The organism is Clostridium sp. TJA038 (genome assembly GCF_058310255.1).
Genome location: NZ_JBZEFA010000003.1, coordinates 1 through 57,671 on the forward strand (window position 1 = coordinate 1; position 57,671 = coordinate 57,671).

The 57,671-nt window shown below is 28.7% G+C and carries 50 protein-coding genes and 1 pseudogene; 10 read left to right on the forward strand and 41 right to left on the reverse strand.

The annotated features are described in order from the left end of the window. Positions 1-64: 64 nt before the first annotated feature. The 4 genes and pseudogenes from AC4FQV_RS07085 to AC4FQV_RS07100 all read right to left on the reverse strand — a co-directional run. Positions 65-406 carry a tetratricopeptide repeat protein gene (locus tag AC4FQV_RS07085; RefSeq protein WP_491165187.1) on the reverse strand — a complete coding sequence of 114 codons (342 nt, stop codon included), beginning with the start codon at positions 404-406 and terminating at the stop codon, positions 65-67. A gap of 17 nt (positions 407-423) precedes the next feature. Further along, positions 424-2,187 (reverse strand): Hsp70 family protein, encoded by a 1,764-nt coding sequence (locus tag AC4FQV_RS07090; RefSeq protein ID WP_491165188.1) that lies wholly within the window; start codon positions 2,185-2,187, stop codon positions 424-426. A gap of 18 nt (positions 2,188-2,205) precedes the next feature. Further along, entirely contained in the window at positions 2,206-2,814 is a 609-nt protein-coding gene (locus AC4FQV_RS07095; RefSeq protein WP_491138152.1) for a nucleotide exchange factor GrpE, read from the reverse strand. 1,367 nt (positions 2,815-4,181) lie between these two features. Beyond that, positions 4,182-4,286, reverse strand: a pseudogene (locus AC4FQV_RS07100) (DnaJ domain-containing protein); the annotation flags it as partial. A 275-nt stretch (positions 4,287-4,561) separates the two neighbouring features. Here AC4FQV_RS07100 and AC4FQV_RS07105 point away from each other — a divergent pair. Further along, positions 4,562-5,047 carry a MarR family transcriptional regulator gene (locus tag AC4FQV_RS07105; protein ID WP_491165189.1) on the forward strand — a complete coding sequence of 162 codons (486 nt, stop codon included), beginning with the start codon at positions 4,562-4,564 and terminating at the stop codon, positions 5,045-5,047. 64 nt (positions 5,048-5,111) lie between these two features. Next, the gene (locus AC4FQV_RS07110; protein WP_491165190.1) at positions 5,112-6,335 is read left to right on the forward strand and encodes an MFS transporter; all 1,224 of its coding nucleotides are present in this window, start codon (positions 5,112-5,114) and stop codon (positions 6,333-6,335) included. 29 nt (positions 6,336-6,364) lie between these two features. On the opposite strand, the gene AC4FQV_RS07115 is transcribed toward AC4FQV_RS07110, so the two are convergent. The 7 genes from AC4FQV_RS07115 to AC4FQV_RS07145 form a co-directional block, all read right to left on the reverse strand. Further along, positions 6,365-7,270 (reverse strand): hypothetical protein, encoded by a 906-nt coding sequence (locus AC4FQV_RS07115; protein WP_491138150.1) that lies wholly within the window; start codon positions 7,268-7,270, stop codon positions 6,365-6,367. 68 nt (positions 7,271-7,338) lie between these two features. Beyond that, positions 7,339-8,949 (reverse strand): hypothetical protein, encoded by a 1,611-nt coding sequence (locus tag AC4FQV_RS07120; protein ID WP_491165191.1) that lies wholly within the window; start codon positions 8,947-8,949, stop codon positions 7,339-7,341. Between the two features lie 322 nt (positions 8,950-9,271). Continuing rightward, positions 9,272-9,802 (reverse strand): hypothetical protein, encoded by a 531-nt coding sequence (locus AC4FQV_RS07125; RefSeq protein WP_491165192.1) that lies wholly within the window; start codon positions 9,800-9,802, stop codon positions 9,272-9,274. After that, positions 9,795-12,017, reverse strand: coding sequence for a DEAD/DEAH box helicase family protein (locus tag AC4FQV_RS07130; protein ID WP_491165193.1), 2,223 nt, complete (start codon positions 12,015-12,017; stop codon positions 9,795-9,797). Before AC4FQV_RS07130 ends, AC4FQV_RS07125 begins: the two co-directional genes overlap by 8 nt. A 179-nt stretch (positions 12,018-12,196) precedes the next feature. Continuing rightward, positions 12,197-12,784: an RNA polymerase sigma factor gene (locus AC4FQV_RS07135; protein WP_491165194.1), complete on the reverse strand. Its 588-nt coding sequence runs from the start codon at positions 12,782-12,784 to the stop codon at positions 12,197-12,199. A gap of 318 nt (positions 12,785-13,102) precedes the next feature. After that, positions 13,103-15,652, reverse strand: a complete 2,550-nt coding sequence (locus AC4FQV_RS07140; RefSeq protein ID WP_491165195.1) for a DNA primase family protein — start codon at positions 15,650-15,652, stop codon at positions 13,103-13,105. A gap of 72 nt (positions 15,653-15,724) precedes the next feature. After that, positions 15,725-17,653: a DNA polymerase gene (locus AC4FQV_RS07145; RefSeq protein ID WP_491165196.1), complete on the reverse strand. Its 1,929-nt coding sequence runs from the start codon at positions 17,651-17,653 to the stop codon at positions 15,725-15,727. Positions 17,654-18,434: 781 nt separating this feature from the next. Here AC4FQV_RS07145 and AC4FQV_RS07150 point away from each other — a divergent pair. Both AC4FQV_RS07150 and AC4FQV_RS07155 read left to right on the forward strand, forming a co-directional pair. Beyond that, positions 18,435-18,986, forward strand: coding sequence for a helix-turn-helix domain-containing protein (locus AC4FQV_RS07150; protein ID WP_491138142.1), 552 nt, complete (start codon positions 18,435-18,437; stop codon positions 18,984-18,986). Between the two features lie 152 nt (positions 18,987-19,138). Beyond that, a complete protein-coding gene (locus AC4FQV_RS07155) occupies positions 19,139-19,564 on the forward strand; it encodes an ImmA/IrrE family metallo-endopeptidase (RefSeq protein WP_491165197.1) in 426 nt (141 codons plus the stop codon). Positions 19,565-19,642: 78 nt separating this feature from the next. Here AC4FQV_RS07155 and AC4FQV_RS07160 read toward each other — a convergent pair whose 3' ends face one another. The 4 genes from AC4FQV_RS07160 to AC4FQV_RS07175 all read right to left on the reverse strand — a co-directional run bounded on the left by AC4FQV_RS07160 (position 19,643) and on the right by AC4FQV_RS07175 (position 27,453). Then, positions 19,643-21,508, reverse strand: a complete 1,866-nt coding sequence (locus AC4FQV_RS07160) for an N-6 DNA methylase (RefSeq protein WP_491165198.1) — start codon at positions 21,506-21,508, stop codon at positions 19,643-19,645. 305 nt (positions 21,509-21,813) lie between these two features. Further along, positions 21,814-22,509 carry an HNH endonuclease gene (locus AC4FQV_RS07165; RefSeq protein WP_491165199.1) on the reverse strand — a complete coding sequence of 232 codons (696 nt, stop codon included), beginning with the start codon at positions 22,507-22,509 and terminating at the stop codon, positions 21,814-21,816. A gap of 136 nt (positions 22,510-22,645) precedes the next feature. After that, positions 22,646-25,534 (reverse strand): DEAD/DEAH box helicase, encoded by a 2,889-nt coding sequence (locus AC4FQV_RS07170; protein WP_491165200.1) that lies wholly within the window; start codon positions 25,532-25,534, stop codon positions 22,646-22,648. A gap of 293 nt (positions 25,535-25,827) precedes the next feature. Next, positions 25,828-27,453 (reverse strand): amidohydrolase, encoded by a 1,626-nt coding sequence (locus tag AC4FQV_RS07175; RefSeq protein ID WP_491138134.1) that lies wholly within the window; start codon positions 27,451-27,453, stop codon positions 25,828-25,830. A 447-nt stretch (positions 27,454-27,900) separates the two neighbouring features. Between AC4FQV_RS07175 and AC4FQV_RS07180 the strand changes: the two genes are divergently transcribed. The 3 genes from AC4FQV_RS07180 (at position 27,901) to AC4FQV_RS07190 (ending at position 31,217) form a co-directional block, all read left to right on the forward strand. Then, complete coding sequence (locus tag AC4FQV_RS07180; protein WP_491165201.1) at positions 27,901-28,140, forward strand: FeoA family protein; 240 nt, start codon at positions 27,901-27,903, stop codon at positions 28,138-28,140. Continuing rightward, complete coding sequence (feoB, locus tag AC4FQV_RS07185; RefSeq protein ID WP_491165202.1) at positions 28,134-30,251, forward strand: ferrous iron transport protein B; 2,118 nt, start codon at positions 28,134-28,136, stop codon at positions 30,249-30,251. Before AC4FQV_RS07180 ends, feoB begins: the two co-directional genes overlap by 7 nt. 174 nt (positions 30,252-30,425) lie before the next feature. After that, positions 30,426-31,217 carry a YdcF family protein gene (locus AC4FQV_RS07190; RefSeq protein WP_491165299.1) on the forward strand — a complete coding sequence of 264 codons (792 nt, stop codon included), beginning with the start codon at positions 30,426-30,428 and terminating at the stop codon, positions 31,215-31,217. A gap of 72 nt (positions 31,218-31,289) precedes the next feature. On the opposite strand, the gene AC4FQV_RS07195 is transcribed toward AC4FQV_RS07190, so the two are convergent. The 3 genes from AC4FQV_RS07195 to AC4FQV_RS07205 form a co-directional block, all read right to left on the reverse strand. Next, positions 31,290-31,961, reverse strand: coding sequence for a hypothetical protein (locus AC4FQV_RS07195; protein WP_491138131.1), 672 nt, complete (start codon positions 31,959-31,961; stop codon positions 31,290-31,292). A gap of 221 nt (positions 31,962-32,182) precedes the next feature. After that, on the reverse strand, positions 32,183-32,452 hold the full coding sequence (locus AC4FQV_RS07200; protein ID WP_491165300.1) for a lysozyme inhibitor LprI family protein: 270 nt from the start codon (positions 32,450-32,452) through the stop codon (positions 32,183-32,185). Next, complete coding sequence (locus AC4FQV_RS07205) at positions 32,412-32,936, reverse strand: hypothetical protein (protein WP_491165203.1); 525 nt, start codon at positions 32,934-32,936, stop codon at positions 32,412-32,414. Before AC4FQV_RS07205 ends, AC4FQV_RS07200 begins: the two co-directional genes overlap by 41 nt. Before the next feature lie 290 nt (positions 32,937-33,226). Between AC4FQV_RS07205 and AC4FQV_RS07210 the strand changes: the two genes are divergently transcribed. Then, positions 33,227-33,613, forward strand: coding sequence for a hypothetical protein (locus AC4FQV_RS07210; RefSeq protein WP_491165204.1), 387 nt, complete (start codon positions 33,227-33,229; stop codon positions 33,611-33,613). Positions 33,614-33,643: 30 nt separating this feature from the next. On the opposite strand, the gene AC4FQV_RS07215 is transcribed toward AC4FQV_RS07210, so the two are convergent. The 3 genes from AC4FQV_RS07215 to fliB form a co-directional block, all read right to left on the reverse strand. Then, the gene (locus AC4FQV_RS07215) at positions 33,644-34,024 is read right to left on the reverse strand and encodes an SdpI family protein (RefSeq protein WP_491165205.1); all 381 of its coding nucleotides are present in this window, start codon (positions 34,022-34,024) and stop codon (positions 33,644-33,646) included. Positions 34,025-34,090: 66 nt separating this feature from the next. Then, positions 34,091-34,480: a nuclear transport factor 2 family protein gene (locus tag AC4FQV_RS07220; protein ID WP_491138122.1), complete on the reverse strand. Its 390-nt coding sequence runs from the start codon at positions 34,478-34,480 to the stop codon at positions 34,091-34,093. 459 nt (positions 34,481-34,939) lie between these two features. After that, positions 34,940-36,094 carry a flagellin lysine-N-methylase gene (fliB, locus tag AC4FQV_RS07225; RefSeq protein WP_491165206.1) on the reverse strand — a complete coding sequence of 385 codons (1,155 nt, stop codon included), beginning with the start codon at positions 36,092-36,094 and terminating at the stop codon, positions 34,940-34,942. 282 nt (positions 36,095-36,376) lie between these two features. Here fliB and AC4FQV_RS07230 point away from each other — a divergent pair, with 282 nt between their 5' ends. Continuing rightward, a complete protein-coding gene (locus AC4FQV_RS07230; protein ID WP_491165207.1) occupies positions 36,377-37,522 on the forward strand; it encodes a sialidase family protein in 1,146 nt (381 codons plus the stop codon). Positions 37,523-37,698: 176 nt separating this feature from the next. On the opposite strand, the gene AC4FQV_RS07235 is transcribed toward AC4FQV_RS07230, so the two are convergent. Then, positions 37,699-39,333, reverse strand: coding sequence for an EAL domain-containing protein (locus AC4FQV_RS07235; protein ID WP_491138117.1), 1,635 nt, complete (start codon positions 39,331-39,333; stop codon positions 37,699-37,701). A 650-nt stretch (positions 39,334-39,983) separates the two neighbouring features. On the opposite strand from AC4FQV_RS07235, the gene AC4FQV_RS07240 reads away from it, so the two are divergent. Next, entirely contained in the window at positions 39,984-40,529 is a 546-nt protein-coding gene (locus AC4FQV_RS07240) for a GNAT family N-acetyltransferase (protein ID WP_491165208.1), read from the forward strand. A gap of 362 nt (positions 40,530-40,891) precedes the next feature. Here AC4FQV_RS07240 and AC4FQV_RS07245 read toward each other — a convergent pair whose 3' ends face one another. The 19 genes from AC4FQV_RS07245 to AC4FQV_RS07335 all read right to left on the reverse strand — a co-directional run bounded on the left by AC4FQV_RS07245 (position 40,892) and on the right by AC4FQV_RS07335 (position 57,308). After that, on the reverse strand, positions 40,892-41,365 hold the full coding sequence (locus AC4FQV_RS07245) for a EutQ-related cupin domain-containing protein (protein ID WP_491165209.1): 474 nt from the start codon (positions 41,363-41,365) through the stop codon (positions 40,892-40,894). Positions 41,366-41,367: 2 nt separating this feature from the next. Then, positions 41,368-42,465 (reverse strand): ethanolamine utilization protein EutH, encoded by a 1,098-nt coding sequence (eutH, locus tag AC4FQV_RS07250; protein WP_491138112.1) that lies wholly within the window; start codon positions 42,463-42,465, stop codon positions 41,368-41,370. 38 nt (positions 42,466-42,503) lie between these two features. Then, entirely contained in the window at positions 42,504-43,058 is a 555-nt protein-coding gene (locus AC4FQV_RS07255; protein ID WP_491138110.1) for an ethanolamine utilization microcompartment shell protein, read from the reverse strand. Between the two features lies 1 nt (position 43,059). Next, positions 43,060-43,332, reverse strand: a complete 273-nt coding sequence (locus AC4FQV_RS07260; protein WP_491138108.1) for a EutN/CcmL family microcompartment protein — start codon at positions 43,330-43,332, stop codon at positions 43,060-43,062. Between the two features lie 177 nt (positions 43,333-43,509). Continuing rightward, on the reverse strand, positions 43,510-44,247 hold the full coding sequence (locus tag AC4FQV_RS07265) for a TIGR02536 family ethanolamine utilization protein (protein WP_491165210.1): 738 nt from the start codon (positions 44,245-44,247) through the stop codon (positions 43,510-43,512). A 44-nt stretch (positions 44,248-44,291) separates the two neighbouring features. Then, positions 44,292-44,927 (reverse strand): ethanolamine utilization phosphate acetyltransferase EutD, encoded by a 636-nt coding sequence (gene eutD / locus AC4FQV_RS07270; RefSeq protein ID WP_491138104.1) that lies wholly within the window; start codon positions 44,925-44,927, stop codon positions 44,292-44,294. Positions 44,928-44,951: 24 nt separating this feature from the next. Then, the gene (locus tag AC4FQV_RS07275) at positions 44,952-45,728 is read right to left on the reverse strand and encodes a cobalamin adenosyltransferase family protein (RefSeq protein ID WP_491165211.1); all 777 of its coding nucleotides are present in this window, start codon (positions 45,726-45,728) and stop codon (positions 44,952-44,954) included. Between the two features lie 75 nt (positions 45,729-45,803). Then, positions 45,804-46,094, reverse strand: a complete 291-nt coding sequence (eutM, locus tag AC4FQV_RS07280; RefSeq protein WP_003453976.1) for an ethanolamine utilization microcompartment protein EutM — start codon at positions 46,092-46,094, stop codon at positions 45,804-45,806. Between the two features lie 138 nt (positions 46,095-46,232). Then, positions 46,233-47,711 (reverse strand): acetaldehyde dehydrogenase (acetylating), encoded by a 1,479-nt coding sequence (locus AC4FQV_RS07285; RefSeq protein WP_491138102.1) that lies wholly within the window; start codon positions 47,709-47,711, stop codon positions 46,233-46,235. After that, a complete protein-coding gene (locus AC4FQV_RS07290; RefSeq protein ID WP_491165212.1) occupies positions 47,711-48,403 on the reverse strand; it encodes a BMC domain-containing protein in 693 nt (230 codons plus the stop codon). The genes AC4FQV_RS07285 and AC4FQV_RS07290 overlap by 1 nt, the downstream gene beginning before the upstream one ends. Before the next feature lie 11 nt (positions 48,404-48,414). Further along, the gene (gene eutL, locus AC4FQV_RS07295) at positions 48,415-49,068 is read right to left on the reverse strand and encodes an ethanolamine utilization microcompartment protein EutL (RefSeq protein ID WP_491138100.1); all 654 of its coding nucleotides are present in this window, start codon (positions 49,066-49,068) and stop codon (positions 48,415-48,417) included. A gap of 21 nt (positions 49,069-49,089) precedes the next feature. Then, the gene (eutC, locus tag AC4FQV_RS07300; protein ID WP_491138099.1) at positions 49,090-49,980 is read right to left on the reverse strand and encodes an ethanolamine ammonia-lyase subunit EutC; all 891 of its coding nucleotides are present in this window, start codon (positions 49,978-49,980) and stop codon (positions 49,090-49,092) included. 16 nt (positions 49,981-49,996) lie between these two features. Continuing rightward, entirely contained in the window at positions 49,997-51,364 is a 1,368-nt protein-coding gene (locus tag AC4FQV_RS07305; RefSeq protein ID WP_491138098.1) for an ethanolamine ammonia-lyase subunit EutB, read from the reverse strand. An 18-nt stretch (positions 51,365-51,382) separates the two neighbouring features. Next, positions 51,383-52,816: an ethanolamine ammonia-lyase reactivating factor EutA gene (gene eutA, locus AC4FQV_RS07310; protein ID WP_491165213.1), complete on the reverse strand. Its 1,434-nt coding sequence runs from the start codon at positions 52,814-52,816 to the stop codon at positions 51,383-51,385. A gap of 202 nt (positions 52,817-53,018) precedes the next feature. Beyond that, positions 53,019-54,443, reverse strand: coding sequence for a GAF domain-containing sensor histidine kinase (locus tag AC4FQV_RS07315; RefSeq protein ID WP_491138094.1), 1,425 nt, complete (start codon positions 54,441-54,443; stop codon positions 53,019-53,021). Between the two features lies 1 nt (position 54,444). Then, positions 54,445-55,020: an ANTAR domain-containing response regulator gene (locus AC4FQV_RS07320; protein ID WP_491138093.1), complete on the reverse strand. Its 576-nt coding sequence runs from the start codon at positions 55,018-55,020 to the stop codon at positions 54,445-54,447. A gap of 18 nt (positions 55,021-55,038) precedes the next feature. Continuing rightward, on the reverse strand, positions 55,039-55,473 hold the full coding sequence (locus AC4FQV_RS07325) for a EutP/PduV family microcompartment system protein (protein WP_491138092.1): 435 nt from the start codon (positions 55,471-55,473) through the stop codon (positions 55,039-55,041). Positions 55,474-55,477: 4 nt separating this feature from the next. Then, a complete protein-coding gene (locus tag AC4FQV_RS07330) occupies positions 55,478-55,828 on the reverse strand; it encodes a BMC domain-containing protein (protein ID WP_491138091.1) in 351 nt (116 codons plus the stop codon). Between the two features lie 349 nt (positions 55,829-56,177). After that, on the reverse strand, positions 56,178-57,308 hold the full coding sequence (locus AC4FQV_RS07335; RefSeq protein ID WP_491138089.1) for a 1-propanol dehydrogenase PduQ: 1,131 nt from the start codon (positions 57,306-57,308) through the stop codon (positions 56,178-56,180). Between the last annotated feature and the right edge of the window lie 363 nt (positions 57,309-57,671).

Below are 57,671 nucleotides of genomic sequence, written 5' to 3' on the forward strand. Positions count from 1 at the left end.
TTTTTGTCGTTAAAAACATTGTACCGTAAAAGGACTGTTATATGGCCTTTTTACTTTTACACAATTATACGGACTTTATCCTTTTTTGCTCAATTAAAGATAGGGCTTTTTTGTAAACTTCTTTATCAGAGGATACCTCCTTTGAATTAAAAAATTCTAGATAAATATTTGCCTTGTTTTCTTCCTTCTTATTTATCTCTTTACTTCTAGTCCAAAGGCTTAAAGTTCTTTTAAAATTGCATAAGGCAAAGTAGCAAAGCCCTAAAAGATTTAAAATATCTGTATCCTTTGAGTTTAACTCATAGGCCTTTTCTAATAAAGAAACTGCCTCTGATATATTATTTTCTTTAATCTTACAAAGAGCTTTATTGTAAATATCAATATATGAATCTTCTAAATCACTCATATTTTTCCCCTTTAATTTTAAATTTCAAATAGAATGTCTGTTAATTTTTCATCTAATTTTTCAACAGAACTTTTATCATTATTTAAAATAGCAGTTTTTATTTTATCTAAAACCTCTGAAACTTCCCTCTTTTTATCCTCATTTAAGTTCTTTAACTTAACCTCTGCAAGAGAAACTGAAACACTTACAATTTCAAATAAGGGTGATTTTCTCCAATCCTCATCTGAATTTGAGTTCATATCATAAGAAGGCTCTTTTTCCTTCTTTGAAGAATTTTCTTCCTCCTTCTTAAAGGTCTTTTTAGATAAAAGAGCAATGTCCTCTTCACTTAAACTTTTTAAGGCCATAATTCTTTTTTCAACCTTTCCTGTACTTAGTATTTTTGCAAATACATCTAACATTCCATTTAAGTTGTAATTAAAGGTTATTTCTATTTTTTCTTCTCCTGCCCTTGCCTTAGGTATTCCCTCTAATCTAAAATCACCAATGAAAGTATCTTCTTCTATATTTTCACTTTCTCCTTGATATACACGCACATCTACAGCACTTTGTCCATCATAAATTGTGTAATATATTTCAGAGGACTTACAAGGAAGTTTTGAATCTCTACAAATTATTGGACTAAATTTATTTCCTATAACTTCAACACCTAGAGTATGGCTACAAGCATCTGTTATTATAATTCCTGAATCACTACTTATTTCATCACTTTTTATTCCTGCCTGAACAGCTGCCCCTAAAGCTACTGCTTCATCTGGGTTAACTCCTTTTTTTATCTTTTCTTCTCCAAATTTGCTAACTAAAAGATTTTTTACCATAGGCATTCTACTTGAACCACCAATAGCTAAAACTACATCTATATCCTTAGGTTCTAAGTTACTAGCCTTTAAGGTTTCATCAACTATATCCTCACTTTTCTTAAGTAAGTCATAAGACATTTTTTCAAAATCTTCTCTTGTAAGCTCTATTTCTATATCTACAGAATTTCCTTCTCTGTCAATATCAAAGTTGTTTAATAATATTTCTGTGCTATTTTCTACAGATAAATCCTTTTTAGCATTCTCTGCTGCATCTTTTATAGCTGTTGACTTTCTTGTGTTAAGATTTTCAACATCTACAGAGGTGTTATTTTTTATATAGTTTACTATATACTGCTCAATTTTCTTATCAAAATCTTTTCCTCCAAGGAAGTTATCTCCCCTACTAGCTCTAACATCTATAATTCCTGAGAACATATCTAAAACAGTACAATCAAAGGTTCCTCCCCCTAAATCGTAAACTAAGATTTTACATTCTTCATTTAAGTTTTCTAAGCCATAAGCTAAAGCTGCTGCTGTTGGCTCATTTATTATTCTCTCAACTTTAAGCCCTGCAATAGCAGCTGCATCTATGGTTGCTTTTCTTTGAACATCATTAAAATTTGCAGGTACTGTTATTACAGCCTCTGAAACCTCTCCAAGTTCTTCCTCTGCAATTTCCTTAATAGCACGAAGTATCATAGCAGAGATTTGCTCTGGAATATAAGTGTTTCCATTTATGTAAAACTTTTTATCAGTTCCCATATCCCTTTTTACTTCTGCTACAGTACATTCTGGTCTTAAAAGCATCTGTCTTTTAGCCTTTTTACCAACTACTATTTCATTTTCTTTTATGGCTACAATAGAAGGGATAACAGCTCCTTGTCCATATTTATCATTTTCTATTATTACTGGCTCACCCTCTTTCATGTAAGCTATTTCTGATGTTGTTGTTCCTAAATCTATTCCTATAATTTTTCCCATGTGCTTTTTCTCTCCTCTCTAGTTTTTCACAACAATTACCTCTGATGCTCTAATTACCTTTCCTTTATAAATAATTCCAGGTTTTATTTCATCAACTATAGTGTTATCTTCCTTAGAAGGATTTTTTACACTTTCTATGCAATCATGAAACTCCTCATCAAACTTTTTGTTAAGGCAGGAAATTATCTCAATATCAATCTCTTTTAATTCTCTCTTTATAAACTTTAGATTTCTCTCTAAGGTTTCTTTTAGCCTTTCATTGCCTGATTTATCTACATAATTTTTAAGTCTATAAAACTCATCTATTATGCTTATAATCTTTACCATAAAGCTATCCTTGTTTTCATAGATATTTTTTAAAATCTCTATATCCTCTTGAATTTTTTTAATAGGCTCAAGATTTTCCTGTGCTTTTCTTATTTCTTCATTTGTAGAATCTGTAATTATAAAGTTTTTCTTTAATAAATTTTTATTATCCTTTGCAGAGGTATTTATATTTTCTAACTCCCTTTTTATATCTAGTATGAATTTATTTAAAACCCCACTAGATATATCCATATTAACTTCACTCTTTTTCTTTGAGGCATATTCCTTTAACTCTTTTTCTACCCCTAAAAATTTATACATATAATCCTCCTTTAAAATCGACTATAAATAACTGAGGCTATTATAAAGCCAACTATTGCCCCAAAAGGTCCTGCTATTATAAGCCCTATAATTGTTAATAAAGCAATAAAAAAGCACCCACAGCCTGACATATCACTTTCCTTAGTTTCAGTATTTTTAGCTTCAGTACTTTTATTTTCAACTTTAACAGGCTTTTCTTCCTCTATTTTTTCCTCTATATTTTCTTTTTTATAACTGTCCTTTAAAAGAGCTTTTTCTTCCATCTTGCTTTTTATAAAATTAATTCTAGTTTTTGAAAGCCTTAAAATTTCCTCAAAATCCTCTTGAAACTCTGAATAAAGACCTTTGTAATCATTCTTTAGTAAATTTATACTCTCATATATTTCATAAGGATTTTCTGAAGCTGATTTTAATAAGATATCCTTAGCCCTTTCAAAATCCTTCTTTACCTCTTCCTCCTTAAAGATGTATTTTAAGTACGGAAGATTTTTTAAAATCTTTTTCTTAATTCCTATTCCTAGGTATTCTAAAACCTCATCATAGGCAGTATCTTCATTTAAAAACTCTCCTATATCAATGAAATTATTTTTAAGATTTTTATATTTATTTGGAACATCTTTTTTTAATTTTAAGTATATCTTCTCTAGTAAGTTTATATATTCTAGAGCATAGTTAAAGTCCCAGCTACTTACACAGATATAAATATAGTTATCTATCTCTCTTATAACTTCTTTAAAGTTTTCATTATTGCAGTAATCTATTGTAATTTTTGAGTATTTGTCTTTTATGTTATAAGAATTTAAATTTAAACCATGATAAACTAATTCTAAGGTGTCATAAAAATCTCCCTTATCTGTCTTAAAAAGAAGGTCTACTTTATTTTCAAGTATTTTTTTAGCAATTTCCGTTTCTTTAAAATAGTTGCTTGAATAAAGCTTGACTAAATTCATGTTAATAAGATAAGTGTCAAATTCTTCTAGAGCAGTAAGCAAATAAGCCATGCTCTCTTGATATTTTCCAAGCCTATTGCAGTAATTAGACATGTTTAAAAAATAGCTTTCCCTAGGCTCATAGGTTGAACTTATTAGCTCCTTTTGAACTTCATAAGCCTCCTTAAAATCCTCTAAATTTGCATAACATAAGGCAAGATAATTCTTTGCTAGGCTAAAATTTGGTCTTAATAAAATAAACTTTTTAAAGTATATTATGGCGTTTTCATAGTCATCATTATAGTACCTTTTCATAGCCTCACTAATTAAGCCCTCTGATACATCATTTCCCTCTTTATCTTCTAAGGTTACTTCATTTTTTTTAATCTCAATAATAGCCTCATAAGCCTTTGATATCTCATTAAACTCCTGTGGACATTTTTCAGGAGGATATTTTCTTAAAAGCTTAGCATAGGCTCTTTTTATTTCCTGCTCATTAGCCTTCTCACTTACCCCTAAAATTTCATAATAATCTTTCTTCATTTAATACCTCACTCTTTAAGTCATAATTTAAATTTAATCCCACTTAATTTATTACACTTTTACATTTAATATCAAACATATACAATTATACACAATCTAAATGAATTTTTGTACATTTAATGAATAAAAAGTTAAGAAAATAATATTTTAGCAAAAAATAATTAAAAATACCACAATTATCTATTATTCCCTATAAAATTACTCCTTTATATTTTATTGAAATAGAAACATAACTTTAATATAATATCCTTAAAAAATTAATTGGAGGAATATTTATGAATAAGGAAGAACTTCTTTTAAACTCCTTTAGAGAATTATTTAATAAACTATCTTATCTTAATAAAAGTAAGATGGAAGAAAAACTTAAAGGCTATTCTCCTTCTGAAATACATTTTATTGAATATATTTCTAAAAATAAAAACTGTAATGTAACAAAACTTGCAGAAGCCTTTTTTATGACTAGAGGGACTATAAGTAAACTTAGTAAAAAACTTATGGACAAAGGACTTATTGAAAGTTATAAAAGGGAAGATAATAAAAAGGAAATATACTTTAAATTAAGTGAAAAAGGAGAGAAAATAAATAAAATACATTTTTCTCTTCATGAAGAATTTCAAAGGCGTGATAAGGAGATATTTGATAGTTTAAATGATGAGAACTTTAACTTTATTATGGAATTTATAAAAAAATACAATCTTCATTTAGATGAGGAAATTAAGAAAGAAAACCAATCTATAAGTTATAAAAAACAATTTTGTTGACAAGGAAACAATATTGTTTTAATATTGTTCATAGAAAACTTTTATATAGAAAAGGAGATTTCAAATGAACAATGTTAATTACTACAAAAAAGAGGTATTAAATAATAGTAAACACTCTTTTTTCTTTGGCTTTTTTTCAATTTTTCTCTCTGGAATAGGCTTTACTATTATACTTCCTACGATTCCTTTTTTAATGGAAAGATATACAAATAACTTTTATAGTCAAAGCTTTTTAGTTAGCTTAGTAACTTCTTTATATGCCCTTTGTGTATTTTTATTTTGTCCTTTATTAGGAACTTTAAGTGATAAATATGGTCGTCGCCCTATTCTTTTAATATGTCTTTTTGGTTCTTTTTTAGGATATTTACTTCTCGGAATAGGTGGCTCTATATTTATTATACTTTTAGGCCGTATAATAGATGGAATTACAGGAGGAAGTATTGGTACTCTCTTTGCTTATTTTTCTGATATAACAAGTACAGAAAATAGAACTAAAGTTTTTTCTTTAATAAGTGCTATTTTAGGAATTGGTACTATATTAGGTCCAAGCATTGGTGGATTACTTGCAAGGGTTAATTATACATATCCTATGTATTTTAGCGCCTTAATAACTTTAATAAATATTATATATGGAATTATTTATATGCCTGAAAGCTTAGATAAAAATAATAGAATACAAAATATATCTATATTAAAATTAAATCCTTTCTCTGAAATTTTATCCCTAATTTCTATAAAATCTTTAAAAGGACTTTTTATTTCATCTTTTCTAATTTTTATTTCTAACGGTTCTCTTCAAGCTATTTTTTCTCTTTTTGCTATAGATACCTTTAGTTTAAGTCCCCTATTAATTGGTCTTCTTTTTTCAATTATGGGTATTCAGGATATTATCTCTCAAGGAGTAATAATGCCAAGGATTTTAAATAAATTAAAAGATAATAATATAATTATACTTTCTATGATTTTTGAGATTATTGGTTATGTTTTAATACTTTCATCAAATATATTTTCCTTATTTTCACTTTTTATCTTAGGAATATTTATCTTTGCCTTTGGTGATTCCATTTTTGCTCCTGCATATAATGGAATGCTTTCAAAAGCTACTAAAGCAAGTGAACAAGGAAGAGTTCAAGGTGGCAGTCAAGCCCTTCAAGCACTAGCTAGAGTAATTGGCCCTCTTTTAGGCGGTAAGATTTATTCATACTTTAGTCATCTTTCTCCTGCTATCTTAGGTATTGTCCTTATATTGATAGCAATTCCTATCTTTAATAAAAATTTTCATAAATAAAAAAGAGAGCCTAAAAAAGACTCTCTTTTTTATTTAATTTCTACTTCCTTCATTGTTTCCATATTTACTAAGTAAAACTTTAAATCCTTGCTATTTACACTTTTTGTATCATATAAAGCTTTTACTAGATAGAAATTATCATATTTAGAATTTTTGTTATAGGAACTGTCTATATTACTATAGGATTTTATGTTTCTTTCATCAAAACCACACCAACTAGTTAAATTAAAAAGTTGATTTATGTTTTCTCCACTTACTCTAACTGCATATTTATTAGCTATTTCCTCTCCAAGTTCTTCATTTATGTTTCCTACATAAATAGGAATTAAGGTTCCAAAGTCATAGTTATCTATGGCTAAAATCTTGAAGTTTATTCCATCTAAAGTAACTGTTTTATCAAGTTCTTTGTACCCCTCTTCCTTTTTTACAGAACCCTTTGTTTCTATTCTTGTATCAACTCTTTTTTCATTGTAAACATCTCTAGTACTGCCCTTTTCCCTTGCATTAACTAAAAAGTCTACATTATTTAAAACTCCATCATAGTTTTCTCTAGCTACTAAAAGACCTACATCTACACTTCTCATTTTATTTCCGTTAATTTCTGTTAAAACATTATCTGAGGAAATAAAGACTGCTTTGTCTGGGAAACTTCCTCCCCCTGTCATGTAAAAATCTTCTCTAATTATGTCAGAGTTATCCTTTGTTGAAACTGTATAATCAAAAAGAACGTAGTGGTCTAAAAGCTTTGGTTTTTCTATTACTATATGATAATTGTCAAAATCAGTTTCATAAGGGAATTTTGCATATGTAATATTTTCACTCTCTTGCTTACTATTAATCCTCTTGTTTATTCCAACTAAAGCTATTATGGAAAGCACTACTATAAGAAGAATAAAGATACCAAAACCTAAAAAAACCTTTTTTCCTTTAGCCAAAAAAATCACCTCACAAATATATTAATATAATATTACTAATACATTATATCATAATATACTTATAAAATTTATAAATTAACTATTCTATTTAAGTCCATCTTCCACTTCTCAACAAGATGTTTCCTATTTTTTCTGTTTTGGTTCATTCTAATAAACATATTTAAATAATAAACAACTACTTTTAAACCTAAGACAGGAATAGCCTTATTTTTTAATATGTCAAAACGCTCTTTATCACTTAGCATTGTACTATATCCTAATTTTTTAAGTTTAGATTCATTATTTAATAAAAACTGTCCATTATTATCAGCTTCTCCCTTTGAAGATAAATCAATAGTACTATTTATGTCCTTTGCCTCTTTATTTTGTTTTTCCATATTTAAACTAAAGTTATAAATAGTTGTTAATAATTTTTTCTTTACTCTTAAGTCTATCTCATTAAAATTCTTAGAATTATTTTTCATATATTTACAAGCATTTCCATTTTCAACAAGCTTCATATATAAAATTTTTTCATATCCCATTTTTAAGGAATTAAATCCTAAATATCTTTCTAGCTTATATCTGTCTATACCTACAAATTTCCCCATAAATAATAAGGTATATTTTTCAGAATCAGTTAAAGTTTTTATTAAAGAAGTATTATTTAATAAATTTTCTATTTGATTCTTTAGTTTTTTTATTTTACTTCTTTGATACTCCTCAATTAAATTATCATATTCACTTTTCTTTGTTTCCTTATTAACTTCTGTATTATCTTTCTTTATGTCCTTATTTTCTATTTCTTTTTTCTCACCAAAATATTCTTCATAAAGTTCTTGATTCATATAAATATATTTAGAAGTCATTCTATTTTTAAAGACTTTTAATAATTTATATTTATGTTCTACCTTAACTAAAACTTTTTCACTAAGGTAAACATCCTTTAAATCAAAGTCAGAAATTAATCTAATATCTGAAAGATTATAAAAATCATATGAGCACATTAAATTCTCATCTAATATATATGTTTTAATTTTAGGTTCTAGGTCTAAAAATGCATTATTATTTAATTCTATAAAAACTTTATAACAAGTGTTAATACTTTCTTTAAGCTTTAATTTTCCTTCCTCTATTAAAAGCTTAAGTATCTCTATTTCAATGCTATCTTCATCATAATACTTCTTTAAAGATTTATTTTTTAAAATTTCCTCTAAGGAATTATTATAAAAAGCTAAATATAATAGTAGTATAGCATCCTCTTTATTTAAGTTTTTAATATTTTTTAAGGTTGATAAGGAACTATTAAACAATTCTTCAACCTTATAACACTCTGAATTTATAATTAAGTTCTTTATATCTTCTAAAGTTTTATCTATAACAAGTTCCTCTTTTATACCTTTATCATTTTCCTTTTCAAGTTTTAATTTATTATTTTCTATCTTTAAGTTATCATTTTCTACTTTTAACTGATTATTTTCATTTTTAAAATTGTTCCTTTCTTCCTTCAACTCTTTAACATTATTTTTTAGCTGTAAAATAGTATTATTTAGATTTACTATTCTTTCCCTTTCTTTTGATAATTCTTCTTCAAAGTTTTTAAGCTTAGTAGAAAAATTTTTATTTTCCTCTATTAAATTCTTCATAAACTTTTCAGTTCTTGAAATTATATCCTTCATCTCTAATTCTAATATATCCATAATTCACTCTCCTAAATACCTAAATAAACCACTTTTAATTTTTTTATTTATTTTATTAAAGCTTAAAAGATAAAAATTAAAAAAATACTTCTAAGTTTTTAAATTTTATTTCATATATTTTTAGTATAATAATAAAACTACAGTTCTTAATATAAAATTGTATTTTATAGGATATTGTACCTTCTTAAAGGGCCTTCAAGTAAATAAACCTATAAGAAAAGAGCCTGTTTTATTCTTTATTAAAGTAAAATAAAGTTTTAAAACAGGCATTTTATTAAGAAATATTCTATTTATACATTAGTAATTTATTTAATTTTTTAAATTAAGCTAACCTTATAATCATTACATCATCTATTTTTATTTTACCAATATCACAAGGTTTATTTCCTCTTAAAAAACATTTTAAGCCTAAAGACTTCATAGTCCTTTTTATACTTTTAATCAAAGCATCACTTCTTCTTTTATAACCAAAATTTTTAAGCAAAGACCTTAACTTTATCCTAACATAATTACAGCCTTCCATATAAACAAGTCTAAGCTTAATAAATCTAAAAAATGCCTCTATATAATTTTCATCTTCTTCAATATTTTTAATTTCATAAGAACTTCCATATTCTTTAAAAATCCTATTTATCAATTCTATATCTTCTTTATAGTTTAAATATTCATATTTTTCTCTATAAAGTGAAATAGTCTTAAAAAATTTATATTTATCCTTTCTATATTTAGGGACTATAGAAAAGTCTTTATCTTTCCATAATCTATCTTTTAAAACTCTCTCATCTGATAATTTAAGATTACAATAATCTAAAAAAAGTGCTATATCTTGTGGAGTATATAAATATTTACTCAACTTTATCACCCTTTATCTTATTGCAACTAGAACATAATAATTGTAAATTATCTAAATTTGTAAGTCCTCCCTTTGACATTGGAATTATATGGTCAATTTGAAATTTCCCTTTAAAATTTGATGTATATCCACAGTTATTACAATAATAAAGCCCTTGATTATTCATAAATTTTCTAAAAATCTCTTTTTTAATAGCCCTTGCTTTCTCTGGATCAACCTTTTCCATATCATATAAAGATAATTTATCTAAACTTCTTTCTTCCGCTATAACTTTAGGAGTTTCATTAAAATTTTCCTGTTCATCTTCTACAACTTCTATTTCTATTTGTAACTGTCTAACAAAATAAGGTTTTTTATTAAAATAAATTCTTATTATGCCATCTTCAGCATTCCATAAATCTTCTATATATCTTTTTATCTCTGAACGGCGTAAATCTTTAGCTACAATATCTTTTGCTATATCAGTTAAATTTAATTTTTGACGGTCTAGCTCCTTAAAAGGTATAAAATTAGGTTCACATTCTTTCTGTGCATAATACTTTAAAATATACTCTATATCTTTATCGTCATATTTAGGCAACATATAATCATCAAAATATGTTTCTCTAGCAACTTTTAATAATTCTTCCATGGTAGAATCATCTATAACTTCATCTTCTATATCATAAGCTTCAAAAAATACAGGTAAATCCTTTATAAATTCCTCATACTGTTCTTTAGTACTATCATAAACTAAAACTTGATGATTTCTTTCCATTTTATTATCATCTATAAAAGTAAAGGCATACATTCCAAGGGGAACTCTCTTCATAAAACCTATAGATTCTAACTTAGATGTATCTACAGTATCATCCATAAGTTTTGCAAATTCTTCAATCTTTGCAATAGATATAAGTCTAAGCTCAACATTATTATTAATATTCTCTTTATCATCTATAAAGGTATCTTCATTTTCTATTAAAGTTTCTGCATTTACCCACGCTATATGTTCTTGCCATTTATCTATAAAGCTAACTACATAAGCTTCCTTAGTTCCACCAGCTTGTACACCTCTTAAAGCTCTGCCAACCATCTGAGTCATTAAAATTGTAGATACTGTTGGTCTTGTTAAGAAAACAGTTTTAGTTTGAGGTAAATCTATTCCTTCTGTTAATATATTTACATTTATAAGAACCTGTATTTCTCCATTTATATATTTTTTTATCTGCTTTTCATTTTCTTTATCAGATATATCAATTCCAGTAAATTCTGCCTTAGTTCCAGATACTATAACTCCAGATTCAATTCCAAATTTATCAAAAATACTTTTTAAAGCAAAAGCATGAACTCTATTTAAGGCAAATACTATAGTCTGTCCATATTTATCTTTATTTAGCAAGTACCTATTAACTATTAATTTATTACGTTCTTTATTATTTGCAATATTGTTTGCAATATCCTCTGGAAGATTGTCTAGATATTCTATATTTTTAATGTCTTTAAGACCTATATTATCTCCTACCTCTATCTCTGTTTCACAAGCTTCAAATAAAGGTCTAGATAATATTTCTTTCTTTATTAAATCCTTTAAATCAACTTTAAATACTATGCCATCAGTAAATATTTTAGCTAAAAGCCCTTTTTCATTATCTGCTGTTCTAAAAGGAGTTGCAGTTAATCCAATAAGCTTAACTTTATTAACCTTACTTAATACATACTCTATAATCTTTCTATAGGATTTAGCTGTAGCGTGATGTGCTTCATCTATTACAAAATAAATTTCATCCTCTCCCTCTAACCACTTAGAAAGAGCATCTAAATTTTTAGTAACACTATCTTTTCCCATTATAAGAACATCATCACTTTTTTTAATATTTATTGCTTGATCATGTTTTCCTGAAACTATTCTATAGTTAAAAAAGGAAATATTATATAATAAGTCAGAATAAGCTGTTTTTTTAAAGGTGTCCGCTGCTTGTTCTAGTAATAAATGCCTATGGGCTATCCATAATACTTTCTTCTTATTATTTATAGCCTCTTTTAAAATCCAGTAAACACTAGTAAAAGTCTTTCCACCACCTGTAGGTAAAACTAATAAAGAGCTAAAACTATCTCTTTCATTTAATTTATTTAAACTTTCAACGGCCTCTTTTTGATGCTCATATAAATTCCTCTTATTTTTTCCCTTAGCAACTTTAATTTCTCCTGCATAAGTTAATTTAGCTTTTTTCTCCATTTGTATCCCTCTCTTTATTAAACACACTAAAATTAAATCTTTTTCTATTACTATATTGAAATTACTTTTCATAATTATTTTACCATTTTTGCATAATTTTATTGTATCAAAGAAATAATATTAATAAAATTTTTATTTAAAAATCCTTACAAATAAGTAAAAATATCTATGTGTGCCTTTTATAAGAAGTATTTTTTAGAAAGTTCATTTTGTAGTTTTCTTAGGATTTTTCTTTTTCTATGTCTTACAATATTTAAGGTTGTTTCTTTTTTATTCTCCTCATAGTATTTTTGCATATTTCCTCTTTTCTTCATTATAAAAAGGATAAAATCTTTATCCTCCTTACTTAAGGAATTTAGGGCCTTTTCTAGATTTTCTAAAAGCTCTCTTCTCTCAAAATCCTCTTCCATAGAAAAGCTATCTTTTATGTTATCTTTTAAGCTTATATCCTCTCCTATTGGTTTATCTAGGCTTGAGAGGTTTATATTATTCTCCTTTCTACTTAAAATAGAGAGATATTTATTTCTTATTAGAATAGTTAAAAAGGCAAGAAAATCTATTCCACTTTCCTTTTCATATTTTTCAACAGCCTTTATAAACTCAATCCATCCTATCTGTTCTAGGTCCTCTCTCTCATAGCCCTTTATAAAATATTTACAAGAGTATTTATAAAGAATTCCTTTGTGAATTTCAAAAAGCTTATTCATAGCCTCCTTATCTCCAGCTTTACATTTCTCTAATAAAATATTAACAATTTCACTATTCATAAATTTAAATACCCCTATAACTAAAAAAATATGCCAGAGTTTTAAAAAAAGCAGTCATAGGCTAAAGCCTTGCTACTACTAGCTTTCCTTAAAAGAATGACTAGATTTCACCTTTTTCTATATTCCCATAAAAAAATAAAAACCCCTTTAAAAAATTTTTTTATTTTTCCTCTATATAAAAAATAGAAAAACTATGGCAACTATGGCTAAAGCCTTTATATTCCTAGAAAAACTCTGGAAAAAACCTTGGCAAAAAGCAGTCATTTTCCTTGTAAAGCAGTCATTAATTATGAAGTAAATTTTAAGAAAAAATTTCCTTTAAAATTCTATAATATCCTCTTCCTTAAGAGCTATCCCCTTCCAAAGCCTTCTATTACTTTCTCTTCCTTTAAAGAGAGTAAAATTTCTCTCTAACTCCCTGTTAAACTTAATATGAGAGAGAGCTTTTAAGCCAAGCTTTTCACAAAACTCTCTATAAGTTTCATAAAGCTCTATGCTACTACAAAGAAGTTCTGCCCTTAAATTACAGCACTCATAAACAAAGTAAATAACATTATTATTCTCTCTCCTATACTCCTCCTTTAAATTATCTGTTAAGACATTTTCACTAAACTCAAAGTTATTTTCATAAAGCCTTTTAAGTCCTTGAAGAGCCCAGTTTAAGATTCCTTCCTTCTCCTCCTTAAGCTTTTCCTTTAAATTCTTGTCAATCTTTTCTTCCTTTATAGGAGTTGTAAAGGGAATAAGAATAAGCCTTCTATAAAACCCCTCTGTTCTATCTACATAATTTTTAGGAAGCTCATTACAACTAAAAAGAAGTCTTGCAAAGGGCTTAAACTTAAAAGGATTTTTATTCTTCTTCTCCCCCATTAAATAATCCTCTCCTGTAATTCCTTTAAAAACTCCTGTATCATAAATCTCTTTGCTTGGAAGGTCTGAAAAGACATTAGCAAGTTTTCCTAAAAGCTCTGCAGTTTTAAATCTATCTCCAATTTCCTGCAAAGGTATATTGCTTACATTATTTCTGCCAAGAAGCAAGTATTCTAAAACCCATATAAGAGTACTTTTTCCCGTTCTAGCTGGTCCAAAAAATACAAAGGCCTTTTGACAGGCTGTATTTGTAGTTAATAAATATCCAAAAATCTCCTGCACTAAGGGAATAATTCTCTTATCTAAAACCTCACTTAAAAACTCCCTAAACCTTTTGCACTCTTTCTCTCTTTTATACTCCACATTAAGTTGCACTGTGCTTAAATACTTAAAACTATGCTCCTTAAAGGTAAAATCTCTTATATCAATCAATCCATTTTTCACATTTACTATATAAGGATTACTATTAAAATCCTCAAAATCTCTACATATTAAAATCTCCCATTGCTCCCTGCAATCTCTTATATAAGCCATGGTACAATGCTTAGGAAGCATATACTTCATAATAATTTTACTAGCCTCCCTTTCTCCCCCTTGCTTATAAACTCCATTACTATAAATAAAAAAGGATTCTGCACAGTAATAACACTTAATCTCCTCCTTTAAATGCTTTGCAAGAATAAAAGGTAAAAATCTAAGCCCCTTTTCCTTTTCTTCATACCAAGGAAACTCCTGTAAGACCTCTCTCTCCTTTTTATTCTCCTTTTCCTTCCTCTCTCTATTAACCTTTCTAAAAAGCTCTCCATGAAAATTTATCAAGCTTTTGTAATCTTGAATATTTAAATAAGGACATAAATCTTCCTTTATAAGGCTCTTTCCTAAAGCTTGGCTTGTATTATACATATACTCCTCAATAAATTTAAGAGCAGTATCTACATTTACAGCCTTTGAATCATAATTAACCTTTAACCCTCTTATAAGCCCCCTTAATTCCTCCACAGTTAAGGGCTTTTTTGAAAGTTCTGCAGGACTTTTTCCCTTGCATCCATTTTTATATAAACTGCAAGGATACCCTCTCTCTATAATAGTTTTGCAGGTCATTGGGTAAACTGAAGACTTTAAAAAACCCTCTATCTTTTTCTCTGTTTCCTCCCTTTTATATCCTTCATACCCTCTGCTATACTTATGAATCTTCTCCTTTCCCCCTTTAAATAAAGCTAGGTTTGTAATCATTCCATGCCATAGAGGCTCCTTTAAAGTTTTTGAATTATCAATGCAATACTTTATAAACTCACACTTTAAAGGAAGAACATTAACTCCCCATATATACTCCTTCTCAGGATTTTTCCCCTTTTTTTCTTCCTTCTTCTCTTCCTTTTTTTCTTCCTCTTTACTACTACAAAGCTTTAAGGCCTTTTCTATCTCCTCCTGAGTATAGATTAAATCCTTTGAAAGCTTTAAGGTTTTTACAAGCAAAGGCTCCTCTTTACAATGATAAAAACCTGGTACTCTCATAACCCTGCTTTCATTTATGCAACTAAAATCCCCCTTAAAATGTCTTGCTAAGGCTCTTTGTATCTCTCTAAACTTATTAACCTTTCCTTCTTTTATTAAAAAATAAACATGAAGGGATTTTCTTGTTTTAACTATAAGGCTAGGTTCTAGAGGAAAGGCTTTAATATTTTCTAACTGCTCCTTTAAAGAAAGGCTATCACATTCAAAAAACTGTGCATTTATTCTTTTTATCTCTAAATCCTTATTTCCTCCAGAGTTTACAACAAAGAATATTCCCCTATTTTTACTATTTTCCCCCTTAAAAAAATTCTCTCTCTTAAAAAATTCCTCAAGGGGAAGGCTTAAATTTCTCCCCTTAAAGCCCTCTCCCTTCTTATCAGAAAAAATTCTAAAATTAACCCTCTCTAAAGGCTCCTTAAAAAAACAACTTAAAAAATCAAAGCTCTCCTTTAAATCCCACCTTATCTCTCTTTCTTCCTTCATAGCTCCTCCTAATACCCTTTTACCTTTTTTCTATTTCTTCACTTTTTCCCTCTATAAAAGAGAAGATAACTATTATAAATCCTTAAAGTTTCTCCCTACAGCATACTGAACCTTTATAGGAATGTTAAAATCTTTAAAGGGACTTCTTTCCATAGAATCCTTTATAAAAGCTATTGCCTCCTTAAGCTTATCCTCTCTAACCTCAAATAAAAGTTCATCATGAATTTGAAGAATTGGTTTTATATACTCTCTGCTTGATAACTCTCTTAAAATTCTCCCCATAGATATTTTTATAATCTCTGCTGCTGTCCCTTGAATTGGAGTATTTAAGGCACACCTTTTTCCATAACTTCTAAGAGAAAAATCCTTAGAAGTTAACTCCTTTAAATAACGCCTTCTTCCAATTCTACTTCTTGCATAGCCTCTTTTAAGGGCATACTCTATTGCCTCCTTCTGCCATAAGGAAAGTCTTGGATACCCTTCCTTTATGCTTTTTATAATTCTTTCACAATCCTCTTCCTCAATATCAATTCCTCCCTTAAAGGTTAAGGTTCTCCTAAGCCCCTTTGGAAAAAGACCAAAGAAAACACCAAAATTACAGTTTTTAGCAATAGTTCTTCTTCTTTTATACTCCTTATGCTCCTTAAAAAGTGCCTCCTCTAAGGGTATGGAATAAATAATAGAGGTTGTCATGGCATGAATATCTAAATCCTTTCTAAAGGCCTTAATCATCTTTCTATCCTTGCAATAATAAGCCCCTACCCTAAGTTCTATTTGAGAAAAATCAAAATCTAAAAAGACATGCTTTGAAGAAGGAATAAAAAGTTTTCTAATTCCTAAAGGGTCATTATCTGCCCTTGGAAGATTTTGAAGATTTGGATTTTTACTTGAAAACCTTCCTGTTTCTGTTCCCATAGAAAGAAAATCTGCATATATTCTCCCAGTTTTCTCATCCATATGTCTTTCTATAGGCTCTATATAAGTGCTTACTATTTTTGATAACCTTCTATAACTTCTAATACTCTTTATAAGAGCTTCCCCTTCCTTAAAATTATCCCTTGCCCACTTCTCCATAAGAATAAGACTCTCCTCATCTAAGGAAGGCTCTCCCTTTGATGACCTTTTAAAAATTGGAAACCCTAACTCTTTAAATAAAAAATCCTTAAACTCCTTTCTTTGAAGATTCTTTCCAAGGGCAATATTTCTTTTAGAAAAGGATAAAATCTCCCCTTTTAAAGTTTTAAGTTCTCTATAGGCCTTAGCTTTATACTCTTTTAAGAGTTTTTTATTTACAAGTATTCCATTTCTCTTCATAATCCCTGTATACACAGAAGCAGGACTTTCCACCCTTTCACAGAGAATTTTATGTTCTCTTATATTCTCAAAAAACCAGTTAATGCAAAAGTCATAAAGCCTTAAAATATAAGAAGTAGAAAGAGTAATCTGCCCTATCCTCTCCCTGTTCTCTGGCTCTATATTATCAATAAAATCTCCCTTAAAGTCCTTATAAGGATTTACTAAGTCAAAATTAAAAATTTCCTTAATAAGCCTATAAAAATTACAATCCTCATAGCCTCTATAAATTCCATACTCCTTAAAGGTAAGCATACTTCCAGCCATAGTATCAAAAAAAGGTTCCTTTAAAATAATTCCCTCCTCATATAAAAAAGAGGACTGAAAAGATAAATCATGGGAAACCTTTACAATCCCTTCATTATGAAAAACAAAGCCCTTAAGAAAAGAAAGCATTCTCTCACAATCTTTAAGCTTCTCTCCCCTTCTATGTCTTAAAGGAATATATATTCCACTTTCTCTAGATACACTAAAGGCAATTCCAACTATATGTCCCCTTCTTGGATGAAGAAAATCCTCCCCATAATTACTTCTAAAATACTGCCCTTTAGGAGCACATTTTATGGTAAAGGAAACCACCTTATTTTTCCTAAGATTTAAATATCTCATAACCTCACTAATCTTAAAAACACTTTTATACTCTCCCATAACCTCTCCTTAAAAAGAAATACTAAAGTAAAACATCAATATCCAAAATAAACTCCCTACAAAAAAGAAAAATCTTTCCTAAAGCTTTATAACTCTTAAAATTCTTTCCCCTAAAATCTTAAGATAGCCTAAAAAAATCTCCTTTTTTAAAATTTTTAAATAAAACTCTTACTGTTTAAAAATTCTTTCCCTGTCCTTCTTAATTAAAATCCAAAGAAAATGTAGGATAATACAAATACTCCTAGTATTACCCTTACTTTTTCTTACAAGGGAATTATAATACCTTTTTTTCCCAATTCCAAAATTCAAATTTCCTTCTCCTCTTAAATTATCTCTATATATTTAAAAGTATCTTAAAAATTCTCCATTTTTCTTAGAAAGTCTGTATTATTTTACCTTTTTATCCAAAAAACTATTGATTGTTCGGAAATACCCTGTTAAAATAAATTTGTGATAATTTTTTACATTTAATCTATTAAAATACAATTATTTTCAAGGGAAACTAAGGAAAATTTAAAATATAAAACTAAAGGAAAAAAAGAAAACTTTCAAGAAAATATGAAAGTTTATTAAGAGAGAAAATTTTAAAGAAGGGAGTGCTACTAGTCAAAATATTCAAAAAGTACCTAGCTAAACTTATAATATTAAGATTTATATCTTTTTTAAGATATAAAGCTTTAGTTCTAAGTTTAAATCTTATCTAAACCTTTAAGTCTTATTTAAAAGAAAAATCTTAATAGGGATATCTTTGACCATATTTTAAGTAGCAATATTTTAACTTATGTATATAGGTTATAGACTACAAAAATTACGAAAAAAAAGAAAATTAACTCAAAAGGCCTTAGCTGAAATGACAGGTATATCTCGCTCTTATCTATCGGATATAGAACATAACAGGTATAACCCAAGTTTTGATACTATTGAAGCCTTAGCTACTGCCTTAAAACTTGATTTAAAATCCTTTTTTGATGATTCTCTTTTAGAAGAGGATTATATTCTTCCTCCTTTATGTGAAGATGAAGAGGAGGAATTTAAGGAGCTTTGTGAAACATGCCAAGAGGAAATTTATAAGGAATTAAATAAGAAAAATATTGCAGATTATACTTCCCCTATAAACTGCAAAAATGCCATACTCTCTGAAAAAGAAAGCTTAAACATTAAGGAGGATTTAGAAAAAACCTTAAAAAATCTATCAAACTTTGAAAAGAATATCTTCTTTGAAGGTTTTTTACTAGACTCTGAAACAAGAGAGGCCTTTAGGGAAAGTCTAGAACATTCCATGAAAATGGCAAAGCTTATTGCAAAAAATAAGTTCTCCTCTAAGGGAAATTAAGCTTTTAATCTAAACTTTTTAGGTAAAATTAAAATCCTTATATTTTTTAAGAAAAGTAATTTTAAATTTATAAACATCAATATCCTTTCTAAAAAGAATGAAAGGAAGGTGAATAGGTTTTATATAAAACTAGGTATAAAACCAAAGGTAATATGAATATAAAGAAAATTGCAGAGGACTTAATAAAGTTATATGGATTAAATGACCCTTTAGAAATAGCCCTAGGAAAGGGAATAATAATACTTGAAGAAAACCTAAAAAACATCTCTGGCTATGGCTTAAAATATAAAAGACAGGGAATAATACACCTAAACAAAAATTCTTCCCTTATGACAAAGAGAATTGTCTGTGCCCATGAATTAGGGTATCTTCTAATTCACCCAAAGGAAGAATTACATGTTTTAGATAACAAAAATCTAAAACCAAAGGATGATTTTGAAAGGTATGCACAAATCTTTGCAGCTAATCTACTTATACCAGACAGCTTGTTAGAAAAACATAAAGGGAAAACCCCAAGCACCATAGCTAAATCCCTAAATCTCCCTTTGGATTTAGTTTTAATAAAACTAAAAGCTTAATAAAAAAGGGGACTTAATAGTCCCCTTTCTCTTTTATCCTTATATGCATTATTAAAAGTTAATTTCAAAAATTCTATATTATAAAATTTTAAACCCCTCTTTAATTCCCATCTTATCATATAAATCAAGCTTTAAGTCTTTAAGCTTCTTATTAAGTTTTTCTATCTCTCCTAAAACTTCCTCTCTTTCCTCCTTATATTTTTCTATAAGCTTTTCATCACTTTCCTTGTAGGAAACAACAGGAATATTCTCAATATCCTTTTGATTTATAATCTTAACTACGCTTCCTTTTTTAAGGTTTTCTAATAAAAACATTCCTACAGGACTTAATAAAAACTCTTTTATATAATATGGACTAACCCCTTTTTTAAGTCTTAAACCAATAATATTTTGTGATATTAATAAATTATCACAGTCCTTTTCAACTACAGCAATCTTTGTACCAGTTCTACTTATTATTAAATCCCCAGCATAAACTCTATATGCCTCTACCCTTGGATTATTCTCTATTTTATAATTAGGAACTTTTTCTATATAAAGCTCATTATCCTTAATATCAACGGCATTTATTATTTTAAAAGCTCCCTCTTCATCTAAAACTGTGCTATTAGTTATGTTTATTCCCCTAAAACACTCTCCAATATCCTTAATTTTCTCCTTTAGATTTAAACTTTCTAAATCTACTTCCACCTCTCCAAATTCTTCAGTATATATTTTTTCCTTTAAAATATATGTACTTGGAGAAATATTTGACCCTTTTAACTTCTTAACCTCCATAGTTTTACTAAAGCCCTTTACATCCTTAAAATCTCTATATATCTTTAATATTTCCTCTATATTCTCATGACTTAAATAATTTTTTCTTAATTTATTACTTGTATAAATCTCAGAGGCTTCAATAAACCTTATTTTCCCCTTCATGTTCTCCTCTTTATTTTTATTTAAAATAATAATTGAACATGGAATTGAAGTACTCAATAATAAACAAGGAGCTAAATTTATTACTGTTTCAATATAATCAAAGGCTAAAATTCTCTCCCTAACCTTTCCTTCACTTCCCTCTCTAAAAAGAGCTCCTGGTGTAGTTATTATAAGAGCCTTTCCACTTTCCTTTAAAGCTTTTAAAGCTACTGATATAAATAGCCATTCTCCCCTTGAAATTCCTGGCATACCATAAGAAAACATTCCATTTTTATCTTCTTCAATTTTATCCTTTATATCACTCCAATTTAAAAGCATAGGTGGCTCAGAAATTATATAATCAAAGCCCTTTTCCTTAAAATTTTCCTTTAAAAAGATAGGTTCTAATAAAGAGTTATCACAAAGTATATCTATATTCTCAATGCCATTTATAAAAGCTCTAACCTTTGCAATAGCCCTTACTTTATTATTTATTTCATCTCCAAAGATGCTTAAATGCTTTCCTAATTTTCTGCTATATTCATAGGCAGCTACTGCTGTTCCTCCAATACCAAAGGATAGGTCATAAAAACTTCCTTCCTTAGGTTCTAATAAATTAACTGCTAAGCAATTTAACTCCTTAGGGGTACTAAAACAAGCTTCATATCTTGTATTGTATAACCCTTCAATAATATAATTAAATACCTCTCTTAATTCCTCTACACTATTAAAAGCATTAGTTAACTTATATAAAATGTTATTAGTTAACTTACTATCCCCTTCAAATTGACCAAAAATCTCAAAAACTTCCCTTAAAGTTTCTACCTTCTCACCTAATTCCTTCTCAACCTCTATAAATTCCTTATTTAAATCATAACTCTCAACAATTCTCTTTAAAGAATTTTCCTCTAAAACTCCAACCTTTTCACCATAAGCTAAAAGAAATACCCTGCTTACATAAATATCAAAATTTGAACTTGATAAAGTCTTTCTATCAACCCCTTTTAAAATCTCATTTGCTTTTTCTACCATTGTTTCTCTCAAAATTATCAACTCCTTACATTTAATTTATTTATTCTAATTAATTACTTTATCCTAAAAACTTAAAAGAAAAAGCTTAATTAAAATAAATAACCCTTGCTATGTTTAAATTATAAAATACTATTTTCTATTTTTCAATAACTTTTTTCTAGTATTTCAAATACTAACTTTTAATTTTTATAAAACTTCTTTTCAGTATTGTAAATAAAACTAATATTATTAAAACTTTAAACTAAAAAAGGAGCTTAATAGCTCCTTTTTTTATTATTTATCAAAATAACTAATCTATAAAAAACTTTTCCTAAAATCTATTTTAATTTTTCTATTTCTTTTTCCTCTATTTCTTTAAACTTAATATTATTATTAATTAACTCTTTTAACTCTTCTTTCTTTAACCAAGGTCTTTTTCTATGAATCATACTATGACAATTTGAACAAAGAAGAACTATATCACAAGGCTTAGTTTCTTCCCCTTCCTTTAACTCACTAACAGGTTTAATATGATGTCCCTCAATAAAATCTTCTCCTATTTTCCCATAAAACTTTTCAAAATCAAAACCACAAGCTTCACAGCTTAATTTTCCATGTTTTTCTTTGAAAATTTCTTTCGCTCTCTTTATTACCTTTCCATTTCTTTCCCTTGATAAATGTTCTTTCAACTTTACTCTTCCTTCTGGAAAACTTTCCTCATCACTTGTTAAATTAACTGGAAAGCTTTCCTCATCCCTTGTTAAGTTAATAGAATTATAATTTCTTAATCCCCAATGTCCCTTTCCTTTTCCTTCAACAGCATAAAATATATCTTCTCTTTTACCATTATGACAATGTGAATCGCTAGAATATCTTTCTATAGTTCCTCTTATCTGAGCTTTATAGTCCTTTATTTTATCACAATCTATATTTCCTCTAGATTTAATTTCTTCATATAACTCTTTGTAATAGGCATGTCCACCTAAACTTTTCATAGCTTCAATAATTTCCTCAAGCCAAATTGATTTTCCCATTATAAAATCCTCCTTATTTTAATTTTAACCTCACCTTTTAATAAAATAAACTCTTAACCTCTTTATACGCAGACTAATAGTTTAAAGTAAAGAATCTTAAAATTTTTTTCATGCAATAATCTTATCTTTAAATATATTAAACCATTTTAGTAAATTCTATATAAAGCTCCTCTGGCACCTTATTCTCAAGTTCTATTAAAACTCTAATAGGCTTTTCACCAGAAAAATTTATAGAATTTCCTTTTCCTATATAAATATATGGTTGTACTTTTTTATCTATCTCTTTATATTTTCTTACAAAAATATGAAGCTTAATGTCCCTATCTTTATTAAATATTATATTCTTACCTCTTTCAGAATTTTGTGATGTACTATTTGGAGTTTCCCATTGAAATAAAGTTCTACTTATAAATTCATCTTTATAATTAATACTGTCCTTTATATCTTCTCCTTTATGAAGATCTATAAAAAGAAAATAATTATTTCCATTTGTAATTAATCCACTTCCTCTAAAAGAACTATGTATCTTCTCATAATTAGATAAAAGTGCAGTATCAACCATTTGATACTGTTCATAAAGCTTAAAAAATGGTATACCATAGTTTTTATTTCCAAATCTATTTTCATAATTTATAAGTCCATAGTTTAATAAATCAACTATAATATTCTTATATTTTTTATTTCCTAAAATTCTCTCAAAGTCAATTAATCTAACTAATTTATCATCAACTAAATCAAATATTTTAATAAAATTACTTTTTTCCCTTGAATCATAATAATCTTGATTTAACACTTTAAAAGCATGAAAAATAGTTTCATCATCTACGTATTTTATATATTTTTTAATTGCCTTAGAAGCTTCATTAATATTTATTTCGCTCTTATAAATCAATTCTTTAACTATTGCAAAATCATGTGGCCTCTTTAAAGGAAGCTTAATAGAAAGTTCTCTTAAAATTTTATAAAATTTTTCATCTAAAAGCTCTAAAGCCTCATATTCCTTTTCTACCTTTTGAAGAAAACCTTGATATGTTTTACCATAACTTATAAATTTAATAGGATCTGGGGCACCATCAAATTTAACATAATCCATTAAATAATAAGGAATTCTTCCTCCTAAAAGAGCTTTAAATTGATTATATTCATCCTTTAAATATCTTAGGCTATTAAAATTTTCCATATTTAATTGTTTTAAAATTCTATCCTTTAAAATTCTATCCATTTGTATATTAGAGCAACCCGGAACTTCTGAAAAATCTGTAGATACAGAAACCTTTAAACTATCTTTATCATAATATCTATCCCCTTTTAATGCTATAGCAATTAAAAATGCCTTGTTATGATTTCCTATAAAATCTAAAACAGTTAGAAATTCCTTATTTTTATGTTTTCTTAACCCTCTACCAAGTTGTTGTATAAATATAATTGGTGAATTAGTAGGTCTAAGCATTAAAATCTGATTAATTGAAGGAATATCCACTCCCTCATTAAATATATCAACAGTAAATATAACTCTTAAATCATGATTTTCATCTTCAAGATTTTTAATTTCCTCTGACCTTTTATCTATAGAATGTTCTCCAGTTAAAGCTATACTGTAAATTCCATTTTCGTTAAACTTCTTAGCCATATAATATGCATGTTCTTTATTTACGCAAAAACCTATAGCTTTTTGTTTGCTACCATTAAAACCATAAAAATTCATCTTTTCAATAATAAAATCAACTCTAGAATTAATCATTAACCTTTTAGAAATTTCTGAAATATTTTCTAAAGAAACTCCCTCATAATCTACGGTATCTATATCTGTTATTCCAAAATAATGAAAAGGGACTATAAGTTCATGTTCTAGTGCATCATTTAATCTGATTTCTAAAGCTAAATTATTATCAAAAACCTGAAAAATATCTCCAGAATCACACCTTTCTGGAGTTGCCGTTATTCCTAGTAAAAACTTAGGCGTAAAGTAGTTTAATATTTTTTCATAGGTTTTACTTGTACTATGATGAGCTTCATCTAAAACTATATAATCAAAATCTTTCCTTTGAAAACTTTCTAAATGCTTGCTCATAGTTTGAACAGTAGAAAATAAATAATCACAGTCCTTATCCTTTGAATTTCCAGTAAAAAATCCCATTTTAATATTTTTATTTCTACAAATACTTCTATAACTTTTCTCAGCACTTCTTAAAATATCCTCTCTATGAACTAAAAACAATAATCTTTTAGGATTAAAATTCATAGCATCAAAAGCAGACATATAAGTTTTTCCAGTACCTGTAGATGCAATAACTAAAGCCTTATTTTCTCCTAAAGCTCTCAACCTATTTAGATTTTCCATAGCTTCTTTCTGCATAAAATTAGGTTTTATAATCTCATAATCCTTTAAATCAATAACTACTTTCTCTTCACTTTTTTTGATATTATTAATAAATTCATTATATTTTTTTAAAAATTCATCATCAATAAAACCAATACTATTCCATATATCATCATATTCCTCTAAAATTTCTCTAACAAACTCAGTATCTTTTTTAGATACAATCATAACATTCCATTCAACATTACTCTTTAAAGCATTTTGAGTCATATTAGATGAACCTATTATAAATTTATAATTATCTTCATTTTCAAAAATATAAGCCTTTGTATGAAACCCCTTACTACTATCTGCAATAAATATTTTTAAATCTATATTTTCAAATTCTCTAATTTTCTCTAAAGCCTTAGGCTCAGTAAAATTTAAATACGTAGAAGTTATTATTTTCCCCTTAACTCCTCTATTTTCTAAAATTTTAAAAGTATCTAAAAGAAGTTGAAGTCCACTAAAGCTAATAAAAGCAACACTAAAATAAAAATTCTTACACTCCTCTAAACTACTTTTAATCTCTTTTAAAATATTTCCTCGTTTAGAATTTACAATAAGTTTATTTCTAAAAAGATATCCTTTATCTATAAATTCTTTAGGTTCTATATATTCAATTTCTTTTACAATCTTTTCTTCTATATCCTTTAAAACCTTCATTTTAATTAATACTCCTAAAATATATTTTAAATTCTTTATATAATGTAATTTTTTAACCTTTTAACGATAATGTACTACCAATACCATTTATCGTCAATAAAATGTTATATTATGACACCAAATCTCATAAAAATATAATTATAAACTTTAATATATAAATAATATTTTCAACTAATTTACTTAAATTAAGCAAAATAAAAAACACCTTCCTAAAATTAATTTAAGAAGGTATTTTTCAATTTATAACTTCAAAACAAATAACTAAAAAAATATTAATATTTTATTATAAAAATCTATTTTCTTTTATAGATTACCTTATCACCTTTTATTGTTTCTAGAACCTTTATATCCTTTAAATGTTCCTTATCAACTTCTAGTGGGTTTTTATCTAAAATAACAAAGTCTGCAACCTTTCCTTCCTCAATAGAACCCTTAGTATCTTCTTCAAAGTATTGGTAAGCTCCATTTATAGTAACAGCCTTAATAGCATCCATTACAGATATTCTTAAGTCCTCTCCTAAAACTCTTCCTCCTAAAGTTCTTCTATTTACAGCATTGTGTATAGCTAAGATTTGATTTGGCATCTTAACAGGTGGATCTTGGTGAAGAGTAAAGTTCATACCTCTATCTAAAGCAGACTTAGCAGGGCTAATTCTATTAGCTCTTTCAGGACCTAAAACTGACTCATAGTGATAATCTCCCCAGTAATAAATATGGTCTAAGAAGAATGTTGGAATAATTCCAAGTTCCTTCATCTCATCTAATTGGTCCTCTCTAACTGTTTGACAATGAACCATAACAGGTCTTAAATCAACATAACTCTTTGAAGCCTCTAAAGCATTTCTATAACATCTTATAAATTGGTCAGAAGCAGCATCTCCATTACAATGAACATTTACCTGTATATTATTATCAATTAAAGATTTAAAATATGCAGTAACAATATCATCCTCTTGAATTGGATAACCACAATAATCCTTATCCTTTCCTTCAGGAACCTCATAATATGGCTTTGTTAACCAAGCAGTCTTTCCTTGAGGAGAACCATCTAGCCAAGCCTTTCCTCCTAATAACTTATAATGATTTACATACTCTCTCTTAGGAGTTCCCTCATCTTGAAGAAGCTTCATTGTAGTAGGTTGCATAGCAAAACCAACTATATCAATAAATAAAATTCCATTCTCAGCTGCATCTTGTAATAATTTATGTATTCCTTCATCAACACTTGCATCTTGGCATGTAGTTAATCCAAGAGAAGCATAAAGTTCCTGTGCCTTTTTAAGACTATGCATAACAGTATCAAAAGATGGCTTAGGTATGCAGTTTCTCTTCTCTGGGTCTAAACAAGCATTTTCCTCTAAGATACCATTTGGCTCCTTAGTTCCTTCAACAGTTCTAACAATACCACCCTCTGGAACTTCATAATTATCTCCAACATAGCCAAAAGCCTCTAAAGCCTTTGAGTTAGCAACTGCTAAATGTCCTGATGCATGACTTATAAATATAGGAATAGTATCACTTACCTTATCTAAATCAAACTTAGTTGGATGCTCCTCATTTGGATACTTAGTATTATCATATCCAAAACCAACTAGCCATTCTCCCTCTTTTATAGGACTTTCCTCTAATCTCTTTCTTAAAATATCAAGAAGTTCATCAATAGACTTAGCCTCACTTAAATTAGTAACAGTTAAAGTTTGAGCAACAGCAAAAATATGTCCATGAGGGTCAATAAGACCAGGTAACATAGTTTTTCCCTCTAAATCAAATAAATCCGTACTCTCATCCTTTAAAGCTAAGATTTCATCTTTTTTTCCAACCTTTTTAATCTTTCCGTCTTCAACCATAACAGCTTCAACAACTGGCATATCATCATTTACAGTTAAAATAGTACCATTATAGTAAATAGTTTTCTTCATATTACTCTGCCTCCTAATTAAAAATCTCAATAAAACCTAAATCAAATAAACTAATTCTAAAGTACTTCAAAAACTTATTCTTTCGTTAAAACAAAACACTCCTAAAAAGGCGTATTTTTCATTAAATACATTTTAGCATGGTTATTTTTCTTTTTACATTTATCAAATTTAATAAATTTTAATATTTTTCAACCTTTTATTAAAGCATATATAAGGTAAAATTAATTTTTTTAAATAATTTCCCATACTTTATTAATTAAATTTAACTTTTAAAAAATAATTATTATTCTCTTAAAACTTTTACTAATTAAAACTCTGCTTAACTCTCCTTTAAACTTTCAATCACACTAAATTCTTCTTTATCATATTTTATTATATAGCCTATAACTATAAATTTTTCTAAAAAAAGGCTATAAATCTTAGATTAAAACCTTAGGAGTGATAAAGGTGAAGTTACATGAAGCTAAAATTATGTCTAAAGTAAAGGTAATTAATATAAGTGCAAAGGGAGAACTAAGAAGAAGATTTTTTGACTTAGGAATAATAGAAGATACAGAGATAAAGGTGCTTTTTGAAAGTCCCTTTAAAGACCCTAGAGCCTACCTAATAAGAGGAACCATAATAGCCTTAAGAGAAGAAGAAGGAAATTATATAGAAGTAATTTATTTAGGAGAAGATTTATGTTAGGAAAATATTTTAATATAAAAAAGCTTTTAAAAAGGGATTTAGAAGGAGAAAAAAAAGAAGATTTTCTTGTAGCCTTAGCTGGAAATCCCAATGTAGGTAAAAGCACCTTATTTAATGCTTTAACAGGACTAAATCAGCATACTGGAAACTGGCCAGGAAAAACTGTAGCTAAGGCTGAAGGATACTTCTCCTTAAAGGATTTAAAGATAAAACTTGTAGACTTACCAGGGACCTACTCCCTTCTTTCAAACTCAGAAGAAGAAGAAATTGCAAGAGATTATTTATGTTTTGAAAATCCAGACTTAGTAATTGTAGTTGCAGATGCAACCTCCCTTGAAAGAAATTTAAATCTCTACTTACAAATATCTGAAATCACAGAAAAAACCATACTTTGTGTAAATCTAATAGATGAAGCAGAAAAAAACAATATAAAAATAGACCTAAAAGAACTCTCAAACAAACTAAATGTAGAAATTGTAAAATCCTCTGCTAGAGAAAATAAGGGAATAAAAAACCTAAAAGAAACTCTCTATAAAGAATTAATAAAAAAGGAAGAAAGAAAAAACCTCCCTCTAGTAACCTATCCTTCTTATATAGAAAAAGCCATAGAGAATCTTTCTTCCTTGCTAAAAGAAAATGAAAACATCCCAAGAGAAAAAATAAGATGGATTGCCCTAAGATTTCTAGAAGGAAATGAAAAAATAATAGACACTCTTTCAAAAAAATACTCCATAAACAAATTTATGCTTTTTAAAATAGAAAAGATACTACTTCCCCTAAGACTAGAATACAAAGAAAACCTAAAGGATGAATTAATAAAGGTCTTAATAAAAAAGGGAGAAGCTTTAGGAAAAGCTGTTGTTTCCGGTGGTGGATATAAAGATTTTCAAAAAAAATTAGATAAAATTCTTGTATCAAAAACCTTTGGAATACCTATTATGATAATGACCCTTTTAATAACCCTATGGATAACAATAACCTTAGCAAACTACCCTTCTGAAATGCTCTCAAAAATATTTGCAAGGGGAGAAGTATTTCTTAGAGAATTTTTAAACTATATAAATATTCACCCCTTAATAAAAGGAATATTAGTAGATGGCATATATATAACTTTAGCTTGGGTAGTTTCTGTAATGCTACCTCCTATGGCAATATTTTTCCCACTTTTCACCCTTTTAGAAGACTTAGGCTATCTTCCTAGAATAGCCTTTAATCTAGATAAAGGCTTTAAAAAGTGCTTAACCTGTGGAAAACAGGCTCTAACAATGTGCATGGGCCTTGGCTGTAATGCCGCTGGAGTTATAGGCTGTAGAATAATTAATTCTCCTAGAGAAAGGATTATAGCTATTTTAACTAATGTATTTATGCCTTGTAATGGAAGATTTCCTTTGTTAATCTCCCTATCAACCATATTTATAGGAGGGCTTTCCTTTGGCTTAAAGGGAAGTTTTTTATCAGCCTTAGCTGTAACTTTAGTTATAATTTTAGGAGTTTTAATAACCTTTATAGTGTCTAAGATTCTTTCCATGACCTTATTAAAAGGGATTCCTTCAAATTTTATACTAGAACTACCTCCTTATAGAAAACCTCAAGTTGGAAAAGTTATAGTAAGGTCAATATTTAGTAGGACCCTTTATGTCTTAGGAAGAGCCCTTGTAGTTGCAGCTCCTGCTGGTGCTGTAATATGGCTTTTCTCAAATATAAATATTGGAGATGTTTCTCTCCTTACCTACTGTGCAAACTTTTTAAATCCTTTTGCAGAACTTATAGGTTTAGATGGCTATATTCTAATGGCATTTATTCTTGGATTACCAGCAAATGAAATTGTTATGCCAATTATAATTATGAGTTATTTAAAATCAAAAACCATGGTAGATTTAGATAACTTAAATGACCTATATAATCTTCTAGTTTCAAATGGTTGGACACTTTTAACAGCTATAAATGTTATGCTTCTTTCCCTAATGCACTATCCATGCGGGACAACCCTTCTAACCATACAAAAGGAAACAAAAAGTATAAAATGGACAGCTTTAAGCTTCTTAATTCCCACAGTTTTAGGTCTTGGAACCTGTTTTGTAGTAACAAGAATTTGGAATATATTCCTATGAAAGTAAAAAGATGTTCTCAAAAGGCAAAGAAAGAGAACATCTTTTTTAATAGCTTTTCTTTTCTAAGAGGAAAAAGTCTTTATAATAAAAGTATAAATAAAAGAAAAATTTCTTCTCTTAAAGTAAAGAGGATAAAATTTTGGAGGTATTAAGTTTATGGAGAAAAATATTAAAATAGATAAAAATATTGAAAAAGACATAAATATTTTAGGAGATTTCTGTGGAAAAAGAGATATAGAAGCTTTAAAATCTTCAGAACTAAAAAAACACTATAACATTGAAAAAGCAGATGCTCTAGTGCTGTTTGGAGGAAGCATTTTATATGGTGGAGACCTTTTAGTAGAGGGCATAAAAAACAATATAGCAAAGAACTATATAATAGTTGGAGGAAATGGACACACCACAGATAAATTAAGAAAAAAGGTAGCCCCTTACCTAAAGGGAATGAATTTAAAAAACTTAAGTGAAGCTGAGATTTTTAATATGTATATAAAGGAAAAATATAATATTTCCCTTACTCTTTTAGAAAAGAAGTCAACAAACTGTGGTAATAACATAACTAACCTTCTATCCCTTTTAAAAAAGGAAAAGATAAATATAAAAAATATTATAATAATGCAAGATGCTACAATGCAAAGGCGTATGGAGGCAGGTCTTAGAAAATATAGAAAGGATTTAACTATTATAAACTTTGCTACCTATAAAACAAAAGTTCAAATTAAGGAAGGAAAACTTACCTTTAAAGATAACTATCTAGGTCTATGGTCTATGGAAGAATACATAAATCTTTTAATGGGAGAAATCCCAAGACTTTCAGATAATGAAGAAGGCTATGGCCCTAAGGGTAAAAACTTTATAGCCTCTGTTAACATTCCTAATAAGGTTTTAGAAGCCTTTAATAACTTGCAAAAAACCTTTAAAGGCATGGTTCGTATTGCCAATCCAAAGTATGCCTCTAAGGAATAAACTTTTAAAAGTATAACTAAAAAAGCATCAAGGCTTACCTTAAATTCTCCTTGATGCTTTTTATAATTTATCTTAAAAACTTACCTTAAGAGAATACTCCTTAAGACAAGAAGCTTTAATTCCAATTCTCTTTCCTATCTTTTCACTAATTCCAAAGGAGTTATCTAAAGTTAAAAGAAAATTCCTCTCTTTTTCTAAAAGCTCCTTATTATTAAAAATTTTAAAATCTTTTATCCAAATAAAGTCCTCTTTATCCTTATCCTTCTTTAAAGAAAAAATCATTTTCCCCTCTTCATAGGTAATAATACTTTCTTCCTCTTTAAAAAGCTTAGAAAGTCCTAAAAAGGTATCTTCCTCCCCTCCTAAAAGCTCAAAAGAAACCTTTAACACCTTAAAATTTTCCTTAAGATACCTTGAAACTTCTAAAAGTTGTTCTCTTAATATGTATTCATGAAACTTATTCCCCTCTAAAAGAAAATTCTCTCTTTCTTTCTTAGGATGATTTAAATAATATTTTTTATTTGCAATCCACTTTCCTAAGGGATTAAAAAATTTTTCTAAATCTTCTTCTTTTTCAATAAGATAAAGATTCCCTTCTAAATAAAGGTCCTCAATCCCCCTCATTAAATTTCCTAAGGAATAGAAACTCTCTCCTGTATTTCCTAGGGGAAAAGTTCTTCTGCCTTCCTCTTTAAATCTTCCTCTTTTTAAATCTGCCTTAATCTTGTATATCTTAAGTTCCATTCTCTATTCTCCCCTTAATCCTTTTCATTTTTATAAATAGTCTTTAAAAAAGTAATAAAAATTATACTTTAGGTCTTTAAAGAAAGTTTTTAAAAAAATAAAAACTTTTTTTAAACACAAAATAAATATAACATGATACTTTACTTCTTTCCATAAAAGAATGAGAAAAGAGAATTATTTTAAGTTCTCTTTAAGTTTTAAAACAGCTTTTTAAGTTCTTCTTAATTCATATAATTATTTATTAAATAATAACATCTATCCTTACTTGCCTTAGCCACATAAGAATTAACCATAAGAGGACATACACTTCCTCCCTTATATTCTTCCTTTATCTTATCTATATTAGCATTCTTTTCTTTAATCCATTGAACTTCGCTTTTTTCAAGCTCTGAAAATTCTTCCTTACTTAAATTTTTCTTTAAGGAATTATATATTTCATTTAACTCATCATCACAAAGCTTTGCCTGTTTTCCACTTATATAATATATAATTTAATCCACTTTGAGTAGCACCAGCTTCTGTTTGAGCTTCCTTGTCTAAATTATCATAATCTTCCTCTAAAGTAGCCATCTTTTTAATATATGTTTTCTTAAGAGAATTACTCTTTACCTGCTTCTCTTTACTAGAAGCCCCCTCTTTATTATCTATCTTAGCAACCTTAACCTTTTCTTCACTACTCTCCTTTTTAGAAGTATTATTACTATTATTCTCCTTACTTCCTTCCTCTTTCTTAAGTTCCTTATTCTCTCCTTTAGTAGCAGAGTCAGAAGACTTTTTCTCCTCTTTTAAAGCCTTATCACTATCCTTACTCTCTTGCTTTTCATTGCTATCTTTCTTAGAAGAATCCTCTAAGGTACTTTCACTTTTACTTTGAGTACCCTCCTCACTACTTACTTCTTCTTTTCCACAACCTGATAAAGTTCCAAATAAAAGTCCTGCAACTAATAACATAGCTAAACATTTTTTCTTTTTCATCCTTAAACTCCTTAAAATTCCATTTTATTCTTTTTATTCAATTATATATTAATTTTTCTCAAAATAATTATCCTTTGATTTCCAATTCACAAGAAAAATACCCCTTTTATTTACAAATTAAAAAATATTTATAAATAACTTTAAAAAAAGACTATCAATAAAATAAAGCAATTGTTAATTAATAAAAAATTAAAAGTTTTGTAATAATTTTAAAATAAGGTACATTTTCCAAAGAAAAACAATAGAATATAAAGAATATTAAAACTGTAAATGTAAGGAGAGATAAATTTATGACTACTTATAAAGAAAATAGATGTAAATACTGCCACAAGGAATTAGATACTTTAGAAAGAGAGGAAAAAAACAAATTCTGTTCCCTATCCTGCAAGGAAAAATACAATAAATACATGAATTTAAGAAAAAAAACTGACCTTACTTTAAGAATAAGTTGCTCTCTTCTTTTAATTCCCTACCTATTTTCCCTTTTCTACTTCTACAAAATCCCTTTCTTTAGTACACTTTGCAGAGTAATTGAGTTTTCCATAGTATTTATTTATATGATATTTCCCTTTGGAGATGATAAGGGCTTAGAAAAAAGAGGGGTTAAAAGAACAAAAATACTTTTTAGATTAGTAAGTTTTATTTTATTGATACTTTTATTAATTCATAGATTTTAACTCCCCTTCTCCTAAAGGGGAGTTATATATTTAAAGCCTTCTATTACCAAATTTATCAAAGTTTTTCTTCAGGGCCTTTTCTATAGGAAAAACTGTAAAAATAAGCATTCCACATTGTAAAAGCATAAGTATAAAGCCTAGATTTTCAATAAAGCCCTTTCTACTATTTATAAAGCATAGCATTAAAAGGAGAGAAATAAAAAACATAACTGTTCCTATTTTAATCCAAAGCTTGCCACAATACTTATGAGCAAAAAGCCAAGTATCCTCATTTTTCATAGACATAGTTGTTCTATAGCCTACAACATTATTAATCTTTCTTGGTCTCCCTTCTTTAAAATATCTCCCAAAAAATATCATTGAAAAAGGGATAAGCAAACTAATTAGGGTCATAAAAATCCAAATACCCATAATAACTCTTTCTCCTTTATAAAGATTTAAATTAATTTAATTTAAGACTTCGCTATTTTAAAAGTTTTAAAAAGGCTTAAAAAACCTTTCCTCATCTAAAAGAGTTCCTTGATGAAAAGTCATTTTCCATCTTCCTTCTTCCTTAATCCATATAGAACTTCTAAGAGAATACTTCTTCTTTTCTAATTCATCATGCTTTATAACCTTATAAGTTGCTAAAAGACAATCCTTAGAAAGTACTCTAACCTTAAAGTCTAATATCTCCCAGTTTAGTCCTTTCTCTTCCTCTTCCCCTTGAAAGACATCACCAAACTTATAATGATATTCACTTCCTAAACTGCTAAACTCCACAAAATCCTTTGATAAAATCTTTTTTATCTCAAGTGCAGACTTTCTAACCTCTGGTTTTATTAAGGCCTTTTCTAAACTTAATATTTCTTCACAAACAGAATCCATACTATCACCTCGCCAAAAATTTTATAATATTTTCTTTAAGAGTAAGCTTTTATACTAAAACTTCTAAAAACTTTTCCTAAAGCCTTTAAAAAATTAGAAAAAATTTAAATCTTAAAAAGATTAGATATAAGTAAAAAAACTAATAGCTTTCTTATATTAATATTCTATAGACAAAATATTACAAAATTAAGACAAGGTTTCTTTTAATAAGGAAAATAAAAGTAGCTACAAGAAATAAAGTCTTGTAACTACCTAAACTCTTTTGAAAAGCTTAACTTTTAGTTAGCAAAAAATTATTGTGTCGAGTAATAATCTTATATCCTAGGCCTCTTATACCTTAAGCCTCCTAAAAATCAAATCTCTCATTAATTTTATTACACTTACATTATATACCACTTAAGCCAAGTTTTAAATAGTTATTATCTATAAAGATAAATTCTCCTTAATCTCACTTAAAAATTAAAGTAAAAAAGCCATTAATTCCTCTAAGGAAAAGACCTCTTCTCTTTCAAAAATCTCCTGTAAATCCTCTACATTCTCCTCTGAATGCTCTATATCCTTAGAGTACATATAACTTATATTTACAATATCCTCCTCACCAAAACTTTTATTATTATCTAAAAATCTAAATAAGGATAATTTCTCAATAATCAAGGTACTTACTATAGCTAACTTAACCTTAGCTGAAACATCATAATCAAAAATAGCCTTCATAAAATATCTAAAAATAAAATATACAAAGATATTCTTAAACTTATAACTATTTTCCTTATAATACTTCTTAAATTCCTCTTCTTCCCTTAAATAAAAGTCCTCTCCCTTATTAATATATTCTAAGGCCTTATTAAGCTTTAAAGGGTCCCTTTCATTTATATGCTTAATTCCCTTATAAAACTTTATATATTCTCTTAAATTTACATACCTATTTTCTTTTTTCTTCTTATACTCTTTACTTTCCTTTAAGATTGACTTTATAAAATCATAATCCTCATACTCTTTTAAAAGGGAAGTAATTTCATCCATATCTCCTAAATCTATCTTATCTTGAATATCCCTTGATAAATAAAGAGATAAAATCATAACCTCCTCTAAGGTTAAATCCTCCCTATTTGCAAAGGATAAAATAATTTCTCTTGCCTTTAAAAAGTCTAAAAGTACCTCTTTCTCAAGGCCCTCTTCTTCATACTCCTTCTCCTTAGAAATTTCCTCCTCTAAAATAAAGGTTGTATTTTTACAATCTCCTAAAATAATTCTAGCTACAGTAGGACAAGACATTGAAAGGCCACTTTCCCTTAAATCTAAAAACTCCTCAGTATACCTTGGAAACTGCCTACAAGTATAACAAAGATACTCCTCCCCAAGATTTAAATAAAGGTCGCAAAGGTTACTTTCATTTAAAAAGGAACATCTTCCCTTATTTAAAAGAAATATATTATCTCCCTCACTTTTTACTATCTTGCTTTTTAATACCTTTCCAAAATCTCCTTGAACTTTTTTATAAGCTTCATAACTTTCATCATCAATTACAATTTCCCATCCTGCACAACAAGTATCTTCACATTTAGATGCTATGCACTTAAATTCTTTAAAATAATTTGGAACTCTTACTTTCATCTTTTTCCTCACTTTTTAAAATAATTATACCTACGACCTTTTAATTATATCAAAAAACTTTCTACTTTCCCTCCTTAAGTTTTTTCCTTCTCCCCTAATTAAAATATGTAAGAAACTCCAAAAAGAAATATATTCCTCTTATTTAATAGTAAATATTTCTAAATACTGTTATAATTTATTTGAAAATATTCTATAATTTTCTATATATATTATTTACTTTCAAAATTTAAAATAAAAACCTTTTATAAAGGTAACTATGAATTTATGGAGGAGATTATATTTATGTGCAATAAAAAGGATGGCTTAAAGAATATAGAGATAAACAAGGACATAAAGCCCTTAATACTTTTTAATAAAGAAGATAATATATGGAACTCTAAATACTTTAGAATACCAAATCTACAAATAGTAGATGAAAATACTATTTTAGCCTTTTCAGATATTCGCTATAAGGGTCCTGATGACCATGCTTATATAGATATAGGTTGTGCAAGAAGTACAGACTTTGGTAAAACATGGACCTATAATATTGCCATGAAAAATAATAGAATAAACCAAAAATTTTCTCGTGTAATGGACTCCACAACAGTTATTACAAAAACAGGTAGAATAATATTAATTGCAGGCTCTTGGAATACAGATGGAAATTGGGCAATGACCACTAAGGAAAGAAGAAAGGACTGGTCTGTTCAAATGGTTTATTCTGATGACAAGGGAGAAAGCTGGTCTAATAAAATAGATTTAACTAAAAACTTAAAAGTTAAAAACCAACCTGAAAATACTATAGGCTGGCTAGGAGGAGTTGGTTCTGGTATTGTTATGGAAGATGGAACTATAGTTATGCCAGCACAGATTTCCCTAAGAGAAGGGGAAGAAAACAAATACTACTCCTTAATTATATATTCAAAGGATAATGGAGAAACATGGACCATGGGAAATAAAGTTCCAAATTCAAACACCTCTGAAAATATGCTTATTGAATTAGAGGGTGCTTTAATAATGAGTACAAGATATGACTATTCAGGCTATAGAGCTTCCTATATTTCTCAGGACTTAGGAGAAACTTGGGAAATATATCCCCCTTTAAATGGCAAGATATTAACAGGAAAAGGGGCTGGTTGTCAAGGTTCCTTTGTTAAAGCAATAAGTAAAAGTGGTCATAGGCTAGGTTTTATTTCTGCTCCCAAAAATACTAAGGGAGAATATATAAGAGATAATATTACTCTTTATATGATTGACTTTGATGATTTATCTAGTGGAGTTAAGGAAATATGCACCCCTTATCCTAAGGATGGAAATAACTTAGGTGGTGGTTACTCCTCTCTTTCCTTTAAAGATTCTCATTTAGCAATTCTTTATGAGGCTGATGGAAATATAGAATATAAGGATTTATCCTCTTACTTTGCTTTAATCAATAAGGAGCTTTAAAACTCTCCTTTTGTTACCATAAAAAATTAACTCACAAATAAAAAAAGAGGAAATATAAAATAAATTAATATATTTCCTCTTATAAAAATAATAAAACATTATAATAACTTAATCTTCTAAAACATAAAAATAAAATTTACTTATTCCATTTCCTCAAAAAGACTTTACTAACCCTTTTAAACCTTCTTAATCTTAAAAGCCCTTAAAGAACTAATATCTACTGGTTTTGAATAGAAATATCCTTGAATATAAACCTTGTGGTAAGAGTAATTTTTAATAAGCTTAACTTGATTTTCTTCCTCAATGCCCTCAAAAACTATGGTCTTTTTATAAAGGCTACAAATATCAGCCACAAACTTAATAGTTTTCTCACTTATAAGAGATTTATCTAAATTATCTGCAAAGTATTTATCTAGCTTTATTATGTCATAATTAATCTTGTTTAAAAGGTCTAAATTAGAATATTCAACACCAAAATCATCTATAGCAATTAAAAAGCCCCATGTTTTTATGCTATCTATAGATTTTTTAATTTCACAAATATTATCTATACAAAACTTCTCAACAATCTCTAGACATATTTTAAAATCTCCCTCTTTATTATCCATAGAAATCTTATTTAAAGCCTCTAAAAACTTAGAATTTTGAATCTCTTTAAAAGATACATTTAAAGAAATATAAAAATCCTTTCCCTTAAAGTTTTCATACTCTTTTATTATCTTATAATCTGAAATAACTTTATTTAAAATCCATAGGGAAACCTCTAAACTCATATCATTTTCTTCAATCTCTTTTAAAAATACATAAGGACTTAATACTTTACCATCTTTTTTAAGTCTTATTAGAGCCTCTAAACCCTTTACTTCCTCTTTTTTAGGGTCTATAATAGGCTGATAATATAGTACATAGTTATTTTTCTTCATATAATTTCTGATTTTTCTTCTACATATAAGCTTTAAAATTTCACCTTTTTTCTTCTTATAAATATAAAGTGAAAAAAGAATTAGGATTACGATTAATATTACAGTTTCTTCCTTGTACTTATTAGCATATTTATTGAAATATTTAGTATATACATCAATTCTCTTTTTCTCTCCTAACTCTACTAAGACATCATCAACTTCCTCTACTAACTCCTCATTATTTTTATTACTTACAATATAAACAGGACCTGTTGAAAAATCAAAAATCTTGCTTATATTCTGTACTCTTTTTGTTACACCACTTAGGGTATTTTCAACTATAAAATCTATCTTTCCATGAGATAAAAGCCTTTCTTCCTCAGCATAACTTTTAACCTTTACTAAGGTTACATTTATTCCCTTACTTTTTAAAAATTCAAAAAACCATTTATTATTTGCCTCTCCTTCTATGTATCCCATTTTAAGACCCTTTAAAGAATCTAAATCTCCAACCTTTATGTTTTTATTAGTATAAACAGAAAAGTTGTCATTATTTATGTAATGGTCTGTAAAAGCAAATTCTTCTTCTCTCTCCTTGGTTTTGGTTATACCAAAAACTAAGTCAACCTCACCCTTTTTAAGCTTGTCTAAGGCTTCCTTAGCATTATGACAATCTAAATACTTATACCCCTTGTTTAACTCATCACTTATAAGCTTTAAAAGCTCATTGTAGTATCCATCTTCTTTATTTTCTTTATCAATATAATAATAAGGATAATAATTATAAAACCCTACTGTAAGTTTCCTCTTTTTATCTCCTATATCTCCCTTATTAAAAGTAAAAACAATAGCTAAAATAGAAATAATTATTAAAAATATTGAACTTAAGAATAACAATCTCTTCTTCATAAATTAACACTTCCCTAAGATACAAAACTCTTTAAAATTTTCTCCATTTAGAAATTAAAATAAAATTCTAAAAAACCTTTAAGCAATTAATTCTTTACTCTCTAAAGATATCTTTAAATAAATTCTTAAACCTTATTTAGTTATAAATAATTTTTCAAATTTTCTTCTTATAATTAAATTTTATAATAAACTTAAGCTTTTAGTTAGTAAAATCCCTTAATTTAATTTATCATAAAGAAGAATAATTAAGCCACCCTCTTTCTTCTTTATAAAAACTAAATAAATCAAAATAAAAATAGTAAACTTTAAAAATATAGTTTTTACATAAAATTTCTTCCCTGTATTCCTTAAAAAACCTCTTAAAAATCACTTATTCAATTATATAAAAATCCTGTAATATTTTCTATGAATTTCTAAAAAAATAAAAGATTATTTATTTATTATAAAATTCTAAAAATTATACTATCTTTTATAAGATAAAAAAAGGCTTAAAGTTATAATAAGTTTTTCTAAGCTTTTCTTATAAAAACACATAAGTACTAAAATCTTAGCAAAAGGAGAAGTATCTTAACTATACTTTAAGAAGTATAATTAATGTGTAGATAGGAACACTTAAAAACTTTATGTTTTTAAAGTAGGAGGATTTAAAAATGAACCTAAAAAGAATAACAAAAAAAGATAATTCCTTTAATAAAGCAATGGAAATTTACAAAAGTAGCTTTCCAGACTTTGAAAGAAGAAGTGAAAAAGACCAAAAAGAAGCTTTAAAGGATAGTAAGTATCATTTTGATGTTATATATGATGAAGAAAAACTAATAGGCATACTTCTTTACTGGGATATGGGCTCTTACAAATATATAGAGCATTTTGCCATAGACAAAGCCCTAAGAGGAAAAAATTATGGTTCTAGAGTTTTAAAAAAGTTTTGTAGCATAAATAAAAATATAATTTTAGAAATAGACCCTCCTATAGATAATACTTCTATAAAAAGACTAAACTTTTACAAAAACCTAGGCTTTAAACTTCAAGAATATGAATATACTCATCCTTCTTATAGAAAAAGTTGCAAAAAACACAATCTAAAAATTATGACCTTTAGGGAAAACATAAATCCTAAGGATTATGAAAACTTTAATCTTTTTCTATCAAAGGATGTAATGAAATATTCTGAGATAAAGGATGCCTTCATAAATTAGCCCTTTGTAAATTTTAAATACATTAAATCTAACCTTAAGCTTTCTTCTTTAAGAAAATTTAAAGTATAAAAAATACAATGGATATAGACTTTCTCTATACCTATTGTATTTTTTGTTTTTCACTTTAATTTTCCCCTAAATATTTTTACAAATTTTAGTAATATTTTCTTTTCTCTATGCATATACATATCATAGTAGGGGAGTTTTTTGATAATGTACTAATTTATCTGCTTCTTCATAAATTATACAAAAAAAACTTCTCCCTTTATAATTCGCCAAACTCTACATCAAATAAAATCTTAATATTTACCTAACCTAATAAAAATAGAGCCTAAAATTTAGGCTCTATTTTTTCATAAAAACTAAGCTTGACTTGCCCAGTCTGCTGGATAAGTTATATAAATAAATCTAGCATAGTCAGGAACTGAAAACTTTATTTTTGAACCCTTAGGTATTAAAATAATCTCTCCTGCCTCTGCTGATACCTTTCTTCCATCTACTATTATATCTAAATGACCTTCTATTACATAATCAATTTCATCATAATTTAAAGTCCAGTCAAAGGTAGTTTCCTTCATTTCCATTATTCCAGCACCTAATCTTTTGCTTTCCTCTAAAGTAAATACATCCTTAGTATAAACAACATCCTTAGAATTACCTGTATCTAATCTATTTGATTCATCTACCTTAACTGTAGGAAGCTTTACAGAAATAACTCCACTTTCATCCTTATTTCTTATAAAATCAACAGTATCCTCACTATTCTTTCCTGATAACTTTTCTTCTATTATTTGTCTTACTAGCTTTTCTAATAAATCTTTACTTATGTTTTCCATAACTATTTAGCCTCCTCTATTTTACCTAAAGTTTTCTTAGCTATAAACATTGCAAGTATAACAGCAGTTACTCCCCCTACTAATTTAGCTACTATCATAGGGAATATCATTTTTGAATTAAATCCTGCTGTAAATCCTAAGTGGTCTCCTAAAACGAAGGATGCAGATACAGCAAAGGCAACGTTTATTATTTTACCTCTATCATCCATATCCTTTAACATTCCAAACATTGGTATATTGTTAGCTAAACTTGCTATCATACCAGCTGCTGCAATTTCATTCATGCCTAATAATTTTCCAAGACCCATTAAAGGCTTTTTAAATACCTTAGTTATAATGAAAACTAATGGGAAAGCTCCTGCTAAAACTATAGCAATACTTCCAACTATTTCAATACCTTCTGATATTGGTGCCATTCCAGGGATTATAACAATTCCTGTTAAAGCTTCTATAATAGCTGCTGCTAAAGCTAAAGTTATTATTATAACAACTATCTTACCAAAAATGTTAAAGCCTTTTATCATAGCCTTTTCTGCAAAAGCTAGTCCTAAAGCTATTAAAATTGCAAAGATTATAATAGGAACTAAATTTTTAAGAACCATAAGTGGTGGGAATCCTGCAACAACTCCTCCAACAAAAGCTCCTATTGGTATAGTTATTATACCTGCTAAAATACCTGTTGCTAAAAATCTATGATCTTTCTTTTCTATAATTCCTAAAGAAACTGGTATAGTAAAAACTATAGTAGCTCCCATCATAGCACCTATTATTAATCCACTAAACATACCAGCTTGTGGGTCTTGTGCTAAACTAGCTGCAAGAGGTGCTCCTCCCATATCATTTGCAAGTATTGAGCCTGCAAACATAGCAGGGTCAGCTCCTAAAAAGTTAAATACTGGTGTTACTATAGGTCCTAAAACATCTGCAAGTACTGGGGCTAAACAAATAACTCCAACCATTGCTAAGGCTAGAGAACCCATTGCCATAATACCTTCTTCAAACTGAGCTCCTATTCCAAACTTATTTCCTAAACATTTGTCAATAGCTCCTAAGGCCATACAAGCAACCATAATATATACAATAACTTCATTTATAGTCATTTCTACTCCCCCCTATTTTGAAAATATGGATTTTTTCTTTACCTTATTAAATTTTTTGCTATTTCATAATGAACAAAAGGAATTACACAAGAGTTGACAATATCCTTTTTATCTAAAATAGCCTCTCCCTCTTTAAGTCCATTTTCCACACTACTTAAATCTCCTGAAACTATATAAACAAGTTTTCCCCCAATTGCAAAGGCTAAATTAAGCTTAACTAAGGAAACCTGGCTACTTTTTAAGGTTTTATCAAGAGCTAATAGTCCACTAGAAACCTTAGTAGTTTCCATTACTCCAATTGCCTTATTATCTATATTTTTTTCAGAATACATTCCCTTAAGAGCCTTTATTATGTCTTCATGAATAGAATTTATTATAAAACTTCCAACTAAATACTTCTCACTAAGCTTTATGCCAAAATCTATAGCTTCCTTAACTTCTCCTGCATCTCCATTAATAATTAAAAGAAACTTCCCAGGACAAATTGCCTTTAAGTAAGATACCTCAACAAAAGCTTTTTTAACAACCTCATTTGAAACATAAATTCCTTTACTTATGCTTCTAAATTCTAAAGCACCTATACTCTTATTCATATTAGTCCTCTAAAATATCTATAGAATCTATAATACCTACTATGGCAGCATCTATAGGAACTTCTCTATTTCCAATGGATTGTCTTGCAGCACCACCTTTAGTTATAAGAACCTTATCACCAACTCCAGCACCTACATTATCAACAGCTACAAAAAAGCCTGACTTTTCCTCATCCTTACTTTTTAAAAGCTTAACTATTAAAAACTTTTGTCCATTTAGTTTTTCATCTTTTCTAGTTGCCCAAACATTGCCTACTACTCTTCCTATTTCCATAATAATTCACTCCTAATCCTATTAATTGCTCTTTTAAAAGTTAAAACCTAAAAATTTAAAAGTTTCATGTATAAGATAAAAGAAGGTCTCTTTAAACTTTTAAAATTTATACTAAAAATTTAATTTTACTTTTTAAATATGGATGATTAAAAGCAAAATCATCCATATCCTTAAATTTTAAGAAAGCAAAACATCTAAATGATTTATGCGTATATAGTCCTTTGCTAAAGGAGTAATTATAGCACCCTTATCTACTTTAAGGCTCTTTATGCCTTTTATATGGGGCTTTCTTAAATCACTTTCAGATATTAGTTTCTTCTTTGAAAGGTCTAAAACAAAGTCCTCTTCAAGACTTTTATTCTCTAAAGATAATTCCTCTTTAGTCTTGTCCATTTCTCTATTAGAAGACTCATAATCTAAAGATTTAATCTCCTCATTAAGATATGTTTTTTCCTCTTTTTCTTCTAATCTAATCTCTTTTAAGTCCTCTACAATCTCTACACCATAAGAGATTAGTTCCTCTTCAAACTTAATATATTTATTATATAAAACTTTAGGAGCTGTATTTTTATACCTTCTATATAGAATACCTTCCTCAAGGACGTAAACTTTCTTTCCCTTTAAAAGCATTTCTAAAACAAAGCTTTCTTCCTTAGTTGTGCAAGTTCCTTGAGAGATATTACTAAGTCCTCTTAAACAAAGCTTGGTTATTAAAACAGCATCACACTCTTTACACTCTGAAGTTAAAGACTTAACAGAAAAATCTCCTAAAGCTTTTTTATAAGAGCTAACATTGCTCTCTCCTACTATAACTAGAGATTTTTTCTCTCTCACAGGAATTTGCTTTTTATTTTCCTCTTGAATTCTTTTATAGATTTCCTCTACTAAAAACTCAACTAAATTTTCATAATTCATCTTTTCCTTTACCCTCCCTTCTTTAGGAGCTTTTAAAATAATTATTATTTTTCATCTTTTCCTACAATTAAAGCAAAGGTTCCTTTAGAAAAACCACAGGCATTTGCCTCATCATAATCTATATGCATATAGGTTTTATAATCTTTGCTAACTCTAACTATTACATCATCAAATATTAAAGGTCTTTTTCCTAAAACCTTAACCTTTACACAGTCCTTATCCTTAACTCCAAACTTTTTAGCATCTTCTAAAGACATATGTATGTGTCTTTTAGCTACCATTAGTCCTCTATTTAAGGCTATTGAAGCCCTTTTTGTAGAAATTGTTATTTCAGGAGTACCTTCTAAATCTCCACTTAACTTAACTGGAGGTAAAGTTCCTAAAACTAAGGCATCTGTAAAAGAAACCTCAACTTGCGTTTCTTTTCTTGGAGGACCTAAGACAACAACATTGTCTATACTTCCTCTAGGACCTGATATAGTAACTCTCTCTTTACAAGCATATTGACCAGGCTGTGATAAGTCCTTAACCTTAGTTAGTTCATATCCCTCTCCAAATAAAATATCTATATGCTCTCTAGTTAAATGAACATGTCTTCCTGAAGCCTCAACTTCTATAAAAGCCTCATCCTTAACTCTTCTTACTACTTCGTCTATAATCTCTTGTAATAGATTCTCCATAGCTTCCTCCCATTTCTCGTACTTTTATTTTTCGTACTTTCCTGTTCTAACTTTAAAAATCATAATCCAATATGCTGAGGATAGTCTATTTAAAGCTCTTATTAAATCTTCTCTTTCAACTTCTCCATATTGTCCCTTAAAGGCTTCATAAGCTGAAATCTCTGTTTCTCTAGTTAAGGTTCTTAAGATGTTTAAAGAAGATACAACCTCTCCCATTTCATAAGTTGGCATTTCATGTCCTATACCAAAATATTTCTTAGGGTAATGTGATTTTTCTCTAAGTTCCTTCTCTGTCATTCCCTGAAGAGTAAAGCTTCCTAGGGGCTCATCTAAAACCTCACATCTTAATATTTTTCCCATAAGAGTTAATATTTCTTGAAGGTCTAAAACTAAGCTATGCATCCCTTGCTTTTCACAAAGAATTTGTGTATCTACAATTCTAGCTTCAAGGGAATCTATTTTTCCTCTAAATTTAATCCTTTTATGATCCTTAAATACAAGAAGATTTCCTGTTAGCTGAGTCATATGTTCTGGTTTTTCATCTAACTTAGCTCCAAAAACAGTTTCATACTTGTAATCTTTTTCTATAAAGACCTCTTTTACGATTTCTTTAGGCTCTGTTTCTCTCTTTAATCTTTCTTCTTCTGGATTAACATAAACTAAATTTATATTATGTTCAGCTAAATAAGATTTTGCAGAAGGAGTTATTATCTCTCCCTTTAAAACCCTAAATTCCTTTAAAGCTTTTAAATCTTCCCTACTTAGCCTTTTTCTTACCTCACCTTCTGTTAAAACAGCCATCTTATCACATCCCTTATTAGATGTATAAAAGGAGTGCATAAAACACTTTTATGCAACCCCTAATTACAACCTTTATTATTCAGCTTTTGGTGCCTTTGGTAATATAGCATCCACTTCAAAATGTGGTCTTGGTATTACATGTACAGATATTAAATCTCCAACTCTTTCAGCAGCTGCAGCTCCAGCATCAGTAGCAGCCTTAACAGCACCTACATCTCCTCTAACCATAACAGTTACTAATCCTCCACCAACTTGCTCTTTTCCAACTAATTGAACATTTGCAGCCTTAACCATTGCGTCAGCAGCTTCTATTGCTCCTACTAATCCTCTAGTTTCAATCATTCCTAATGCGTTTGCGTTTGCCATAATAAATTCCTCCTCAAAATATCTTATAATTATTTTTAATATTTACTCTTTAATTAATCTTTAAATTATTTACATAAAAATTTTTCATTATGTAATGAAAATTTTATAAACAAAACTCTCTTTACTTAAGACTTAACTTTATTTAAGTTCTTCAATAATCTTTTTAACTAATAAATTTATTAGCTCTTCTTTATTACCTAAGTCAAAAGAACATTTTTCTTCTTGCATAGCTTCCTTAGCTAAATCCTTAATATCTTCAAGTTCTCTAACTCCATAGGCAACATTTCTTGTATTCATTAAATCTAAAGGTCCTATATTATGTGATGTAGAACTTCCTCCAACAGCACCACAACCTAAAGTTAAAGCTGGTACTAAGTTTATTGTAGCTCCAATACCACCTAAAGCTCCTGGTGAATTTACAACTATTCTAGATACTGGTATCTCTAGTGCAAAGCGTTTTACAAGGTCCTCATTATTTGCATGAATACAGAAGGTATGTCCTGCACCTTCATTTAGTAAGATTTCCTTACATTTATTTAAAACATCCTCTACATTCTCTTCTACATAGAAAGTTAAAATAGTTGTTAACTTTTCTCTTGAGAATGGATATTTATGTCCTACATGACACTCTCTTGGAACTAAAACTCTTGCCCAAGAAGGTATTCCCTCTAAACCAGCTAAAGTAGCTATTTCTTGAGGATTTTTACCAACTATTTGTGGATTCATAGTTCCATTTGCTCTCATTACAAACTTAGATAATTGCTCTGCTTGTTCCTTAGTTAAGAAATAAGCTCCTTGTTCCTTTAGTTCTCTAATAACTTCTTCTTCCATAGCCTTTTCAACTATTACAGATTGTTCTGAAGCACAGATTGTACCATTATCAAAAGTTTTAGAATCTAAGATTCTCTTAACTGCCAATTTAACATCTGCACTTTTATCAATAAAAGCAGGTCCATTTCCAGGTCCAACCCCTATAGCTGGAGTTCCTGAAGAATAAGCTGCTCTAACCATAGCTTCTCCACCTGTTGCTAGTATTAAGGAAGTATCCTTGTTTTTCATAAGTTCATTAGTTCCCTCAATAGAAGGTACTGTAATACATCCTATAGCACCTTCAGGACAACCAGCTCTCTCTGCTGCCTTAGCTATTATTTTTGCAGTTTCTATAATACATTTCTTTGCACTAGGATGTGGTGATAAAACAATCGCATTTCTAGCCTTTATAGAAATCATAGCTTTATATATTGCAGTAGAAGTTGGGTTTGTTGATGGTATAAGTCCTGCTACAACACCTACAGGAACCATAACCTTAAAGGCTCTCTTTTCATGATTTTCTTCTACTATACCTACAGTTTTTATATCCTTTATAGATTCATATACTGTTTTAGCAGCAAAAACATTTTTTAAAACCTTATCTTCCCATTTACCAAAACCAGTTTCATCCTTAGCCATCTTAGCAAGTCTTTCAGAATTTTCATAAGCTGCATCAGATATAGCCTTAACAATTCTATCTATATCCTGTTGGCTCATACGAGATAACTTTACTTGAGCTTCTTTAGCCTTTCTTATAAGTCCCCTAGTTTCTTGAATTGAAACCAAGTCTTTATCTAAAAATTCCATTAATTTTCACCTTCTTCATTGTATTTTAGTAATATATCTACTAAATCTTTTTTCTTTAGAGACTTAAGCTTATTAGAAGTTATGTTAAGGTTTAAAGCTTTAATTTTCTTTCTCAACTCTTTAACACTCATCTTTGAGATATCTATATTTCTTTCCTTAGGTCTTTCACTATCCTTAGAAATTTCTAAAGAAATTTCATCTCTCTTCTCTTCTTCCTCTAAGTTTTCTTCTTTAGTTTTATTATCTATAACTTCTTCTACTATCTCTTCCTGCTTTTCTTCTAAATAAACTACAGGCTCTCTTTCTTCCTTAGTTTCCTCTAAATCCTCTTTTATTTCTTCTCTTATGTTTTCTTTAACTTCTTCAATTTCTTCAAAAAGTTCTTCAATTTCGTCATCTATATCTTCTTTATGCTCATTTATTTTATTAACTAAAAGATTTTGAACTTCCTCATCAAGTCTTGGAATAACATGAGCACTTCTTAAACTTCCTACTCTTTTTGCATAATTTTCAGCAGATTCAACTGCAGCTTGTACAGCATCTACCTCTCCCATAAGCTCTACAGTTACAATTCCTCCTGTAACCTTCTCTATTTTAATCAAGTTAACACTTGCAGCTTTTAAAGCAGTATCTGCAGCACATATAGCTGGAACATACCCTATAAATTCTAGTAGTCCTAAAGCTTTTCCCATATCTTACTCTATTAGAATCCTAAAGGATTACTAGCTACAGATTGAACAGCCTCTGCAAAGGCATCACAAGCTGCTTTACATGCTGATTGAGAACCTGTAAGTAGGGCTCCTGCAAAGTTTGTTTCTGTTGGTGGTGCAAAAAATTCACACATCTCAACATCTGCAGCCTTTAATGCTGCATCTAAAGCATACATTGCTTCTAATGGAGGAGCTACTAAATAAGCTAGGGCTTCACCCTCTCTTATACCTGCTGTTTTTGAAAGATAGGAACCTGTTCTTGATACACATTGAGCATAGTAACAAATAGAATCATCATCATTTGCACTTATAAAACCAACTCCACTATCTATAAAATCTAAAGTAGCATTTAATCCACTTCTAACTTCAGCAGGGCTTGGTCCTGCTAAGATACCAATTATTTCTCCTGCTAATTTTGTTGAAGCATTTAAAGCTCCTGCATACATAGATCTTGCATAAACTACATCTACCTCTGCTGCCTTTGTAGCTTCATCTAAAGCAGTATAAGTTACATCATCACAATCTGCTGTGATTAAACCTAAACTCTTATGATGAGGTTCTAATTCTAACTTTTTAGCCATCTCAGGGCTAACATTTGATATTATCTTAACGCTTAAAACATTAGGACGTATTAAATCATTTTTCATGCTTAATTCCCTCCAAACTTATTATTTAAGATCTATTCCTGAAGCTTTTTTATCTAACATTGTTTTTATAAGTTCTGCAATATGAGCTCCTGCCTCAACAGCAGTTGTTCCACCCTTATGAATGTTTGATATAACTGTTCTTTTAGCTTCTGGCATTCCAACCTTTGGCTTATAAGCTATATAAGCTGACATTGATTCTGCTGTTACAAGTCCTGGTCTTTCTCCAACTAATAAGCAAACAACATCTGCTCCTGTAGCTTCTCCTACAGCATCCATAGCTGGAACTCTACAATATTTAACAAATAATATAGGTCCAACATTTAAACCATACATTTTTAATCCTTGTTCTATAGAAGGAAGAATATCTTCTACATTTGCCTCTATAGCAGCGGAACTTAAACCATCTCCAACCATTATTTGAACCTTAGGATTTTTATCACACTTCTCTTTTATAAACTCTAAAGTTTCCTTTGAGAATTTTCTTCCAAGGTCTGGACGAGTTACATATTCATCCTTATCATTACACATTGTTTTAACTGCTATAAAATTATTTTTCTTTATAAACTCCTCAGAAACATCTGAGAATACTGAGTCTTGAGCTGCTGCATGGTCTGCTCTCATTCTTAAAGCAGATATAGTTTTATACCTTGCTCCTGCTCTTCCAGCACCTAATCTAGCTGGTGTTTTAGCTTTCATCTCTAAGTAAGCTTCTCTATCTACTGGGTCATCAACTAAAAGTTGTTTCTTTAAATCTATCTCTGTAATATCTGGGATAAATTCATCACTATTTTCTCCTTGAGATTGACTTTTAGAAACTTCCTTAACTACTTTTTCAACTGATTGCATATCAACTTGTCCAACCATTTGGCTAACTAATTGCTCAACCATTAGTTTTAAATCTTTTTCGTTCATAACTCTCTTCTCCCTCCTATCTTAAAAGTACAGATGCATCTCCTGCTTTTTTAGTAAGTTTTCCATTTTCATCTACAAATCCCATCTTAACTAACCAGTCTTGGAATTCTTTAATAGCTGTTAATCCAAACATTTCTCTTAAAGCTGCTGTTTCATGGTATCCTGTAGTTTGGTAATTAAGCATTACATCATCACCATGTGGAATTCCCATAAAATAGTTACATCCTGCTGTTGTTAATAATACAGCTAAGTTTTCTATATCATCTTGGTCTGCTTTCATATGGTTTGTATAACAAGCATCACATCCCATTGGTATTCCTGTTAATTTACCCATAAAGTGGTCCTCAAGTCCTGCTCTTATAACTTGTTTTGAATCATATAAGTATTCAGGTCCTATAAATCCAACAACAGTATTAACTAAAAATGGTTGGAACCTTTTAGCAAAACCATAACATCTAGCTTCCATAGTTACTTGGTCAACTCCATGGTGAGCATCTGAGGAAAGTTCTGAACCTTGTCCTGTTTCAAAATACATTACATTTGGTCCTGTAGCTGTTCCTTGTTTTAGAGCTAATTGTCTTGCTTCTTCTATAGTTGCAGCATTAAATCCAAAAGCTTCGTTTCCTTTTTCGGAACCTGCTATTGATTGGAATATTAAATCTGTTGGTGCTCCTTGTCTTATAGCTTCCATTTGAGTTGTTACATGGGCTAATACACAAGTTTGAGTTGGTATTTTAAATTTTCTCTTTATTTCATCAAATCTTTTTAATACCTTAGTAACACTTTCAACAGAGTCATCAACAGGATTTAATCCTAAAACAGCATCTCCAACTCCAAAAGTTAATCCTTCTAATAAAGAAGCCATTATTCCATCTGGGTCATCTGTTGGATGGTTTGGTTGAAGTCTTGCAGATAAAGTTCCCTTCTCTCCTATAGTAGTATTACAATGTGCTGTTACCTTTATCTTTCTTGCACCATATATTAAGTCCATATTAGACATTAATTTTGCTACAGCTGCTACCATTTCAGAAGTTAATCCTCTTGAAATTCTACTAATATCAGCACCTGTTGTATTTTCATCTAAAATCCACTCTCTAAATTCTGATACTGTCCAATGTTTTATTTCATCATATATTTTTTCATTTACATCATCTTGAATTATTCTAGTTACCTCATCTATTTCATAAGGAACTGCTGGATTATTTCTTAAATCCTCTAAAGTTATATTAGATAAAACAACCTTTGCAGCTACTCTTTCCTCTGAAGATTCTGCTGCTAAACCTGCTAATTTATCTCCTGATTTCTCTTCATTTGCCTTAGCCATAACCTCATTTAAAGATTTGAAATCATAAACTCTGCCAAATAATTTTGTTTTTAAAATCATTTTTTATCCTCCTTCCAATTAGTTAAAAACTAATGTTTTTATAACAACAGGTAATACCTTCCCCTCTGCAATAGGAGCACCAAGGTCTATATAATCACCATTTTCAACCTTAATTCCATCAATACATATGATTTCCTTTTTAAAATCAAGTAGGGAATATATTGCTTGTCCTAAAACTTTTGCCATATCATTTTCTACAACTACAATTAACTCTCCATTCTTTTCTATTAAACCTCTCATGCCTTCTACAAGGCCCTTTGCATATTCTTGTATATCCTTAAAGGATGGATTTTTCTTTCCATTAATTGCTATTGCTATTTTTTGAAAATCATTTTCTAACTTAAACCATTCTATTTTTTTCTTTAGAGCCTTCTCAAGTTCATAAGCTCCATTGCTTTCCTCATCTATACTAAGCTTTAATATAGGTAAGTTCTTTATAGGAAAACTATCTTCAGTATATGTTATGGTGCTTCCACTTATCTCTGTAGTGTGAGAACCTGCTCCAACTACAGTTGCTCTTATAGTTTCAATTGATTTAACAACCTTAAGCTTTTTACATAAATCTGAATTTTTTATAGCTTCCCCTAAAATTATTCCAATATCTCCATATTTAAAATAATCTTCTATTTCTTCTTCCTTGTATATATAATCTGCAACTCCTCCTGAGAAAGATATGCATTTTATTTCATTTTCTAAAGCTATACTCTTATTAGTTACTATGTAATCAAAGTATTTATCTTTAGCCTTTAAACCAACACTTTCTTCAAGCCAAGAAACCATCATATCTACTATAGGTTTAATATTTTCTAAAGTTGCTATTTTGCCAACTTCTAAATTAAAATTATTTTCTTTTATTATTCTTTCTATTTTAGGTGAAATATAAGTTATTTCTTTTGTAGCTTTATTAATCTTTATAAGCCTTCCACCTACATCTAAACATCCTGTTTCCTTAACCTCACCTCTTACAAAAAGTGCAAGGTTACTTGTTCCTCCACCAATGTCAATATTTACAACACTAGTTGAATGTTCTTTAGAATAAATATGAGCTCCTGCCCCTTTTCCAGCTATTATGCTCTCTAAATCAGGTCCTGCTGTTGCCACAACAAAATCCCCTGCAAATCCACTTAAACTTTGCAAAACATCATTTGCATTTTCCTTCCTTGCAGTTTCTCCTGTTATTATTACAGCGCCTGTTTTAATATCTTCCTTATTTATTCCAGCCTTTTCATATTCTTTTTCAATAATTTCTTTTATTTTCTTTCCATCTATTTCAGTATTTGAAATAAGTGGTGTAAAGTAAACATCACTTCTATAGATAATATCCTTATCTACAATACTTATTCTTGGAACGGTAAAAGCTGATGCTTCATTTTCAACTATTAATTTTGAAAATATAAGTTGAGTTGTACTTGTGCCTATATCTATTCCAACACTTAAAAGTTCCTCTCTCATCCTTTCACCTCCTTAATATTTATTTATGATAGTATTTTTCATACTAAGTTATAATATTTTAATTAAACCTTAACTAAAATTATTATTTTAAAGAACTAAAAAGGCTTAAAGCTACAGAAATAAATAGATTTAAAATCTAAATTTATTTTCTATAACCTTAAGCCTCATTGCTCAATTCAAACCACTACTTCGCAGTTTATAGTTATTTAAATTCTTCCTCTTCAATTTTAAAATTTAATAATACCTTAGTTCCATCTTTATTAGAGTTTATACTCATATTTCCTTTTAGTTGATCTCTTATATAGCTTTTCACTATAAAAAGACCTAAATTATTATTATTAATTATACCTAAATCAAAACCACAACCATCATCTACAATAGCTATAACCTTATCTTCTCCATTGCTTTGTATAAGGATTTGTATTGTTCCTTCTTCTTTATTTTTAAAAGCATGGTCAAAACAATTTTGAATAAGTTCATTCATAATTAATAAAAGACCTGTTAATTTTTCTCCATTTATATAAAAGTTGCTTCCTGTTATATAAATATTTATATTTAAACCATAAAAACTTTTTTTAATATTTTCTGCAAGAACTTCAAGAGCTTCTTTAACTTCAACATTATTTCCTTGGGATTTAGATAATAAATCATGAGTAGTTGCAATTGCTAAAATTCTATTTACACTCTCTTGCAAGTATTCCTTAACCTCTTCATTTTTACATCTTCTACTTTGGCTTCTAAGTAAAGAGGCTGCTGTTTGCAAACTATTTTTAACTCTATGGTGAGCTTCTCTTAAGGCTACAGACTTTAAAACTATCTCTGCTTCCTTATGCTTAACCTCACTTATATCCTTTATTATCTCTATAATGCTTAAGTTTTCCTTATCTATAAAGGTTCTGCTTAATTCAAAGTAAGAATTTTTAACTTGTACTTCTTTAACCTGTTTAAACTCATCCTTATCCTTTATGATTTTAGAAAAATCACAAAACCTTGAATTATCTAAGGACAATTTATTAAAATCATCTCCACATTCTATGCTATCATATCCTAAGCTTTTATAAATATTTTCTGCTTTAGTATTTTTTATAACTAATTTTCCTCTCTTATCAAAAACAAGTATTCCATCGTGAAGATTATTAGTTATTAAAGTTCCCTCTCTTAAAAGACTTAAAAAATCTTTAGATTCAGAACTCTTTTTAGCAGAGCTTATATCAATTTTAAAATCACTTTCAAGTTCATAACTAATATCTTGCTCTACTATTACAACACCTACAACTTTTTCTCCCTTAAAAATTGGATGTATCTTCTGCTTAACAAATTTATTTTCTTGAGTTAATGCTTTTATGTCCTTGTTAACAGTTCCATTTTTTAAAGTTTCTATAACTCCTGGTTCATTTTCCTTTAGGGCTTTTTTACCCACAACTTTTTCTTTATATAAGGAAGGCTTATCCTCTGGAATAGCGTGTTCTACAACAATAGCAAAGTTCCCTTCTTTATCTAAAACATCTATAAAAGCATCACTTTCATAAAAGTCAGCCATAATCTGTAAAGATTTTGAAACTTCTCTTATTGCACTTATTTCCTCTTCATCTAAAAGAGTATATTCTTTACATAATTCATCAAGCATATTATCCCTCATAGCCAACAATAATTATTTTTGCAATTTCAGCCATGGTAGTTCTTCTATCCATGCTTAACTTTCTTATTTTATTGTAAGCTTCATTTTCATTAGAATTTAATTGCTTAACAAGTATTCCCTTTGCCTTCTCTATTAACTTTCTATCATTTAATTTGTTATTTATCTTATCAAAATCTTTTTTAAGTTCATCAAATTCCTCTGCCTTTGATAAGCACATCTCTACAGTAGGAATAAATACCTTCTCATTTACAGGCTTTATTATATATCCAAAGGCACCTACCTCTTTAGCCATTTCAATATATTTTTTATCTTCAAAGGCTGTTAATAATATTATGCCCCCAACTAACTTTTCCTTAGTCAATACCTTACTAGCTTTTATTCCATCTAATAAAGGCATGTCTATATCCATTAAAACTAAGCTAGGATTGTGAGTTTTACAAACCTCAATTGCTTCAAAACCATCAGAAGCCTCTCCTACAACATCGTATCCATTAGCCTCTAAAATCTCTCTTGTATCCATCCTTGTAATAGGCTCATCATCGACTATTACTATAGTTCTTTTCATTAACAGTTCACCTCAAAATTAAAATTCGTTTAAGTAGTTAAATAACTCTTCTACACCTATGTTGTCTACTGTATCAACTTCAAAGATTTTGCTAACTCCTGCTAATTTTAGCTTCTCCCTAGCTAAATCTATTTCAGCTTCATCCTTAGCTAAGTTTATCTTTGTAATAATACCTATAACTTCTTTGCAAAAAATACTTGCAAAGCCTGGTGCAATATATCCTTCTTCAGAGGTGCAATCATATACTAAAGCTATAATATCAGCATCTGCTGCGGTAACTATTAAAGCTGTGTAGTATCCTCTATTTTCCATATATTCTCCTGGAGTATCTATAGCATTATCATAAAGTTCTATAGCTTGAGTTTTTTTATATTTTATTTCTAAATTGTTTAAGGCTTGACAAAGGGTTGTTTTTCCACAGCCTGTCTTACCCATAAATATTACTCTTCCCATATTTCTACGTCCTTGTGATTTTAGTTGATGAGAAATTTAAAATATTACTTAATACATCTAAAACTTCATTTAATGCTGATTCTACAGAACTTACATCTCCAGTTACTACTAAAGAGCCACTAAATCTATCTATAAATCCTAAGGAAACCCCTGAAGCCTTTGTTGCCACATCTGCAGCTATAATAGAAGCTTCACTAGGTGTTATAGTTAATATCCCTATAGCATCTTTACTGTCAACTATTAGCCCTAATTTTTTATATATGTCATCATTTGGATTAGCTATTATATGTGCAAGAGTAACCTGTTTCCCTGGTACATATTCTTGTATAATCCTCTGCTTTGTTTCTTCTCCCATATACTTCTCACCTTACTTTCCCACCTAAAAATCTACTTTTTATTAAATCCTTTTCATACTTATTTAATAAAAAAGCTCCTTAAAGTTTCATTCCTATCTTTAAGTAAATGAAATACCTTTAAGAAGCTACATTGCCTAAAACTTAATCACACCTTTGTGATATTTTTATTATAAAATTTCAAAAGACAATTGTCAACATATTTACATATTTTTCACCTCCTTTTGTCATATTAATAATTTTATTGATAAAAATTTAACTGTTTATTAAAGCCCTCTTTTAACATAAATAAAATAAGCTTCAAAGGTTAAAAAAATTCCCTTGAAGCTTTAAGTAAATATAAAATTTTAACTATATAATTTTATTTAAAATATCTATTATATCCTTTTCTCTTGCTTCTCTAGGATTAGTTTCTGTACAAGCATCCTTTAAGGCTAATTTAGCAATTTCTTCTTCTAAATTCTTAACCTCTTCTCTTGAAACATTACATTCTCCTAAAGTTTTAGGCATATTCATGTCTTTTTGCATCTTCTTAATCTCATTTATTAGATTTTTAACTAATCCTCTAGTATTTGACCCTTGTAATCCAACCATTTTAGCTATTTTAGCATACTTTTCAGCAGCTTTACTAAACTCCTTAGAATTATAGCTTGTTATATTAGCATTATATTCTACTATATAAGGTAATAATATTGAGTTAGTTCTTCCATGAGGAACATGAAACTTACCTCCTAAAACATGAGCAATACCATGATTTAATCCTAAAGAAGCTTCATTAAAGGCTAATCCTGCTAAACAGGAAGCATTGTGCATTTTTTCTCTTGCCTCTAAATCTTCTCCATTATTATAAGCTTTTAATAAATACTTAAATACTAAAGTTGCAGCTTTTTCTGCTAAAGCATCAGAAAAATCAGTTGCATTTTTAGAAACATATGCTTCTAAGGCATGAGTAAGTACATCCATTCCTGTATCTGCTGTTATGAAATTTGGAACTGTCTTAACAAGTTCTGGGTCTAATATTGCTACATCTGGAAGTAAATCCTCTGATACTAAAGGATATTTAACCCCTTTTTCTTTATCTGTTATTACTGAAAAAGATGTTACCTCTGACCCAGTTCCACTAGTTGTTGGTATAGCTATAAATTTAATATCCTTTAACTTAATTAATTTTTTAGAAAAATCTATTATTGCCTTAGTTGCATCTATAGCTGACCCTCCACCTAAAGCAATAACCACATTAGGATTAAAAGTCTTTATCATTTCTATTCCATTTACAACTAACTCAATAGGTGGGTCTGGAACTATTTCACTAAAAACAAAAATTTCTGATTCACTAAGATTTTCTTTTAATTTATTTATAGTGCCTGACTTTACCATAAAGGGATCTGTAACTATAAATACTTTTTTATTTTTAAATTCTTTTAAGTAATCTAAGGCTCCTTCTCCAAAAAGTATCTCTGTCTTAATTTTAAACCTTTTCATCTTAACTCCCCTCTTCTTCTTAATCTGTGATAGTGTAATTTTAAATATTTTTACTCTTTATAAAAGATTATAAAAAGTAAAAAATAAAAAAATAAAAAGCTCCATAGGGATTTCCTATGGAGCTTCCTTGCTCTTTAAACACCACATTGTGTTATTTTAAATATACTCTTTTTAAAAAAGCTTGTCAATAAAACTTAAATCACTTTAAATTAAAAAGTTAAAAAGCCCTTTAATTTTATAATAATTAAAATTATTCTATTTCTGAAAACATTTTCTTGCATTTTTAAAAATATTATATTATAATCAATGTAAAGGTTTTATCGGTGAAACCCTCTTTTCTTAACTGTCATCGATAAAATAATT

What these genes read in the sequence shown, in the direction of transcription:
- AC4FQV_RS07085 (WP_491165187.1), bottom strand. Translation starts at nt 406, where the DNA reads ATGAGTGATTTAGAAGATTCATATATTGATATTTACAATAAAGCTCTT.
- AC4FQV_RS07090 (WP_491165188.1), bottom strand. Translation starts at nt 2,187, where the DNA reads ATGGGAAAAATTATAGGAATAGATTTAGGAACAACAACATCAGAAATA.
- AC4FQV_RS07095 (WP_491138152.1), bottom strand. Translation starts at nt 2,814, where the DNA reads ATGTATAAATTTTTAGGGGTAGAAAAAGAGTTAAAGGAATATGCCTCA.
- AC4FQV_RS07105 (WP_491165189.1), top strand. Translation starts at nt 4,562, where the DNA reads ATGAATAAGGAAGAACTTCTTTTAAACTCCTTTAGAGAATTATTTAAT.
- AC4FQV_RS07110 (WP_491165190.1), top strand. Translation starts at nt 5,112, where the DNA reads ATGAACAATGTTAATTACTACAAAAAAGAGGTATTAAATAATAGTAAA.
- AC4FQV_RS07120 (WP_491165191.1), bottom strand. Translation starts at nt 8,949, where the DNA reads ATGGATATATTAGAATTAGAGATGAAGGATATAATTTCAAGAACTGAA.
- AC4FQV_RS07130 (WP_491165193.1), bottom strand. Translation starts at nt 12,017, where the DNA reads ATGGAGAAAAAAGCTAAATTAACTTATGCAGGAGAAATTAAAGTTGCT.
- AC4FQV_RS07135 (WP_491165194.1), bottom strand. Translation starts at nt 12,784, where the DNA reads ATGAATAGTGAAATTGTTAATATTTTATTAGAGAAATGTAAAGCTGGA.
- AC4FQV_RS07140 (WP_491165195.1), bottom strand. Translation starts at nt 15,652, where the DNA reads ATGAAGGAAGAAAGAGAGATAAGGTGGGATTTAAAGGAGAGCTTTGAT.
- AC4FQV_RS07145 (WP_491165196.1), bottom strand. Translation starts at nt 17,653, where the DNA reads ATGGGAGAGTATAAAAGTGTTTTTAAGATTAGTGAGGTTATGAGATAT.
- AC4FQV_RS07150 (WP_491138142.1), top strand. Translation starts at nt 18,435, where the DNA reads ATGTATATAGGTTATAGACTACAAAAATTACGAAAAAAAAGAAAATTA.
- AC4FQV_RS07155 (WP_491165197.1), top strand. Translation starts at nt 19,139, where the DNA reads ATGAATATAAAGAAAATTGCAGAGGACTTAATAAAGTTATATGGATTA.
- AC4FQV_RS07165 (WP_491165199.1), bottom strand. Translation starts at nt 22,509, where the DNA reads ATGGGAAAATCAATTTGGCTTGAGGAAATTATTGAAGCTATGAAAAGT.
- AC4FQV_RS07170 (WP_491165200.1), bottom strand. Translation starts at nt 25,534, where the DNA reads ATGAAGGTTTTAAAGGATATAGAAGAAAAGATTGTAAAAGAAATTGAA.
- AC4FQV_RS07175 (WP_491138134.1), bottom strand. Translation starts at nt 27,453, where the DNA reads ATGAAGAAAACTATTTACTATAATGGTACTATTTTAACTGTAAATGAT.
- feoB (WP_491165202.1), top strand. Translation starts at nt 28,134, where the DNA reads ATGTTAGGAAAATATTTTAATATAAAAAAGCTTTTAAAAAGGGATTTA.
- AC4FQV_RS07195 (WP_491138131.1), bottom strand. Translation starts at nt 31,961, where the DNA reads ATGGAACTTAAGATATACAAGATTAAGGCAGATTTAAAAAGAGGAAGA.
- AC4FQV_RS07205 (WP_491165203.1), bottom strand. Translation starts at nt 32,936, where the DNA reads ATGAAAAAGAAAAAATGTTTAGCTATGTTATTAGTTGCAGGACTTTTA.
- AC4FQV_RS07210 (WP_491165204.1), top strand. Translation starts at nt 33,227, where the DNA reads ATGACTACTTATAAAGAAAATAGATGTAAATACTGCCACAAGGAATTA.
- AC4FQV_RS07215 (WP_491165205.1), bottom strand. Translation starts at nt 34,024, where the DNA reads ATGGGTATTTGGATTTTTATGACCCTAATTAGTTTGCTTATCCCTTTT.
- AC4FQV_RS07220 (WP_491138122.1), bottom strand. Translation starts at nt 34,480, where the DNA reads ATGGATTCTGTTTGTGAAGAAATATTAAGTTTAGAAAAGGCCTTAATA.
- fliB (WP_491165206.1), bottom strand. Translation starts at nt 36,094, where the DNA reads ATGAAAGTAAGAGTTCCAAATTATTTTAAAGAATTTAAGTGCATAGCA.
- AC4FQV_RS07230 (WP_491165207.1), top strand. Translation starts at nt 36,377, where the DNA reads ATGTGCAATAAAAAGGATGGCTTAAAGAATATAGAGATAAACAAGGAC.
- AC4FQV_RS07235 (WP_491138117.1), bottom strand. Translation starts at nt 39,333, where the DNA reads ATGAAGAAGAGATTGTTATTCTTAAGTTCAATATTTTTAATAATTATT.
- AC4FQV_RS07240 (WP_491165208.1), top strand. Translation starts at nt 39,984, where the DNA reads ATGAACCTAAAAAGAATAACAAAAAAAGATAATTCCTTTAATAAAGCA.
- AC4FQV_RS07245 (WP_491165209.1), bottom strand. Translation starts at nt 41,365, where the DNA reads ATGGAAAACATAAGTAAAGATTTATTAGAAAAGCTAGTAAGACAAATA.
- eutH (WP_491138112.1), bottom strand. Translation starts at nt 42,465, where the DNA reads ATGACTATAAATGAAGTTATTGTATATATTATGGTTGCTTGTATGGCC.
- AC4FQV_RS07255 (WP_491138110.1), bottom strand. Translation starts at nt 43,058, where the DNA reads ATGAATAAGAGTATAGGTGCTTTAGAATTTAGAAGCATAAGTAAAGGA.
- AC4FQV_RS07260 (WP_491138108.1), bottom strand. Translation starts at nt 43,332, where the DNA reads ATGGAAATAGGAAGAGTAGTAGGCAATGTTTGGGCAACTAGAAAAGAT.
- AC4FQV_RS07265 (WP_491165210.1), bottom strand. Translation starts at nt 44,247, where the DNA reads ATGAATTATGAAAATTTAGTTGAGTTTTTAGTAGAGGAAATCTATAAA.
- eutD (WP_491138104.1), bottom strand. Translation starts at nt 44,927, where the DNA reads ATGGAGAATCTATTACAAGAGATTATAGACGAAGTAGTAAGAAGAGTT.
- AC4FQV_RS07275 (WP_491165211.1), bottom strand. Translation starts at nt 45,728, where the DNA reads ATGGCTGTTTTAACAGAAGGTGAGGTAAGAAAAAGGCTAAGTAGGGAA.
- eutM (WP_003453976.1), bottom strand. Translation starts at nt 46,094, where the DNA reads ATGGCAAACGCAAACGCATTAGGAATGATTGAAACTAGAGGATTAGTA.
- AC4FQV_RS07285 (WP_491138102.1), bottom strand. Translation starts at nt 47,711, where the DNA reads ATGGAATTTTTAGATAAAGACTTGGTTTCAATTCAAGAAACTAGGGGA.
- AC4FQV_RS07290 (WP_491165212.1), bottom strand. Translation starts at nt 48,403, where the DNA reads ATGGGAAAAGCTTTAGGACTACTAGAATTTATAGGGTATGTTCCAGCT.
- eutL (WP_491138100.1), bottom strand. Translation starts at nt 49,068, where the DNA reads ATGAAAAATGATTTAATACGTCCTAATGTTTTAAGCGTTAAGATAATA.
- eutC (WP_491138099.1), bottom strand. Translation starts at nt 49,980, where the DNA reads ATGAACGAAAAAGATTTAAAACTAATGGTTGAGCAATTAGTTAGCCAA.
- AC4FQV_RS07305 (WP_491138098.1), bottom strand. Translation starts at nt 51,364, where the DNA reads ATGATTTTAAAAACAAAATTATTTGGCAGAGTTTATGATTTCAAATCT.
- eutA (WP_491165213.1), bottom strand. Translation starts at nt 52,816, where the DNA reads ATGAGAGAGGAACTTTTAAGTGTTGGAATAGATATAGGCACAAGTACA.
- AC4FQV_RS07315 (WP_491138094.1), bottom strand. Translation starts at nt 54,443, where the DNA reads ATGCTTGATGAATTATGTAAAGAATATACTCTTTTAGATGAAGAGGAA.
- AC4FQV_RS07320 (WP_491138093.1), bottom strand. Translation starts at nt 55,020, where the DNA reads ATGAAAAGAACTATAGTAATAGTCGATGATGAGCCTATTACAAGGATG.
- AC4FQV_RS07325 (WP_491138092.1), bottom strand. Translation starts at nt 55,473, where the DNA reads ATGGGAAGAGTAATATTTATGGGTAAGACAGGCTGTGGAAAAACAACC.
- AC4FQV_RS07330 (WP_491138091.1), bottom strand. Translation starts at nt 55,828, where the DNA reads ATGGGAGAAGAAACAAAGCAGAGGATTATACAAGAATATGTACCAGGG.
- AC4FQV_RS07335 (WP_491138089.1), bottom strand. Translation starts at nt 57,308, where the DNA reads ATGAAAAGGTTTAAAATTAAGACAGAGATACTTTTTGGAGAAGGAGCC.